Source organism: Spirosoma aerolatum, assembly GCF_002056795.1.
In the GTDB taxonomy this organism is placed as follows: Bacteria; Bacteroidota; Bacteroidia; order Cytophagales; family Spirosomataceae; genus Spirosoma; species Spirosoma aerolatum.
The window spans coordinates 4,860,109-4,917,779 of record NZ_CP020104.1 but is presented as its reverse complement, the minus strand read 5'-3'; the positions used below and the strand labels follow the sequence as shown (position 1 = coordinate 4,917,779).

General features: G+C 47.7%; 46 protein-coding genes (2 of these 46 only partly in view). 19 read left to right on the top strand and 27 right to left on the bottom strand.

Features of this window, described 5'->3' with window-relative positions; genetic code table 11:
• The 7 genes from B5M13_RS20420 to B5M13_RS20385 all read left to right on the top strand — a co-directional run.
• Positions 1 to 186 carry the 3' end of a hypothetical protein gene (locus B5M13_RS20420; protein ID WP_080057420.1) on the top strand. The gene continues 357 nt to the left of window position 1, outside the view, so only the last 186 of its 543 coding nucleotides appear in the window; its start codon lies off the left edge, out of view; its stop codon occupies positions 184 to 186.
• Positions 187 to 565: 379 nt separating this feature from the next.
• The gene (locus B5M13_RS20415) at positions 566 to 1,438 is read left to right on the top strand and encodes an Rpn family recombination-promoting nuclease/putative transposase (RefSeq protein WP_080057419.1); all 873 of its coding nucleotides are present in this window, start codon (positions 566 to 568) and stop codon (positions 1,436 to 1,438) included.
• A 680-nt stretch (positions 1,439 to 2,118) separates the two neighbouring features.
• Positions 2,119 to 2,982 (top strand): Rpn family recombination-promoting nuclease/putative transposase, encoded by an 864-nt coding sequence (locus B5M13_RS20410; protein WP_080057418.1) that lies wholly within the window; start codon positions 2,119 to 2,121, stop codon positions 2,980 to 2,982.
• A 236-nt stretch (positions 2,983 to 3,218) separates the two neighbouring features.
• On the top strand, positions 3,219 to 4,025 hold the full coding sequence (locus B5M13_RS20405) for a tetratricopeptide repeat protein (protein WP_080057417.1): 807 nt from the start codon (positions 3,219 to 3,221) through the stop codon (positions 4,023 to 4,025).
• A gap of 47 nt (positions 4,026 to 4,072) precedes the next feature.
• On the top strand, positions 4,073 to 4,324 hold the full coding sequence (locus B5M13_RS20400) for a transposase (RefSeq protein WP_080057416.1): 252 nt from the start codon (positions 4,073 to 4,075) through the stop codon (positions 4,322 to 4,324).
• A 37-nt stretch (positions 4,325 to 4,361) separates the two neighbouring features.
• Positions 4,362 to 5,162 carry an IS3 family transposase gene (locus tag B5M13_RS20395; RefSeq protein ID WP_170061164.1) on the top strand — a complete coding sequence of 267 codons (801 nt, stop codon included), beginning with the start codon at positions 4,362 to 4,364 and terminating at the stop codon, positions 5,160 to 5,162.
• A 451-nt stretch (positions 5,163 to 5,613) separates the two neighbouring features.
• A complete protein-coding gene (locus tag B5M13_RS20385; RefSeq protein WP_155297304.1) occupies positions 5,614 to 5,835 on the top strand; it encodes a hypothetical protein in 222 nt (73 codons plus the stop codon).
• Between the two features lie 151 nt (positions 5,836 to 5,986).
• On the opposite strand, the gene B5M13_RS34460 is transcribed toward B5M13_RS20385, so the two are convergent.
• The gene (locus tag B5M13_RS34460; RefSeq protein WP_262508052.1) at positions 5,987 to 6,112 is read right to left on the bottom strand and encodes a hypothetical protein; all 126 of its coding nucleotides are present in this window, start codon (positions 6,110 to 6,112) and stop codon (positions 5,987 to 5,989) included.
• A gap of 128 nt (positions 6,113 to 6,240) precedes the next feature.
• Here B5M13_RS34460 and B5M13_RS20380 point away from each other — a divergent pair, with 128 nt between their 5' ends.
• Entirely contained in the window at positions 6,241 to 6,897 is a 657-nt protein-coding gene (locus tag B5M13_RS20380) for a hypothetical protein (RefSeq protein WP_080057413.1), read from the top strand.
• A 126-nt stretch (positions 6,898 to 7,023) separates the two neighbouring features.
• Here the strand turns inward: B5M13_RS20380 and B5M13_RS33740 are convergent, their stop codons facing one another.
• The gene (locus tag B5M13_RS33740; protein WP_170061163.1) at positions 7,024 to 7,161 is read right to left on the bottom strand and encodes a hypothetical protein; all 138 of its coding nucleotides are present in this window, start codon (positions 7,159 to 7,161) and stop codon (positions 7,024 to 7,026) included.
• A 126-nt stretch (positions 7,162 to 7,287) separates the two neighbouring features.
• Here B5M13_RS33740 and B5M13_RS20375 point away from each other — a divergent pair, with 126 nt between their 5' ends.
• The gene (locus tag B5M13_RS20375) at positions 7,288 to 8,151 is read left to right on the top strand and encodes an Rpn family recombination-promoting nuclease/putative transposase (RefSeq protein ID WP_080057412.1); all 864 of its coding nucleotides are present in this window, start codon (positions 7,288 to 7,290) and stop codon (positions 8,149 to 8,151) included.
• An 81-nt stretch (positions 8,152 to 8,232) separates the two neighbouring features.
• Here the strand turns inward: B5M13_RS20375 and B5M13_RS33525 are convergent, their stop codons facing one another.
• Positions 8,233 to 8,397, bottom strand: a complete 165-nt coding sequence (locus B5M13_RS33525; RefSeq protein ID WP_155297303.1) for a hypothetical protein — start codon at positions 8,395 to 8,397, stop codon at positions 8,233 to 8,235.
• A gap of 446 nt (positions 8,398 to 8,843) precedes the next feature.
• On the opposite strand from B5M13_RS33525, the gene B5M13_RS20370 reads away from it, so the two are divergent.
• Positions 8,844 to 9,401: an NADAR family protein gene (locus B5M13_RS20370; protein WP_245859407.1), complete on the top strand. Its 558-nt coding sequence runs from the start codon at positions 8,844 to 8,846 to the stop codon at positions 9,399 to 9,401.
• A gap of 468 nt (positions 9,402 to 9,869) precedes the next feature.
• On the opposite strand, the gene B5M13_RS20365 is transcribed toward B5M13_RS20370, so the two are convergent.
• From B5M13_RS20365 to B5M13_RS20345, 5 genes are all read right to left on the bottom strand, one after another.
• The gene (locus B5M13_RS20365) at positions 9,870 to 10,919 is read right to left on the bottom strand and encodes an aldose 1-epimerase (protein ID WP_080057411.1); all 1,050 of its coding nucleotides are present in this window, start codon (positions 10,917 to 10,919) and stop codon (positions 9,870 to 9,872) included.
• Positions 10,920 to 11,041: 122 nt separating this feature from the next.
• Entirely contained in the window at positions 11,042 to 11,836 is a 795-nt protein-coding gene (locus B5M13_RS20360; protein WP_080057410.1) for a TIGR02757 family protein, read from the bottom strand.
• Positions 11,833 to 12,045, bottom strand: coding sequence for a hypothetical protein (locus B5M13_RS20355; protein ID WP_080057409.1), 213 nt, complete (start codon positions 12,043 to 12,045; stop codon positions 11,833 to 11,835). Before B5M13_RS20355 ends, B5M13_RS20360 begins: the two co-directional genes overlap by 4 nt.
• A 3-nt stretch (positions 12,046 to 12,048) precedes the next feature.
• Positions 12,049 to 13,212, bottom strand: coding sequence for a LysM peptidoglycan-binding domain-containing protein (locus B5M13_RS20350; protein WP_080057408.1), 1,164 nt, complete (start codon positions 13,210 to 13,212; stop codon positions 12,049 to 12,051).
• 252 nt (positions 13,213 to 13,464) lie between these two features.
• On the bottom strand, positions 13,465 to 14,526 hold the full coding sequence (locus B5M13_RS20345) for a ScyD/ScyE family protein (RefSeq protein WP_080057407.1): 1,062 nt from the start codon (positions 14,524 to 14,526) through the stop codon (positions 13,465 to 13,467).
• A 1,046-nt stretch (positions 14,527 to 15,572) separates the two neighbouring features.
• Here B5M13_RS20345 and porX point away from each other — a divergent pair.
• Positions 15,573 to 17,138: a T9SS response regulator signal transducer PorX gene (porX, locus tag B5M13_RS20340; protein ID WP_080057406.1), complete on the top strand. Its 1,566-nt coding sequence runs from the start codon at positions 15,573 to 15,575 to the stop codon at positions 17,136 to 17,138.
• Positions 17,139 to 17,206: 68 nt separating this feature from the next.
• On the opposite strand, the gene B5M13_RS20335 is transcribed toward porX, so the two are convergent.
• The 4 genes from B5M13_RS20335 to B5M13_RS20320 all read right to left on the bottom strand — a co-directional run bounded on the left by B5M13_RS20335 (position 17,207) and on the right by B5M13_RS20320 (position 24,139).
• On the bottom strand, positions 17,207 to 18,436 hold the full coding sequence (locus B5M13_RS20335) for an ROK family protein (protein WP_080057405.1): 1,230 nt from the start codon (positions 18,434 to 18,436) through the stop codon (positions 17,207 to 17,209).
• A 180-nt stretch (positions 18,437 to 18,616) separates the two neighbouring features.
• Complete coding sequence (locus tag B5M13_RS20330; RefSeq protein WP_080057404.1) at positions 18,617 to 19,360, bottom strand: class I SAM-dependent methyltransferase; 744 nt, start codon at positions 19,358 to 19,360, stop codon at positions 18,617 to 18,619.
• A gap of 2 nt (positions 19,361 to 19,362) precedes the next feature.
• Positions 19,363 to 23,214 (bottom strand): hydantoinase B/oxoprolinase family protein, encoded by a 3,852-nt coding sequence (locus tag B5M13_RS20325; protein WP_080057403.1) that lies wholly within the window; start codon positions 23,212 to 23,214, stop codon positions 19,363 to 19,365.
• Positions 23,215 to 23,386: 172 nt separating this feature from the next.
• Positions 23,387 to 24,139 carry a DeoR/GlpR family DNA-binding transcription regulator gene (locus B5M13_RS20320; protein ID WP_080060005.1) on the bottom strand — a complete coding sequence of 251 codons (753 nt, stop codon included), beginning with the start codon at positions 24,137 to 24,139 and terminating at the stop codon, positions 23,387 to 23,389.
• A gap of 54 nt (positions 24,140 to 24,193) precedes the next feature.
• Here B5M13_RS20320 and nudK point away from each other — a divergent pair, with 54 nt between their 5' ends.
• Complete coding sequence (gene nudK / locus B5M13_RS20315) at positions 24,194 to 24,781, top strand: GDP-mannose pyrophosphatase NudK (RefSeq protein WP_080057402.1); 588 nt, start codon at positions 24,194 to 24,196, stop codon at positions 24,779 to 24,781.
• Between the two features lie 122 nt (positions 24,782 to 24,903).
• Here the strand turns inward: nudK and B5M13_RS20310 are convergent, their stop codons facing one another.
• From B5M13_RS20310 to B5M13_RS20300, 3 genes are all read right to left on the bottom strand, one after another.
• The gene (locus B5M13_RS20310; protein ID WP_080057401.1) at positions 24,904 to 27,456 is read right to left on the bottom strand and encodes a PIG-L family deacetylase; all 2,553 of its coding nucleotides are present in this window, start codon (positions 27,454 to 27,456) and stop codon (positions 24,904 to 24,906) included.
• A gap of 107 nt (positions 27,457 to 27,563) precedes the next feature.
• Positions 27,564 to 28,994, bottom strand: coding sequence for a SusD/RagB family nutrient-binding outer membrane lipoprotein (locus B5M13_RS20305; RefSeq protein ID WP_080057400.1), 1,431 nt, complete (start codon positions 28,992 to 28,994; stop codon positions 27,564 to 27,566).
• 117 nt (positions 28,995 to 29,111) lie between these two features.
• Complete coding sequence (locus B5M13_RS20300) at positions 29,112 to 32,399, bottom strand: SusC/RagA family TonB-linked outer membrane protein (RefSeq protein ID WP_170061162.1); 3,288 nt, start codon at positions 32,397 to 32,399, stop codon at positions 29,112 to 29,114.
• Between the two features lie 538 nt (positions 32,400 to 32,937).
• Between B5M13_RS20300 and B5M13_RS20295 the strand changes: the two genes are divergently transcribed.
• A complete protein-coding gene (locus B5M13_RS20295) occupies positions 32,938 to 35,619 on the top strand; it encodes a sodium-translocating pyrophosphatase (protein ID WP_080057399.1) in 2,682 nt (893 codons plus the stop codon).
• Positions 35,620 to 35,697: 78 nt separating this feature from the next.
• Here B5M13_RS20295 and B5M13_RS20290 read toward each other — a convergent pair whose 3' ends face one another.
• From B5M13_RS20290 to B5M13_RS33520, 4 genes are all read right to left on the bottom strand, one after another.
• Complete coding sequence (locus B5M13_RS20290) at positions 35,698 to 36,798, bottom strand: efflux RND transporter periplasmic adaptor subunit (protein WP_245859405.1); 1,101 nt, start codon at positions 36,796 to 36,798, stop codon at positions 35,698 to 35,700.
• Between the two features lie 345 nt (positions 36,799 to 37,143).
• Positions 37,144 to 37,485 carry a YtxH domain-containing protein gene (locus tag B5M13_RS20285; RefSeq protein ID WP_080057397.1) on the bottom strand — a complete coding sequence of 114 codons (342 nt, stop codon included), beginning with the start codon at positions 37,483 to 37,485 and terminating at the stop codon, positions 37,144 to 37,146.
• 56 nt (positions 37,486 to 37,541) lie between these two features.
• Positions 37,542 to 37,793, bottom strand: a complete 252-nt coding sequence (locus tag B5M13_RS20280) for a YtxH domain-containing protein (protein WP_080060003.1) — start codon at positions 37,791 to 37,793, stop codon at positions 37,542 to 37,544.
• 443 nt (positions 37,794 to 38,236) lie between these two features.
• Complete coding sequence (locus B5M13_RS33520; protein ID WP_155297302.1) at positions 38,237 to 38,404, bottom strand: lmo0937 family membrane protein; 168 nt, start codon at positions 38,402 to 38,404, stop codon at positions 38,237 to 38,239.
• 467 nt (positions 38,405 to 38,871) lie between these two features.
• Between B5M13_RS33520 and B5M13_RS20275 the strand changes: the two genes are divergently transcribed.
• Entirely contained in the window at positions 38,872 to 39,246 is a 375-nt protein-coding gene (locus B5M13_RS20275; RefSeq protein ID WP_020595718.1) for a response regulator transcription factor, read from the top strand.
• A gap of 85 nt (positions 39,247 to 39,331) precedes the next feature.
• On the top strand, positions 39,332 to 40,807 hold the full coding sequence (locus tag B5M13_RS20270; protein WP_080057396.1) for a sigma-54-dependent transcriptional regulator: 1,476 nt from the start codon (positions 39,332 to 39,334) through the stop codon (positions 40,805 to 40,807).
• A gap of 86 nt (positions 40,808 to 40,893) precedes the next feature.
• Here B5M13_RS20270 and B5M13_RS20265 read toward each other — a convergent pair whose 3' ends face one another.
• Both B5M13_RS20265 and B5M13_RS20260 read right to left on the bottom strand, forming a co-directional pair.
• The gene (locus B5M13_RS20265; protein ID WP_080057395.1) at positions 40,894 to 43,551 is read right to left on the bottom strand and encodes a DUF7133 domain-containing protein; all 2,658 of its coding nucleotides are present in this window, start codon (positions 43,549 to 43,551) and stop codon (positions 40,894 to 40,896) included.
• A 92-nt stretch (positions 43,552 to 43,643) separates the two neighbouring features.
• Positions 43,644 to 44,981: a Gfo/Idh/MocA family protein gene (locus B5M13_RS20260; RefSeq protein WP_080057394.1), complete on the bottom strand. Its 1,338-nt coding sequence runs from the start codon at positions 44,979 to 44,981 to the stop codon at positions 43,644 to 43,646.
• Between the two features lie 230 nt (positions 44,982 to 45,211).
• Between B5M13_RS20260 and B5M13_RS20255 the strand changes: the two genes are divergently transcribed.
• From B5M13_RS20255 to B5M13_RS20245, 3 genes are all read left to right on the top strand, one after another.
• Complete coding sequence (locus B5M13_RS20255; RefSeq protein ID WP_080057393.1) at positions 45,212 to 45,643, top strand: GNAT family N-acetyltransferase; 432 nt, start codon at positions 45,212 to 45,214, stop codon at positions 45,641 to 45,643.
• A gap of 26 nt (positions 45,644 to 45,669) precedes the next feature.
• Complete coding sequence (locus tag B5M13_RS20250; protein WP_080057392.1) at positions 45,670 to 46,026, top strand: DUF3471 domain-containing protein; 357 nt, start codon at positions 45,670 to 45,672, stop codon at positions 46,024 to 46,026.
• A gap of 68 nt (positions 46,027 to 46,094) precedes the next feature.
• Complete coding sequence (locus tag B5M13_RS20245; protein ID WP_080057391.1) at positions 46,095 to 47,411, top strand: PQQ-dependent sugar dehydrogenase; 1,317 nt, start codon at positions 46,095 to 46,097, stop codon at positions 47,409 to 47,411.
• A gap of 65 nt (positions 47,412 to 47,476) precedes the next feature.
• On the opposite strand, the gene B5M13_RS20240 is transcribed toward B5M13_RS20245, so the two are convergent.
• Entirely contained in the window at positions 47,477 to 49,186 is a 1,710-nt protein-coding gene (locus tag B5M13_RS20240; protein ID WP_080057390.1) for a hypothetical protein, read from the bottom strand.
• Positions 49,176 to 49,784: an RNA polymerase sigma factor gene (locus B5M13_RS20235; RefSeq protein WP_080057389.1), complete on the bottom strand. Its 609-nt coding sequence runs from the start codon at positions 49,782 to 49,784 to the stop codon at positions 49,176 to 49,178. The genes B5M13_RS20240 and B5M13_RS20235 overlap by 11 nt, the downstream gene beginning before the upstream one ends.
• Positions 49,785 to 50,090: 306 nt before the next feature.
• Here B5M13_RS20235 and B5M13_RS20230 point away from each other — a divergent pair, with 306 nt between their 5' ends.
• On the top strand, positions 50,091 to 50,795 hold the full coding sequence (locus tag B5M13_RS20230) for an SGNH/GDSL hydrolase family protein (protein ID WP_080057388.1): 705 nt from the start codon (positions 50,091 to 50,093) through the stop codon (positions 50,793 to 50,795).
• Between the two features lie 90 nt (positions 50,796 to 50,885).
• Here B5M13_RS20230 and B5M13_RS20225 read toward each other — a convergent pair whose 3' ends face one another.
• The 4 genes from B5M13_RS20225 to B5M13_RS20210 form a co-directional block, all read right to left on the bottom strand.
• A complete protein-coding gene (locus tag B5M13_RS20225; RefSeq protein ID WP_080057387.1) occupies positions 50,886 to 52,067 on the bottom strand; it encodes a glycoside hydrolase family 88 protein in 1,182 nt (393 codons plus the stop codon).
• 192 nt (positions 52,068 to 52,259) lie between these two features.
• The gene (locus tag B5M13_RS20220) at positions 52,260 to 55,373 is read right to left on the bottom strand and encodes an efflux RND transporter permease subunit (protein WP_080057386.1); all 3,114 of its coding nucleotides are present in this window, start codon (positions 55,371 to 55,373) and stop codon (positions 52,260 to 52,262) included.
• A gap of 105 nt (positions 55,374 to 55,478) precedes the next feature.
• Entirely contained in the window at positions 55,479 to 56,639 is a 1,161-nt protein-coding gene (locus tag B5M13_RS20215; protein WP_080060002.1) for an efflux RND transporter periplasmic adaptor subunit, read from the bottom strand.
• Positions 56,640 to 57,301: 662 nt separating this feature from the next.
• Positions 57,302 to 57,671: the 3' portion of a TetR/AcrR family transcriptional regulator gene (locus B5M13_RS20210; protein ID WP_080057385.1), read on the bottom strand. Its footprint extends 323 nt past the window's final position; only the last 370 of its 693 coding nucleotides appear in the window; its start codon lies off the right edge, out of view; it ends in the stop codon at positions 57,302 to 57,304.

The following is a 57,671-nucleotide window of genomic DNA, read 5'->3' as shown; positions in this document are numbered from 1 at the left end:
GTCTTTGCTAAACAAGGTCAGTTTCTTGATGAAGTAAAGAAGTTTGTCGAACGTGCAGTTGACAAAAAAGCACGCGTTATTGAGGGCTTCTCAGATATTGCCAATCGCTCGCGAGTAAAAGCAGAGCATCAGCTTGAAATCTTGAACGAGTTACAGGCTTTTATGAGGAACAGTAAATTTAAGTAGGGCAGGTTGTGGGCGACAGGATGCACGTACTGAAGGAAGCTAGGCAGCCCAACCAAATGAGGGTGTAAAGGTTGGGAGTCTTGTTGTTCAGTAACGTAGCGTCCTCATCCATCAACCCTCATGGTCGTTGGGTGCGCCAGACAAGTAAAAAAATGCGTGAGTTCCAGCTTCTCGTTGACAACTTGCGCGTCTCGAACAGACAGACTTTTGGGTTCGTTGATCTGCTTTGGTCGATAATAAGCACTTTCCTACAAGGCAGCTTCTGGCTCGTTGGTTAGTTTCGGTTGACACTGGAAACGCCAGAATTAGGCAAGTTTGAGTTTCTAAACCGACTTTCCTGCGACAAAGGAAACGCTCCGGTTTTCGCTACCTTTACCGCATGGACTTGTACAACGACAATGAACGATTCATTCCGCTTGTCTCAGATTATGGATTCAAGGCTACCTTCGGCAACGAGTCAGACACGAGATTTTTGCGGAAAGCATTGCAGGTTCTCATCAATTCGCCAGTTACCATTGAGCAGGTGACATTCATCCAGAACGAAATCAAGGGCGTAACTCGTGATAGTCGGAGCGGAATCTATGACCTGTTTTGCAAAGATGAGCGGGGTAACGAGTTCATTGTAGAAATGCAGTTGAGCGAATACCCAGAGTTTATTCAACGTATGAAATTTTATTCGTTTTACCGACTCAACACGCTGATTCGGAAAGGCGATTATGAGTTTGACGATTTGCCAAAAATATATTGCATCGGCATTTTATCTATCAGTATTTTTTCGGAGGTTACTGACTATCAAAACATTGCTGTGTTGAAAAATCAGAACGACGAACTGATAGACGACCAAATGACGTTTATTACAGTGGAGTTGGACAAGTTCAAGAAAAGCTTATTTGAGATTCAAAGTGACCTCGATAAACTGATTTATACGATGAAAACGATACACGAAGTAAGTGAGCCAACCCAGTTCCCCCCTTTTTGGAATGAGGAGTGGCTACAGCTAGCTATACATGAATTAGACAAGCGAGCTTTGACTCCTGAACAGCGATTGAGTTATGAAATGACGATTTCGGCTAACGCACTGGCAGTTAAGAATGAAAAGAAGAAAGTTCAGGAGGCCGTAGAACAGAAGGAAATCGAAACTATAAAAACCGCCTTGAGCATGGGGCTAACTCTCGAACAAAGCGCAAAATTAGCAGGTGTTTCCGTCCCAGTAGCTGAATCAATCAGTCAAAAAATCGCTGCAAACGAATAGGTTGGCTTTCCACCGACAGGTAGCACGTCCCAAAGTCAAAGTTTGACAGCCCAACATCCCATGTGTGTAAATGTCTCCCTACGGTCGTCATCAGCACATGGAGGTGTTGGGTGTTGCAACAAGCTGAAAAACACCGTGATGGCCGTGCCTCGGTCGACAGGGCAATCGTCCCGCGACAGGGAATTTTGGCTCGTCAGTCGGGTTTCGGTCGACACCAGAATCGCCCCGATTGGGCAGGCTGACAAAAGCGCGGTTGGTAGCTAACGGTCGACAGGGCAATCGCTCCGCGGCAACGTAGTAAAAGAGCTTCGCGCTCGGTTTTAAGCGGTTGCGTGCGTGGTTGATCCGCTCCGCGTGGCTTCCCTGTCTGGTGACAGGACGCACGTCCCGTCGGCAGGTTTGCAGCGCAACCAAATGAGGGTGTAAAGGTGCAAGTCGCTCGCGTTCAGTATAGTTTTGCGCTCATCCATCAACCCTCATGGTCGTTGGGTGATGAACAAAAAGAGTGGCGTGTTTGCGGGCCTCGGTCGACAGGTCGCACGGCTCGAAAGGCTGGCTGTTTGGCTCGTTAGCTGGCTTTGGTTGACACGAGAATCGCCCCAGTTCGGTAAGTTTGAACTTGTATTTTTAGGTTCTAGCTTACGGATTGAACACTGTCAAGTTTCCTGTAACTTTGTCGCATGGATGCAGGCGTTTATATTCCTATTATTTCCGATTACGGTTTTAAGGCCACTTTTGGTAACGAAGCCGACAGTTTGTTTTTGCGTACCGCCTTGCAGGCACTCATAAAGTCGGACACCCCTATTCGGGAAGTTAGATTCGATAAAAACGTATTTGAGGCATTAACTATTGACAGCCGTAGCGGCATTTTTGATTTAGCCTGCACCGACGAAAACGGCAGTCAGTTTATCGTGGAAATGCAGTTGGGCTTAGCCCCGTATTTTGTGCAGCGGATGAAGTTTTACGCTTTACACAAGTTCAATACAGTGGTAGAGCGAGGTGAGTTTGACTATGCCAATCTGCCCAAGATCTACGCTATCGCCATTTTGGCGAAGAGTATTTTACCAACCGCTCATTTTCATACGGTGGCCAATTTACGGAGCGAACAAGGTGAAATCATCGATGAGCAGATGACGTTTATCACAGTAGAATTGGCTAAATTTAACAAGCTTGTAACTGAGATAGAGACCGATTTAGATAAACTGGTATACACAATGAAGACGCTTCATACAACAGAACCCACGCAATATCCCGCATTTTGGAACGAGGAATGGCTGAAGCGGGCCATTGATGAATTGGACACGCGAAAAATGACTCCAGAGGAACGAGCGTATTTTGCTCGTGTAACAGCAGCTAACGCTGAAGCAGTCAAGGCTGAGAAGCAAAAAATTCAGGAAGCCGAGGAACGTAGAGAAAATCTGGTGAAAAGCGAAACCGTTAGGAATGCACTCCAAATGGGTCTAACTGTTGAACAAGCAGCAAAATTGGCAAATGTGTCGGCTGAGTTTGTAGCTCAGATTCAGGCTCAATTATCTGTCAATTAGTATTCAGCGTCTCCTGTGACAGGCAGCACGTCCCTAAGTCGAAGCCATGCAGCGCAACCAAATGAGGGTGTAAAGGTGCAAGTCGCTCGCGTTCAGTATAGTTTTGCGCTCATCCATCAACCCTCATGGTCGTTGGGTGCAAAGCACAAGCAGTAAAAAATGAGTGTTTACCAGCGTCTCGGCGACAGTAAGCGCGTCCCACAGGGCAACTTTTTGGCTCACAAAAAATCTTATAAATGAATCATATACTGAGTGTCTTTTTTATTTGTGTTTTATTTAATCAGTGTGTATCAGGACAACCGGCCTCTAAGGATGTAACTAAATTAATTATCGAGGCTAAACGATTGGATGGTTTATTGTGGTATAAAAAAGCAGAGATGCTATACCAAAAACTTGAAAAAACGAATAAAATAGAAGCGCAAGTAGCGGCTGCACGCTTTTATATTAAGTACCGTGAGCAATACAAAGATAATCAGGCACGAGCTTACGCCATATTGGCTCAAGCAAAAGCAGCCGGTTCATTAGAGGCAAAATTCGTACTAAGTGATATAAGCGCCGATTTTACTAAGCCGTTGCCTTTTATCAAAAATGCGGCAGAGCAAGGTTTACCAGAAGCACAAACCAGATGGGCTATGTTTGCCTTGTTAGTGAAGAAAGATACTTCTGAGTATATAAAATGGCAGAAGCTTGCGAGTATAAATGGAGACGGCGAAGCAAAATATAATTTAGGTGCTGCTTACTTGAGCGGGTTGGGAGTAAACAAGAACTTAGATTCTACAACTTCTTTATGGAAAGCAGCGGCTAATTTAGACGAGGCTCGTGCTTATTCTAGTCTCTGTAGTTTGTATGGAGATGCCAAGAACGTTAAATACAATCTAGATTCAGCCATATATTGGTATGAGGAGAGCGTTCGAGTAATCAACCAAAAGGAATTAAATCGAGATTCTAATTCGGACGAATATTTGGCCCACCTTTATTTAAAAAAAGGACTACTCGATAAGGCAATTAAATACTTTACGTATGCTTATCAACCAGTGAGTTGAGATGGTCCTAAAAATCCGGACACGAAACTTTTTTAACTTCGTGTCAAATGGCCAAACATTCAACTCCCAAACGAAAGTACACCGCTGAATTCAAAGCCGATGTGCTGCGCCTGGTTGCCAACGGCGAACCCATCCTTGCCGTAGCTCGTAAAATGGGCATCAGCGATAGCATCATCCATGCCTGGCGGGCGGCTGAAAAAAGAACAAAGGGGGAAAAGAACAATCATCCGCTTTGGAAGATGAAGTGGAGTCGCTCAAACGACAACTCCGTCAAACCGAAATGGAGCGAGAGATTTTAAAAAAAGCTGTCGCCATTTTCAGCCGACAGACCTGAGATTGATTTACCAATTCATCCAGCAGGAAGAGCCCAACTTTCCAATAAGATTGTTGTGTAACACGTTGGAAGTCAGCAAAAGTAGTTACTATGCTTACCGATCCGGCCAAACCTTTCAAGTCTCCCAGAACGATCAACAGATGACAACTCACATTCAGGAAATTTTCTGGGAAAACCGTCGACGATATGGTAGTCGTCGAGTGCAGAAAGCGCTGCTTGAAGAGGGGATAGCATTGGGGCGTCATCGAATCAGACGGCTTATAGAACAACACAATTGGCAAGCGATTCAGCCCCGCAGTTTTGTTCCCCGCACTACCGATTCAAGTCACGGCTTGCGTCCCTGCCCCAATTTATTGCTGGAACTGGGCATACCTGTTCGGCCTGATCAGGCTTGGGTGGGGGATATAACATACCTACCGCTTACTGGTGGAGATTGGGTATATTTAGCGAGTTGGTTAGACTTGTTCTCGCGCCGGATTGTCGGTTGGTGTGTCGATTTAACGATGGAAGAGAGCTTGATTATTAGGGCCTTCGATCAAGCTACTGCCTTACGGCGGCCCAAATCGGGCTTAATTGTGCATTCGGACCAAGGTGGCCAGTATTTCGGTAAAGTTTTTCAGAAATGGCTCGACAAATGGGCTTGCCGCCAGAGCATGGCCGAGAAAGATAACCCTTATCAGAATGCTCATGCGGAATCCTTGTGGAGCCGTCTGAAAGCTGAATTGTTAGAAGATGGTTGCTTTGATAATCTTCAAGACGCTCACGATGAGCTATTTAATTATATTGAAGGGTATGTATTATAACCTCCGACGTTTACATTCGGCCTTAGGCTATCAATCACCGATTAATTTTGAGAAGCAGTATTACCAAGCTAATTTCACTCAAACTCTAAATGACAAAGTGTCCGGCTAAACCGGCCCACCTCACTCAACTTATTTTGGCTTACAGGCAATCGAATAATGGCGAACTCCTGCCGAATTTAATCCCTTTTTTCGCTTTCAAACCTGTTAAGAACCAAGAAGGAGAATTAGAGGATGCTAACCTCGTCTTTCGTACAGAAATAGTGGAAGCCCTTTTATATGATTTTACTAAAACTGACCGTCCACTAATCAAGTCCATTTTTACTGAAGAGCTAAAATGTGAGGAGGAAACTTGGATTCATGATAATCTATATCAACTCTGCTTTTATCTTTATACAATCGGCGATTTAGAAGTGTATTTGATTTGTATGCGGCCAAATATAATGCGACCCACATGGATGCGGCTTGTGTTCTTGATAGAGATATGGTCACTTTAGGCCATGAGGTCGATAAAGTAATTGAATTTGTAACAAGAAAATTTGAGAGCGATGCTTCACTAAAAGAAGAATACCCAAATATTCTTTGGGTTCTGAACGACATCAAAGGGTATGTTTATCACTCAGAAGGTTATACTAAATTTATCAATCAGTATTTTTTAGGACCCAAAACTGATTAATAGAAATAGCGGACAGTGCGTTTTGCTCGCTTCGCGGCTGTCACCCTGCGGGCGACAGGGGGCACGCCCCGAGGGAAAGCGGGGCAACCCAACCAAATGAGGGTGTAAAGGTTAGGAGTCTTCTTGTTCAGTAACGTAGCGTCCTTATCCATCAACCCTCAGGGTCGTTGGGTGATGCAACAAGCTGAAAAACAACGTAGCGTTGGCCGTCGGTCGACAGGGCGTACGTCTCGACAGTCAGGTTTTTCTGGCTCGTTGGGCGGGTTCCGTGTGACAAAGTAAACGCCCCGGTTGGTCAGGTTTAGGCTTCCATTTCTAGGTTTCGGTTGACAGAGCGAACGTCTGATTTGGTCGAACTCAATATTTGAAGGTAAATATGCGTGACAAAACACAGTTTTGACAGGAATGAATTTGACAAACAATAAGCCTTTATTTACGCATTCAAAATATACTCCCTGCCAAGAGATATTTCAAGCGGTTTGCGACGAACTGGGAAAGTATTACGAGAAGAGAAGCTTTAAATATTCACGGTCAAGGCCCAAAATCACGTACAGCGATAATGTATTAAAGCTTGAGATTAGTTTTTGGTCAAGTCGTAGTAACACACCGGGCGAATGGGTTCTGCTAGAAATCTTACCAGCTTTCTATTCAAAACAAATTGCCAAGATGAGTAAAACAAAAGGCTTTTTATTTGGGCATACGGGACTCTTTTATCACAAGTACAGCGCTGACCCAAAACAAATTAAGGTTAAACACATATTTGGAGAGGAAGAAGAACGTATTGACCAAGACAGCACAGAATCGTTAATTATAAATAGTAACGCCTGTAACATTTATGGCTTGGATGAGTACAAGTTTCGAAAGTTGACAGAGTTTATCAATACCCAAATCATTGGTTGGATTGATAAACTGAAAGTTAGTGAAGGAATTTTGGAGTTTATCAGCCATCCCAGCCAAACAAGAATTTGGGCATTGGATAGCCAACATGGTAACTCTGAATTTGTGGCTTATGTCAAGCTGAACTTTCCTAACATTGAGATTGAAAAGGTGCTATATCAATAGGAGTGATTTCGCTTCGCATGGTCAGGCTTCCCGGCGACAGGAAGCACGTCCCGAGGGATGCTTTGCAGCCCGACCAAATGAGGGTGTAAAGGTTGGAAACTACTTTTGTTCAATGACGTAGTGTCATCATCCATCAACCCTCATGGGTGTTGGGTGCGCCAGACAGGTATAAAAAAGGTTCGTGTATGCCGTCGCTCCGGCGACAGGCCGCACGGCTCCGATAGGCAAGCGGTTTTGGCGCGTTGGGCGGGTTTCAGTTGACATGAGAAACGCCCCAGTTGGGCAGGCTGACAAAAGGTGATTTTGCCCCGTAGCGTGTGACAGGGTATACACTCTGACAGGGCCGGGCTGACAAAAGTAGAAAGTGCGTTGATTGAGTACCTTTGCCGGATGGAAACAGGTATATACATTCCCATTATTTCGGACTACGGTTTCAAAGCCACTTTCGGTAACGAAGCTGATAGCTTATTCCTTCGTACCGCTTTACAGGCGCTCATCAAATCCGAGACGCCCATTCGAGACGTTAGGTTCGACAAAAACGTATTTGAGGCACTAACTATTGACAGTCGAAGCGGCATTTTTGATTTGGCTTGTACCGATGAAAACGGCAGTCAGTTCATTGTCGAAATGCAGTTAGGATTTGCACCTCATTTTGTGCAGCGTATGAAGTTTTATGCCCTACACAAGTTCAATACAGTGGTGGAGCGGGGTGAGTTTGATTATGCCAACTTGCCCAAAATATACGCCATTGCCATTCTGGCGAAGAGCATTTTACCAACTGCTAATTTCCATACGATTGCCAATTTGAGGAGCGAAGCGGGTGAAATCATTGATAGCCAGATGACGTTCATTACGGTAGAATTGAGTAAGTTTAACAAACAGGTTGCTGAGATAGAAACTGACTTAGATAAACTGGTATATACGATGAAGACGCTCCATACGACCGAACCGACTCAGTATCCCGCTTTCTGGAATGAGGAATGGCTCAAGCGGGCGATTGATGAGTTAGACACGCGGAAGATGACTCCTGAAGAAAGGGCTTACTTTGCTCGTGTGACAGCGGCTAATGCCGAAGCGGTGAAGGCTGAGAAACAAAAAATTCGAGAAGCTGAAGTGTCGATAAAAACCGAGGCTGTTACGAAATTATTAAAGCGTGGTAAACTGACAGTCGAGGAGATAGCAGAAGACAGTTCAGTTAGTATTGACTTTGTACTTGAAATTCAGCACCGGCTAACAAATAATTTGCAAGGTTAGCTTCCTGCGACAGGTAGTAGTCCGCAAAGTCAAACTTTGACAGCCCAACCGGGCAGGGGTGTAAAGGTTCGTTCCTCACCATCAACCCTCAGGGTCGTTGGGTGAACCGCAACAAGCTGTAACGTAGTGGTCAGTGTCGTGCGACAGTGAGCGCGTCCCGAAGGCCGACTGTTTGGTTCGTTCGGCGGCTTTCTGTCGACAGCACAAACGCCGGAGTTGGGTGGCCTTTCGGGTCTCGGTCGACACGAGGAGCGCCCCGGTGAGGTCAGCTAAAAGCGAGTTTGCTATGTTCTTTGTGACAAGCCAACCGCTCCAAAAGGAAGCCTGACAAAAAGCAGATACGTAGTGTGAGGCTTCACGCTGGTCTTTAAGCGGATTTCGTGCGTTTTGCCCGCTTCGCGCCTGTCACCGTTCCAGCGACAGGATGCTCGCCGGTTGGGAAGCTAAGGCAGCCCAACCAAACAGGGGTGTAAAGGCAGGCACTACGTTCGTGGTTTCAAGCAACTTCTGGAGCCATCAGCCCCTGTGGTCGTTGGGTGCAGGCCAAAGCAGTACTTAATTGCCAGCGTCTCGGCGACAGATTGCACGTCCCGTGAGGCAGCATTTTGCTTCCATCTCTGAGTTTCGGTCGACAAAATGGACACCTGTATAGACCAAGCCAACATCAAAGCTGGGTTCCGCGTGACAAGAAAATGACTGAAATGACATACAGTTTAGAGTGGCTGATAGAAAATTTTGAACGAGGGAGACGAATTAAATACTTGTTCTTTTGGGGGCATCAGAAAAGTAAAACTGGTGATTTGATAGCGTCTTGTTTTAGCCAGTGGTGGACATCACCGTTTATCGTTGACAAGGTCAAATACAACACGGCAGAGCATTGGATGATGGCCCAAAAAGCCTTGCTATTTGGTGACCAAGAAGTTTATGAAAAAATCATCGTTGCCAAATCGCCAGCCGAAGCCAAAACACTTGGTAGGCAAGTTCATAACTTTGATGAAGCCATTTGGAACAGCAAACGCTTTGAGATCGTAGTTGAGGGCAGTCTACAGAAATTCACTCAACATCAAGACCTTAAAGAGTTCTTGGTCAAAACCAAAGAGAGAGTATTAGTTGAAGCCAGTCCGGTAGACAAAATTTGGGGTATTGGTCTGGCGGCTGACAGCGACAAGGCTGAGAATCCTAAGCGGTGGAACGGATTAAATTTGCTGGGCTTTGCTCTGATGGAAGTACGAGACTTGCTTAAAAAGTAAGCTCCGCATGGGTGGCTTTCGTGCGACAGGATGCAGGCCGCAAGGTCCACCAAAGCAGCCCAACCGAGAAAGGGTGTAAAGGTAGCAGGTACGAGTGTTCAGGTGATTAGCTCCATCATCCATCAGCCCTCGCGGTCGTTGGGTGGACCAAACAGCCAATAACGTAGCGGTCAGGTCTAGTGTGTGACAAGCTGCACGGCTCGTTAGGGAAGTTTTTCGGTTTGTTGGCCAGCCTCGGCTGACACGAGAAACGCCGGAGTTGGGCCGCATGCGACGCGAGAGTCGCCCCGGTTTGGAAGCCAAAAGCGAGTTAGGGACGTAGCGTTCGACAAATTAACCACTAATCGGTGAGCTTGACAAACGTAGCGATAAGCTTCGCGCCAGTCTGAAAAGCGGATGTGTGCATTAGTGATTCGCTCCGCGCTGCTATTCTTCCCGGTGACGCAGGATACTTTTTCGGCCGATAATCTAATCCAGTCGCACCCAGATGGTACCGGAAAGCGTGTCGCCAGGAGAGAGAACGGCTAAACCTTCACCATTGTTGAACGCATTTACATTAGCCGTTTGAGGTTCAATGGCAATACTGTCGCGTCGGGGTGGAGTATAGCATACTAGGTAATTCAGTTTCCCTTCGCCGGTTTGTTGTCCAACAATTAGCCGTGCCCCTGTTTCTCCTGACGTTAGAATGGTTTCAGCGAAAGACTCACTGTCGGTTGGCAGGCTGGTTGGCGTGATCAGAAATGGCGTATCTAACTGACGTTTGTGGAGGTCGATGACTTCGGCAGGCTGAAATGGGTAATGACTGACAGGAATCAGGTGGTCGTCGAGTACAATAGCGGTTCGGCCTGGCAATGCGAGTGTCATTCCGTCAACAAACTCAGCCGTTCGTTCAGCGTCTTCGGTAAATGTAAAATAGGGGTGCCATCCGAAGGCAGCGGGGGCCCGCGTTGTTCCCGTATTCTGGGCCGTGTAGCTGATTTTCAGCGCACACATTCGATCGCTGGCGGGGTTGCTGCCGTGCAGGAGCCGATTTGCCTGAGTCAATTGGTATGTAACGGTCAGGACGAAGGGAAATGGATAGCCGAATGTATCACCCTCATACGAATAGCGAAGAACTAGTTGAGCATGCGTTGAGGTCACTTCTTCATTGACCACCGTGAAAGGACGCCCATGAACAAAACCGTGTATAGCATTGTCGCGGTGAACTTCGTTCATTTTTACGGCATAGTCGGTCCCGTCAAACTGGTAAATGCCATGTCGAATCCGGCTGGCAAAAGGATACAGGAATGCACTGGCATAGCTTTCGTCGGCCAGTAGCGCCTGAGGGGATTCCGGGGCCTGAATCAGTGCGAACAGATGATCGCCTTTTCGAAGGACTAATCGACGCAGAATTGCACCAAATTCTGGTATTACCGTAATGAATTCACCGGTTTCGGTGTGTTCAAGCATGTATTCGGTAAGTGGAGTACTGCCCGTCGGTAGAGGGCCAAATGGTTGGGTAGTGATCTGAAATGGCATCCTGTTCGTGTGACAAGTTCGTATTTGGGTAATCCGTTTTGGCCAATGTTTGTTTATTAACCTTTATTAATCCCAACAAAAAATGAGAATTGGAATAAAGGTAGGTAGATCGGCTATAGGGTTTACATTTCGCCTTCAACGCCGAGACCAAACAGGGCAAAATCGTAGCGGACGGGGTCCGATGGGTCGAATTGACGAAGGGTTTCGGTCAGTTCCAAAGCGGCTTTCCAGTCGGTTTGCGGGCGGATCAGCAACCCTAATTGGCGGGCTACCCGGTTAACATGTACATCAATAGGAATTACCAGCTGCTCAGGTCGGATACGGGGCCATAAACCAAAATCAACCCCCCGATCGTCATGACGAACCATCCAGCGCAGAAACATGAGAAGCCGCTTGCAGGATGAGTTGCGGATTGGTGTGGCAATGTGCTTCCGGGTACGCTCGGGGAAAAAGTCGGTAAGGCCACAAAAATGGTCGTGAAAGGCAATCAGACCTGTTTCGACGGTTGGGGTTGTATCTGATTGAACGGCCTTATCCGGCAAAAAAGCATCTTCCAGCGACTCGTGCTGCTGGTAATATTGGCGGAAAAAGTGAAGGAAATAGAGAGCATCGGTTGGGTTGAACGTGCGGTGTTTGAATGATAGAAAACGCTTTAGATCACTCTCCTGATGATTCCGAATGAAATCGTAAGGTGCGCCGTCCATGAGGTCAACAAGTTCAGCCGATTTTTTCAGAATTACGGGGCGTTGTCCCCAGGCCAGGACGGCCGCCCAGAATCCCATGATTTCAATATCCTGCTTCTGGCTGAATCGATGGGGGATGCTGATCGGATCGCGCTCAATGAACGAAGGCCGATTGTATTGATCGGCCTTTGCATCTAAAAAAATCTTTATGGACGAAAAATTGACGGGGCTCATTTACTTTTTCCACCACTAACAATCCAGGCTAAGGCACGTGAAATGCCAGAAAAGATAGCCAGTAGAGTAGACATGACAAAGGTAAAAACGGCAATGAATGGATAGGCCAGGGTAAACATAATACTGAAGGTGATGTAGCCGGGCGAAGCTTTCATCTCCTCATCGCGCTCCCGGTGTCTTCGGGCAATCCTTTCTTCTTTAGTTTCCATAACTTATCGCACTATATAACTTACCTCTGCCCGAAAACGCCGATCCTCGGGCGAAAGTTTCGCGAAAGCCTGACTTGAGAGCTTAATCAGAATCTTGTCGTTAATCCCGGTATTGGGTAGCCGCCCAATGACTTTTACCCATAAGCTTTGATTATTGAACTCGTTTCGGACCTGTACCAGCGTTCCAATAGGGGCAGTGCGGTGCAGGGCAAGGTATTTACCTGATCCATCGGTACCTTCAATCATTTCGGCAACACCACTTGATGAAATGCGACGGCCCTGGGTTGGCATGGGGGCGTCGTTGCCTGGACGGGGCGGTTCCGGCTCGGGTTCGGAAGGCTTCGTTCCGGTTGCCGACGGACGGGTAGGTGTATCGTTTTCGTTTCGGTGGTCTGATTTGGGTTCAGTGTGAGGAGTAGGGCGGGACTCGTGGGGGCGCGACTCATTGGTGTTTGTATCGACCGGATGAGCGGGTGTTGGGCGGCTTGGCGCATCAGGCGATTTGGTGGTGACTACCGAATTGGATGGGGTACGGTCCTGATACGCTTTTTCCGAAACAATCAGTGGCTGGCCGATGAGTACATTATTGCCGGGCAGGTTGTTCCATTTGCGAATATCGGCCTGCGATACGCCATATCGATTCGCAAGGCTATACAGGGTTTGCCCTGCTTCAACGACGTGGATGCCCGACTGAGCCGGATCGTCTGATTTTTTGACTTCTTTTTCAGGGATTTTTTCCGCTTTGGCTACGGGTTTTGCTTCTGTAACTTTTTCTGTTTCTTTCTCTCGCTCGCGGGCTTCTCGTTTGGCTTCTTTTTCCTGTTTTTTTATCGCTTTATCAATGACCTTTTCTTCTTTTCGGCTCAGCGTTCCGTCGGGAACCGGAATCAGAATAAGCTGATCGTAGCGAACAGCGTCTTTCATTTCGGGATTGGCGGCTTTAATCTCGGCAACTGATCGTTTGTATTTTCGGGAAATCGCGTAAAGTGTTTGCCCTTCATCGACCCGGTGTACGATAAACCGCTTTCCATCTTTTTTCTCAATACGAAGGGAATCAGTGCTAAAGGTGTGAACGATGTTTACAGTAGTTGCCCGCGCTGAAGGAAGACTCGAGCAAATAGATCCACTTAAAAGCAACAGCGTTGAATAGAGGGAAATCGTTTTCATGGGTTTATACGCAGCCAAACGTATCCGTAGTCGGTAGTCAGCTATATAAACGGTTTATTTAGTGAAATATAGGTAAATGTACACCTGAATTTACCAGAAATGTGCAGTATATGTATTTATTCGATCAAACAGGAGTTCTATGATAGAGTTCAAAGACTGCCTTAAAGAATTAAAAATCAACGTATAGTGTAAAAAAACATGCCCGCTACTATAACAGTAGCGGGCATTAGCGTATAAGGTAATAGGCTGGTCTTACTTGGCAGTCATCTTAACGATAATTCCAGGACCGTAGTACAGCACATAATAGGTATCTGTACCGGACGAGCTTAACAGAATGTCGACAGGGGTGATGGCTGGCGAAAACAACGTCTTATTCGGATCGTCACCGCTGGCTACCCGAGCCGTGGTCGAAAAGCCAAATTCCGTAACCAGCAACTGACCTCCCGATGTGAACGTTAAGTCGGTCAAGCCCGAAAAACCTGACTTGTAGATAGATGGCGAAAGGGGGGGCGTACCTGCACCAGCCACCTGGTATATTTTTGATTGCCCAGCGGGGAACGGAAATCCGACCAGCGACGTGACGAAGAAGTTCGAGCCATCAAAGACAATGCCGGTCGGTACAGGATCGAGCGTAGGAGGACCCGGAGCGCCCGGAAAGCCTGGATTGGGGGTATCGGGGAAAATAGCGTATACACTCAGGTTACCCGTTGTTTTATCCCGGCGAATAATAGCGTTACCACCCGCGTCGGTTATGAACAGATCGCCATTGGGGCCAAAGGTAAGGTTATACGGATTCGAGTCTTCCGGGTCAGGTGCGTTGGTGTGGGCTTTGCGAACGAAGGTGCCTATATCAAAACCAGTGAGGGTGCTGGCTGAAATAGGTGAACTGACGCCCGGAACGAAACCCGAAATATCAACAATGTAAAGTTTTTCTTCTACACCGTGCAGGATATACAGCTTACCGTCTCTGTAGGCCAGATGGTTGAGACCCTCCGGCGAATTTTCGGGGCTGATAGCCGAGACAAAGCCGGTAATAGCGGGATACATAGCTCCTGCTGGCGTAATGACTGTTACCTGGCCATTATTGACCGTGCCACTACCAGCTTCGGTAACCCACAGATTGCCTTTAGGATCATCGGTAAGGCCAATGGGCGATTTTAATCCAGAGGCAAAAGGTGGCCCCTGAGCGGCTGTCAGACCTTCTGGGCTGGGAATTCGGTGGTCCTGTATCACGCAACTGGCAACGCCAAAAACAATAATGCTAACGATCATCAGGGTTAGCATGGAAGGGAAATAGTAGCGTTTCGGGAACATAGTAGCCTTAAAATAAAGTGATTGAGATTAGTGGTCAATAAGTACTTTGTAGAAAGTATACAAAGTAAATAGTAATGTGATATAGATGCGGAAATCGACCTAAAGAGTTGATTATACGGGCCTTTAGTGACGAGATTTTGAGTGAACGGTCGTCAGGCGCAGCCGATCCAGTACAAGTAAACCGACCGACCAGGTAAGATAAGGGATTGGAACTTGGCACTTGAAGCTGCTACCCTCAGGTAAGGTGAGTGATAAGCCATTGCCTTTTATGTATGTATGGAGCAAAATAAAATAAGCCCGGACTTCAATGGCGAATCCGAGCTTATGGGTCATCACTATTATTCACACGAAACGATTTCTCTTGAATAAGTACGGGCTGTTGAAAGTAATGTTCTGGCCCACAAATCATTATAATCAGAATTTAATTCAAACGAATAACGCTGATAGTAAGAAGCTATTTATGAAAAATGCCTGACCTCAAACGAAGTCAGGCATTTTATTCTCAACCTAAGTGCTTTCCAAAGACCTTCTCTAATTACATTAAAAATAGATTAAAACGCCAATCCTACTCGTTATATCTACCGAACAGGTTATTTCTTACAAAAAACGCCCGATACAACTGATCGGGCGTTTGAATATCCACCGTAACTGTGCTTACTTAACTGACAGTAAGCCAATCGCATTGTATTAGATGCTATATCGGGTAGAAAGTAATGGATGATGGTATCAAGTTTTAAATTTAATAGACTTGATGTGTATAAAAACAAGGAGATGATGAGCGGATAGTTGCCTGTGTAACGCAGATGGAAACCTGCTCTAGTCAACTAAAGGCGTGGTTTTCCGTCTTCCTTACAACCATACCATACCTAGTCAAAATAGGATCTGGGGCGTTCAACTGGCTTTAGTATGCTTTTATCTTAAAAAACCTTAATTATGAACTGCTAAAACACAACCGGACGTTTCCAGTTAAACTAGATGAAACAGTTTCGTTTGTATTGCCATATAGGCCGAACGAAATTCAGACGAATAAACCACCAACTGAACACATGCAAAATTACTCGATACTCTGGGCCGATGACGAAATAGATTTGCTGAAACCCCATATCCTATTTTTGAAAAATAAGGGATATGATGTCACCTCTGTGAATAGCGGGGCCGATGCGTTGGATGAAGTAGAAAACAACAATTACGATGTCGTTTTCCTCGACGAGATGATGCCGGGGATGACTGGTCTGGAAACCCTTTCCCAAATCAAACAAATGCGTCCGAACCTACCCGTCGTAATGATTACGAAGAGTGAGGAGGAGCATATAATGGAGGAAGCTATCGGCTCAAAAATTGCCGATTATTTAATAAAGCCCCTGAATCCCAATCAAATTCTGCTGTCAGTTAAAAAGATACTGGACAATAAGCGGCTCGTTACCGAACGAACGAACATCGGATATCAGCAGGACTTTCGGAATATATCCATGCAGTATAACGACCGGATGGATTTTGACGAGTGGGCGGATGTCTATAAAAAGTTAATCTATTGGGAACTGGAGTTGGATGGATCGCAGGACCGGAGTATGTCGGAAGTGATGAACATGCAGAAAAGCGAAGCCAATGCCGAATTCTGCAAGTTCGTGATCGATAATTATGAAGACTGGCTGAACGATCCGAAAATGAGCAGCCCGATCATGTCGCATCAACTGATGCGAAAAAAGGTGTTTCCATTACTGAACCAGGGCGGTAACCAGGCCCCGCTGTTCTTTATCCTGGTCGATAATCTACGTTACGATCAGTGGAAAGTTATTGAGCCGATCCTGGCCGAATATTTTACGGTGGAAGAAGAAACCTCGTACTACTCTATTCTGCCGACAACGACCGGCTTTGCCCGAAATGCTATTTTCTCAGGCATGATGCCCAGCGAGATGGAGCGCAAACACCCCGATCTTTGGGTGAATGATGATAGTGAAGACGAGGGGTTGAACAACCACGAAGAAGAGTTTCTGCGACGACAGCTCGATCAGAGCCGCCTGAATGTAAAGATGTCGTATAACAAGATTCTAAACGTGAATCAGGGCAAAGCACTGGTCGATAATTTCAATAACCTGTTTCAGAACCAGTTGAACGTGGTGGTTTATAACTTTGTGGATATGCTGTCGCATGCCCGCACCGACATGGCCATGATTAAAGAACTAGCTCCCGACGAATCGGCTTATCGGTCGATCACTCGTTCGTGGTTCCTGCATTCACCCCTGCTGGAGTTTGTCCAGAAGATTGCGGCCAAAGGTGGACGACTCATCGTAACAACGGACCATGGCATGATTCGGGTCCAGAAACCGGCCAAAATTGTGGGCTATCGCGAAACGAATACCAATCTGCGCTATAAACAGGGTAAAAACCTCGGATTCGACGAAGATCACCTGTTTGTTGGCCGTAAACCCGAACGGTTGTTCCTGCCGAAACCTCACGTATCGACGGCATACGTTTTCACCCTGGAAGATTACTTCTTCGCGTATCCGAACAATTATAATTACTACGTGAATCACTACCGCAATACATTCCAGCATGGAGGAGTATCGCTGGAGGAAATGATTATTCCGTTTGCCTTTTTACGAGCAAAGTAATAGACATAACTAATTGGTGGCGTGGGTGATTCGCTGACGAAACGGATGCACTCACGCTACCTACATCTTTAGAGCGTAGCGATACTATTTTCCATTACATAGGCATGGGTACCTAGCCAGTTGGCGGCCCCGTTGAGCTGGGTAACTTCGATGCGCAGATCATTTTGAAAATCACCCAGGCAATACTGTCGGATGGCTTGCTCGATAGAGGTCAGAATGAAGGTGGATGCTTTAGCAAGTATGCCATCCACAACAATCATTTCAGGATTGAGCAGGCTGATGGCTACCGACAACCCTTTTCCTAGCTGGAAACCGGCTTCGTTCAGGATTTGGATAGCATACATATCGTCTTGCTGAGCCGCAAGAATCAGCTCATCAATATCGAGCTCTTCTATCCGCTCACGAAAACCTGCCAGCTTAGAGGGTTGCCCGGCCAGAATATCGCGTTTCGCCCGGCTAACCAGCGCCGAAGCGGATGTGATGGTATTCAGGCAACCGATTTTCCCGCAATGGCAAAGTTCTCCAGCCGGATCAACCTGAATATGACCTAACTCGCCTGCAAAGCCACTTGCCCCCTGGAAGACTTCACCATTGACAACAATACCCAGCCCGACACCCCAGTCAATATTGATGGCGAGCACTTGTTTTTTGCCTTTTGCCCGGCCAAAACGGCTTTCTCCCAGTACGGTGGCTTTGGTGTCGTTGATTAGATAAACGGGCTTGCCGGTCTGTTTAGAGAACCAGTTAGCTAATGAGGTATTAGCAGGGTTAAGACTTTTATAGGTAAGATTTAAGCTACGGTGTGCATCAATGAGCCCTGGCATAGAGATTCCAATGGCTAGTATATCGCTGTCGCTCAGTCCGGAAGTCGCCAGAGCGTTCCTAAAACACTGTACCAGCGACGGTAAAAAGGTTGGGTTATCGACGATTCGGAAGGGATAGTCTTCACGAAAAACCAAATTACGACGAGCATCCATCAGTAGAACTTTGGTGTCGTGTGTACTTACGTCGAGTATGGCGATATAATTACGTTTTGTATTCAGACCAAACAACACCGGGCGCCGACCATTGCTCCCAATCGCTATGCCGATTGGCGATACCCATTGATCATCAATCAGTTCTTCGATCAGACCCGTTACAGAAGGAACGCTGCCATGCAACATCTTTGTGAGTTGGGCCAGTGTGCTGTTGCCTTCATAATACAGATAGGCAAGGGCTTTACGCTGTTTTTGCTTTTTTTTATAATCAACCACCGACTGTTGACCCAGTGAGTCGTCGGACATAACGGTAGCATTCATTGACTACAGACAGATGAGACGTTTGAACATAAGAAAGTGATTCATACGTCGCTTAAGACCCGTCGATGGGGTGATTGCTTAATTAAATAATTGTGTGTTGAGTAGATAGCAAGGCACTAAAGATAGTAAAGTTTTAAATCATTCCTTTCTGAAGGCTTATTCGTTACAATAAGTAGTTGCTTAAATAGACTTTTTGCCTACAATCCCTGAAGCGCATCCGAAGAAATAACGTGTGGTACGGCAGGATAGCCCTGCTTTCTGAAAGAGTTGTTGAGCCTGTTGTGTATTCTTAAACTCCGTACAATAAATTCCCAGCATGCGATACGTTTCCGGGTTACCCAGAAATACAGCACCGAGAACAGGAATAACCCGGCGCAGATAGAAGATATAGAGTGCCCGAAGCAGCGTGGGCCTGGGGACAGAAACTTCGATGCATGAAAACTGGCCGCCCGGTTTAAGAATCCGGTTTATTTCCTGGGCTAACTGGTTGATTTGGTCGCTATTGAAGGTTTTAAGTCCGAATGAAACAATCACATGATCAGCCGATTGGTCTGGTAACGTTCCCGCCAATACGTTTTGTTTGTAGAGGTGAATCGTATGCTGAGCAAATCGCTTTCGTTGTCGTTTCTGATCCGCGTATTGGAGCATCCCTGCTGAAAAATCAACCCCAATCAACATGCCATCAGGCCCAATTCGCTGACAGATGTAGTCCCAGGTTTCGCCCATACCTGTCATCAGGTCAACCACAACCTGCCCCGGCTGAATAGCTAGTTCAAACACGCATTGCCGACGCCATCGATTCGAAAAGCCAAACGAGGTAATCGTATTCATACGCTCGTAGGTAAGGCTCATTTCGTTGAAAAGCTTTTCAACAAATTCAGGCTCGTAAATTGATTGGGATGACTCGGGTTTTTGAAAGGCCATATTTAGTTTCCTCGTTTACCAACTCCACCGCCACCGGGTGTTTCGATTCGGATGCGTTCGCCGGGCTGCATGGTTCGGGTGAAGATGCCCGGTAGCGGCTCTTCGGTGCCATTCAATAACCTTACCCATTGCCGACCAGGTTGTCCGGCATCGCCCCCCTGGAGGCCATACGGAGCTATCACGCGGTGTTGGCTCAGGAGCGTAGCCTGAACAGGCTGTAAAAATTCGATTTCGCGAACGATGCCATCGCCACCTCGCCTTTGCCCATCGCCACCGGAGCCGGTACGAATGCTGAATTGATGAAGCCGGACGGGGTAGCGTCGTTCCAGTTCTTCGGGATCAGTAAGTTTGGTATTGGTCATATGCTGGTGGATAGCCGAACGCCCATCAGCGCCATCGGTAGCTCCGGCACCCCCACCAATGGTTTCGTAATAGCCAAAATTAGCGTTGCCAAATAGAAAATTATTCATGGTTCCCTGGCTACAGGCGGCTAGGCCCAGCGCTTTCAGCAGTGTATCGACCAGGCGTTGGCTGACTTCGGTATTACCTCCAACAACAGCCGGGCATTGGGCGGATGATCCTTCGTTACCGTCATCGGGAAAAATGGGATTCAGGAAAGAGGATGCTGGAAGAATGAGGTCCACGGGAGCCATCAGCCCTTCATTTAGGGGAATGTCGCGTCCGCACCATAGCCGTAGTACATACAAAACGGCACTGTACAGAATGGATATATTTGCGTTCAGGTTGTTCGGGTGAACACCAGAGGTTCCGGTAAAGTCGAAGCGAATACGCGGCTGACCCAGATTTGGATCAGCCTCATTGCTGGTCGAAATGGTAATTTTTAACCGAATCTGATGTCCGTCGTCCAGCGATTCATCGGCCTCGAAAACCTGCCCATTTAGTGGTTTTAAAACAGCCGTGATCGCATCGGCTGCCGATTGCTGAAGGCGGCTCATGTACTGATGGATGGTGGCCAGTCCGTGTTGTCGGACAAGGGTTTGCAACGCCTGTTCACCGGCTCGGAGCGAGGCCAGAGCGGCTTCGATGTCGGCTTTGTTTTCGGCCAGCGAACGAGTAGGATAAGGGCAGTTGGTAAACCGATCGGCTAGTGCTGCATCCCACAAAAACTGACCATTTTTTACTACGTATGTCGGCTCCAGCACTACACCTTCTTCAACCAGCGATACGGCATCGGGGGGCATCGATCCCGGTACTTTTCCACCGATTTCGGCGTGGTGAGCCCGGTTGATTACGTAGCCAATCAGTTGATTATCGTCGGTAAATACGCCACTCAGGAGCGTTAGGTCGGGTAGGTGAGAGCCCCCATACTTGGGATGATTTGTGATAACGACATCGCCGGGTTCGAGCGGAGGCAGGGCATGCAAAACCAGTTGGGCACAAATACCCAGACTACCCAGATGGACCGGAATGTGAGGGGCGTTGGCAACCAGTTCGGCTTTTTCGTTCAGCAACGCACAGGAGAAATCAAGCCGTTCTTTGACATTTACCGAAAACGCTGTTCGCTGCAATTGAGCGCCCATTTCTTCGGCGATAGCCCGGAAGCGCTGCGTAAATAACTCAAGCTGAATGACTTCACGACCCTGTCGGCCTGCCTCCTGTTTCGAATCTACATCGGTCTTCTCCTGAAAATCTAGGTCTTCTTCGTAGTCTGCGATGTAGTCGACAAGGGCATTTTTATTGGCCTGAACAATGACTCGCCAGCCGGGTTCGATGAAGGCCGAAGAGGTGGTATTGAGCAATAAGGCAGGGCCCCGGAATGTATCGCCCTCCTGCAACTGCGTCCAGTCATAGGCTGGATAAGCATCGGTCGTAAAGGTGGGTGATGCATGCCGATGGCTAACCGGAGCACTGTTTATACCCTGATGGGGAGAAGTCGTGCTGACCATCACGCGGACACTCTCGACCTCAATGGATCGGTTTTCAGGGAAGTGGCCATAAAGATGCTGGTATTTGTGCCGAAAGTCAGCTTCCAGATTGTCGCTTATCGGGACATCGACGGTGGACTCCTGGCCTAGCAGGCGCAGAAATACTGTAATCGATTTTGTTTCGACGGCTACTTGCTGGCCGACATCCTGCTGTAGCGTTTCGGTAGCTGTATCGGTCAGACTACTACTAATGGCTGGCAGCTCGTGTTCCACAGTTGCCAGTAGCTGTAAGACTGAGCGTGAAGCCAGCCGTTCGATTTGGGCCTGGCCAATCCCGTAGGCACTGAGTAAGCCGCCGTCGAAGGGTAAAATAAGTTGTTCTATTCCCAGCAACTGGGCAATCGCACAACCGTGTAATCCACCAGCACCACCAAATACCAGTAAACTATAATCTTTTGGATCGAATCCGCGCGATACGGAAATCTTCCGAATGGCCCCGGCCATTGTTTCGTTGGCGATTTGTTCGAAACCACGGAGTAGGCTGAAGGCGTCTGTCTGGCTTCCTGTTTTTTGCTCCACTTGGTGCAAAATCTCTTCCAGAGCAGCCTGCGCTTTTTCGGGGAAAACCGGAATGCCAAATTGCTTCGGATGGAGTTTGCCAAGTAGCAGATTAACGTCGGTAATGGTCAGTGGGCCACCAGCGCCATAGCAGGCTGGGCCAGGGTTGGCACCGGCACTGTGAGGCCCAACGCGTAATTGGCCCGATGTAGCACCGTGACTTTCGAACCAGCAGATTGACCCACCGCCAGCCGCTACCGTTTCGATGGCCAGCGAAGGGAGCTGCAAATCGAACGGGCCGATTTTGGTCGAAAAACGGTAGTCTAATCCGTTTTGGATGCGGGCAACGTCGGTGCTGGTACCACCCATGTCGAGCGTAAGCATTCCTACGGTTGATCGGATAGTATGGAGTTGGTTACCAATGTCAGCCGCTCCGATAACGCCCCCTGCGGGTCCACTTAGCAGACTATCTTTCGGCTGAAACAGGTCGGCTCGAGCCAGACCGCCTGAACTAGTCATGATGCGTACCGGGTTACCGCCCAGTTGCTGCTGCACATTATCCAGATACGACCGCATAACGGGGGTCAGGTAGGCATCGACTACAGCTGTTTGCGTGCGCGACACATATTGGGGCGTTACAGACGTATCGGTCGATAGGGTTATGTATTTGAACCCGGCTTGGGTTAATACTTCCCTGAGTTGATGCTCATGAGTTGGATTGCGGTACGCATTCAGAAATGATACGGCAATCGCATCGGGTTTTAGCTGCTGAAGTTCGTCAATCAGGCTGGTGCAAATCGACTCTGTTAGCGGTATCAGCGGCAGGCCATCGGCAGCTATCCGTTCGTCGACTTCCAGAACGGTATCATAAAGAACTTCGGCGGGAGGAATCGCCAACTGGAATAAGTTAGGTCGTTGCTGGGTTCCGATTTTAAGCAGGTCTTTAAAGCCTTTGGTCACCAGCAGGGCTATTCGCCCTCCTTTTCGCTCCAGCAGCGCATTCGTACCTTTTGTGGTGCCAAGTCGCATCTCCAATGCTGGAAAGGGTTGATTGAGAGGGGTTTGTGTCAGGAGCCGGGCCGCTAAAACGGGAGCTTCCTCGCCCGTAAACAGTTCAACTGTATGTATCGCAGACGAGATGCCGGAATGCCACACCACCGCATTACTTAGTACTAACCCGCCATCAACACCCAGTGATTCAATGGTATATACCTCATTGGTTTCGAGTATACGGAGCTGATACCCGTCGAAAATAGGGGCTGTCAGCCAGGGAGCAACCAATTTGTTATGAATTAATTGCCCACGTAAACGACTGCTGCTGAGTACTTTGGTACGGTGTAAGGTGCCGTTGGGATCAAGCGCAAGACCATCCGTGAACGTGCCGCCCGTGTCGATCCAGATCTGGTACATATATCGTTAACGCCCTCTGTACGGAGCGCGTAAGAAGTTCAAAAGACAAAACTAAGACTGTGCTGTAGCGAAGTAAGCCAGCCAGCCTGAATAATCAGGGCTTTTTCACAAAAAATAACTTTGTATTTATAACGGGATGCTAACAACCTCATTGACTAATTATAGCCATATATCAATATAGCAACTTGACCCCGGCTTGTTGGTAAGCAGTCAAGAGATCGGGTGAAGCTTCGTTGTCGGTAACCAACACATCGAACAGAGTCAACGGAGCAAACTGGAGATATTTGGTGGTCTCCAGCTTTGACGAGTCGCAGAGCAAGTAGACTTGGGCCGATTGGCGGGCCATCGCTACGGCCGTACTGGCTTCCTTTTCACTATTGGCACTCAGACCATTTGCCAGCGAAATACCATCGACGCCAATAAAAGCCCGGTTGGCTTGGTAGCGGGCCATGTGTTCTTCGGCAATCAGCCCGTGCACCGCCTGTCGTTCCTTATCCACTTCACCCCCAATCAGGTTAACCGTTACCTCCGAACTCATTAATTCAGCTATAACGGGCAGGGAGTTGGTAATGACGGTAATTCGTTTGTTCCGAATAAATGGGCAGAGCCGGAAAACTGTACTTCCACAATCCATAAAAATAACGTCCCCCTCCTGAATTTCGTTGGCGGCCAACTGACAGATGTAGTCTTTGCGCTTAGCATTGACGGCCGTTTTATTGGCAAAACGGTGCTTATCCGTAGCCAGACTTACTTTCATAGCGCCACCGTGCGTCCGATAAATTAAACCCGAAGCAGACAATTGGGCCAAATCCCGTCGAACGGTCATTTCAGAAGTTTGCAGTAATTCAGCTAGATCTCGCACATCAACCGAGCCCCGTTCTTCGACCGTTTGTACAATTCGGCTTTTCCGTTCTTGGAAATTCATTCGTAAATGATTTGATTTGAACAAAAATAAACAAAATTTAACAAAATTGAACATATGCTTACTGATCACGTACAAATAACGGAGGAGAAATTGCTTTCAGATAATTGGTACATTCTGAAACGGTTTACATTTAATTACCTGGGTAAAAATGGGCAGTGGACAACGCAGCAACGGGAAGCGTATGATCGGGGTAATGGGGCTACCATTTTGCTCTATAACTCCCAGGCCGACACGGTTATTCTGACCCGCCAGTTTCGATTACCAACCTTCGTAAATGGGAACCCAACGGGCATGCTCATCGAAGCCTGCGCCGGATTACTTGACGATGAGCATCCCGATGATGCTATCCGACGCGAAACAGAAGAAGAAACGGGCTACCGAATCCAGTCAGTACAGAAGGTGATGGAAGCCTACATGAGCCCCGGCTCAGTGACCGAAAAACTGTTTTTTTATATTGCTCACTACACTGCCGATACAGAACGGTTAGCTGGTGGCGGTATCGACGAAGAAGAAATTGATATTCTTGAATTGCCTGTCAGTGAGGCAATAGATATGGTGGTCCGGGGCGAAATTATGGATGGCAAAACAATCATGCTGTTGCAGTATCTGCGCTTGCAACAACTGACAAACTCACTGAACTAATCGATCAGTTGTTGAATAAAAGCCTGTCCCGAACTCTGGAAGATGTTCAGTAAGTTATTTGTCTTGTGGCGTCGGGTTCCTCAACCCGACGCCACAAAAAAGACTATGCTACAATAAGATAGCTACTTACGTGGTGAGCCTGATACCGACGCGGCTGGGCTACCTGTTGCCGAGATCATATTGGCAAACAGACGGTAGGCTCCCGGTACACCGGCAGGTAGTTCGCGGAAGAATACGAGTCCTGTGTACATAAAATGCCCTTTACCGTAGGTAGCGTAGAGTAAACTTCCCTGTTTGGGCGCTTCATTCTGGTCGTTGGCCGAGAAAATAGGCTCGTATGCTTTATCCCAGTCTTTCGCGAAGTAAATCCCGCGCTCCTGAATCCAGCCGTTGAAGTCGGCATCGGTAATTTTGTTCGGATAGTTGAGCAGTGGGTGTTGTGGATTGATAAACGTCATTTTCGCGTCTTCTTCTGTAACCCGCTCAGCACCAACGGAGAAAGGGTAGGGGCCAAGCTGTGGCAACGATGGGTCATTTCGCAGAAACGAACTTCCGGGAGTCACGTACTGGACGATCATATTACCACCATTTTTTACGTAATCCAGGAGTTTGGGCTGGTAACGGGCCAGCCATTGGTTGGTGTTGTACGCCCGAACGCCCACTACAATCGCATCAAAGCCCGACAGGTTGCCATTGAGTTCGGCAGGACCAAGAATGGTAACTTTACAGCCCATTTGCTGAAGGGCTGCCGGAACTTCATCGCCCGCTCCCACAATGTAACCGATGTTCTTAGCTGTTACTTTGATGTCCAGCTTTACCAGTTTGGCCTCGGCTGGAGGAAATAGCGTTTGCGTTGGAATGTGTTTGTAGGCAATCTGTCGCAAGCCGGTCGTGAATGTGCCACTGGACGTTGCCATGCTGGCCTGTAACTTGCCATCTTTAGCCTGATTCGTTGGTACTACGGTAAACGTAACTCGTTGCTCATCGCCTTTGTAGGTCAGTGAGAACGGGACCGATGCAGGTTCGATGCGCCAGCCGGTTGGAGCTGTCAGAGTTAAAGTTCCCGACACATTGGCACGACCCGCTTTCAGGACCAGATCAGCGGTTTTGGGCGTGTTGTCGCTGAAGGTGAATACCCGTTCGGTCAGGTTGGCCGTTACGTCGGGCTGGATGATAAAGGGTCGGTAAATCTCGCCATCGACCGGGTCGGTTGATTTATAAACGACGGGTCGCGTATACACAAAACGTTGACCACTGATTTCGACTGTATAGCTGGCAGCTACGGCTGGGGGATTTTCGGGTAAACCGATCAGTTGCTGATTATCGACCTGAAACAAACCTTTATCAATCGGCTTTTCGAGCCAGTAGGGTTGCGAAATTTTTTGCGTTTTCGGAATTGTGAGCGAGGTTGGATACTGCACCACTTCGTTGGGTTTCAAAGCCAGATTGAGGGTGGTATCCTTTCCGGTTGAGTAGTGAACGCTCACCAGCTTAACCGGATACTCTTCCCGACTTACCACGTTCGTAGATACTTTGACCGTCTCACCCGGCGTAGCGGCAAAATCGGTTGGGTTGGTTTCGATCCATAGGCCCAGGCATTGCTGAATAAGTGTTTGGACTTCCTGACGTTTGATCTTTACGTAGTTATTGGTGGTGTCCAGCTTGCCGAGCGACCCGTAGAGCTGCACCAGTGCGGGAACCGAAGCCGAAGGCTGGTCGGCCTTGAACGACGAAATGAGTTGCGTAACCTGTGCCTGAACAGCATCACTGTTTTTAACCCGTTTCCAGCTTACATCAATGCCATCGAACGGGTCTTTTGCCACTGGATCACCGCCTTTCAACAGCAGGTAATCGATGCGGGCATTTCGGTTAGGCGCTACACCAAAGCCCTGGCTCTTATGCTGGCTCCGGCTTTCGGAGGCTATTTCGCCATACGATTTGCCGAGTAATGAATTGTATAACCCCGTTTCGATACCGATCAGGTTTCCGGCTTCGTCGGGTTTTTTATTGCTCATGAAAGCACCTGGAATGAAGACGTTCCAGAGAATTCGTTTAGCCTGCCAGGGTTTTACATAGGCTAGTTGCTCTGGGAATTTGGTCGGGTCGTTCGAGATTTTGAACGCTTCTTCGCCCAGGTAGCCCGATGCGCTGTGGTGCCCGTGCCCCGCGCGTGCATCGGGTGGAAACCGGGTAATGATCACATCGGGCTGGTACTTACGGATGATCCAGACCACATCGGCCAGTACTTTGTCCTGACCCCAGGTTCGTACGGCTTCGTTGGTTGATTTGGAAAAGCCAAAATCGTAGGCCCGGCTGAAAAACTGGTCAGGGCCATCGACACGCCGGGCGGCTAGTAATTCCTGGGTACGAATAACGCCAATGTTTTCGCCTTGTTCGGCACCAATCAGGTTTTGTCCGCCATCACCTCGCGTTAAGGCCAGATAACCTGTTCTAACGAGTCGTCCTTTAGCCATGTAAGCTAAAAATAGCGTGTTTTCGTCGTCGGGGTGAGCGGCTACGTAGAGTACCGTTCCCAATACGTTTAGCTTGTTAAGATTCGATAGGATTTCGCCAGCCGGAGCCGGTTTGATAGGGCCGTAAGGTACTTGGGCGGATAAGGATAAGCAGAGTAATAAGCCAGATAGCAGAACGGGTAGGCGTTTTTGAAGCGACACAGTCGGAAGCAGTTAAGATGGAATGGACAAATTTACAACGAAAGCATAGAAAAGGCTACCCCAAAAGGATAGCCTTTTAACCCGCATTACCTAACAACTAAACGTATTTATTGGAAGATCGGGATTTTCGTAAACTGGTCTGGCAAGGGCTTGGGCACATTCGGATTCGTGTTTACTTCATTCTGTGGGTAAATAAACCGTTCCGGTTTTTGGGAGCCTGTATATAACGGGATAGGAAGCTGGACAACAGGTGTGGCTTTTTCAAGCCGACGCACGTCGTTAAAAGCCTCGTATTGCATCAGCAGGAAAATATACCGCTGGCTGATGATTTCATAGAGAAGGGCCGTTTGTACCGTTGCTAACTTTGTTGGATTCGCCAGACCAGTGGGCGCAAAATCACTCAGCGTATAGGCATCGTATTTAAGGCCGGTAGCCGAAATCGTCTTCCCATTGATATAGCCGCTGGTCAGTCCTTTTCTGACAGAATTAAGGGCATCCAGGGCTTTATCCGTTACGCCCAGACGGGCCTGCGCTTCGGCAAGAATCAACTGATTTTCATAATACGTAATGATGGGATGCGGAGAGGAGGCCGTAAAAGCGCCATCTGTCGTGTTAGGGTCCAGACTGCCCGTTGCGGTTATGCCGACTTTGAAGTAATGATTGTAAAGCGATGTTTCGTCGGTTTTTGTATTAGCCGATTTAATACGTGACTGCATCAGCACGGGAAGATAAGCCCCATCGAAACCCGTATCACCTGCCCGGTTTACCCGGAAGAAATCATAGTTCTGATTATAATCCACTCCCTGACTGGTGCCGTGGGGAATCAGGGCATCTCCGGAAGTACTGCTGATCCCCGACGTGGCATTGGTAACGGCTTTGGCATAGTCCCCTACGTGTAGATACAGTCTTGCTTTCAGGGTATAGGCGGCTGCTTTCCATTTACCTACATTCCCGCCATAGATAAAATCCTGAGAAGCAATTGCCAAACCCGACGGTGCCGACAGATTTTGAATGGCATTGTCTAACGTCGTCTGAAGGGCAGTATAAACATCGGCCTGCTTGTCGAATGTGGGGGTCGGATACTTTACATCATCGAAGGCCTGGCTGTACGGGACATCACCGTAGAAATCGGTGGCCTTAGCAATTAATAGCGCTTCCAAGACCTGACCTATCCCTTTTGTCCACTTATCGCCAACGGCATCGGCTTTGGTCTGGATAAGACGGGCCTGACTGGCTGCAGGATATAAAGGACTCCAGCTAAAATTCTGCGAAGAAACAATATAATCGGCATAGCCCTGATGCTGACGAGCCAGACCATTCAACTGACCTGCCCAGATGGCCCCAATCCGCACGTCGGTATCCTCATGGATCATGGCTACCCCCAACAGCGTTCCCGAGAGTAAGGTGGCTACATCGACGTCAGTAACCGCATTCGGATTGTTTTTAATGTTGGGCTCATTAAATAAATCGCTACAACTGCTGAGTAACGTAATCAGTACGAAAGCGATAGTGATTTTATGAGAAACTAATTTTTTCATGGTTTGAAGAAGTTTGGGGATTACGACGGGGCAGTAATAGAGGTAAGGCCGCGTTAACAGGTCGTGAGTCAACTGACTAAGCCAATAGCCTGCCGTAAACCGGATGCCGAGAACTGTTTAGTAGTTGATTTTTACTGAGAACAGAATGGACTTGGTGTTGGGGTTAGTGAACCAATCCTGCCCACGCGATAAGCCAGCTCCGGTAATATTAACTTCGGGATCGGTGCCAGTGTATTTAGTCCACAGAACGAGGTTTCGTCCAGTAAGCGCAAAATCAACAGACGACAGATGGGTAAACTGACGGAATTTAGGGCTCCGCAGGCTATACGTCAGCGTCACTTCACGAAGTCGTGAGGCACTACCATCTTCGATAAATTGCTTATACGAGGCTGAATTGAATGCCGTACCACGTCCCTGATACCACGCCTGATTGAGCGCTACGGGGCCAGCGCCAAAGTCTTTTATTTCGCCCTGGAATTTTGTGCCCGCTGCAATCAGGTTCCCATTTATATCTTTAATTCCACCAGCCGGAGCGATGGCTGTGTGTCCCTGATCGGCATGAGTACCTATGTTGTAAAGCGCACCTCGTGTACCGTTGTAAAAGTCATTACCCGACACCCGATCAAAGAGAACATACAGTGATACACCTTTGTAGGAGAACGTACTACCGAGTCCACCCCGCCATTTTGGATTTGGGTTGCCAATAATTTCGTTGTCAGTACCTCCCTGCGGAAACCCATTGGCATCCAGCTTATACTTGCCCGATTCGTCTTTCAGAAAGTCGGTTGAATAAAAGATACCGAATGGCTGCCCCGGAATCAGGGAAGAGTTTTCCTGGTAGCTGTCGGGCAGGATGTAGACCGAGGAGCCAGCCAGCGAGATCACTTTGTTGCGGTTCAGGGAGAAATTAGCCGAGAGGTTCCATTTGAGATCGCTTTGCGGAAGCATGTCGGCACTGGCTTCAAATTCGAGTCCCTTGTTCGATAATTCCGCTGCGTTGATATTCCGAACGGTATAGCCTGTTTCGTACGGTACGTTCAGCGACAGAATTACGTCTTTTGTCGAATTGCTGTAGGCTGTTCCTGAGAAGGTAAAGCGGTTATTGAGAAAACGCAGATCGACACCCAATTCGGTTTCGGTTTTCCGTTCGGGGCGCAGGAAGTCGTTACCGGCCGTTGTACTTCGAACATAGCCCCCACCGTATAACGAACTGGCGGAGGTCAAACCACCCGCAAACGAATCGCCATAGGCGGCTGGCGAAAAGGTGGTGAAGTTCTGATAAGGCTGGGGCTGAATACCCACCTGACCCCAGGTAGCCCGAAGTTTGCCGAAACTAATAATAGAGCTGGATTCCAGCCCTTTCAGCTTGCTAAACTGCCAGGCCAACGCAGCCGACGGAAAAAAGAAACTGCTGTTCGTTTTTGATCCAAAGGTCGAGGCACTTTCATTTCGGCCCGTCAGCGTCAGGAATAGCATATTATACGCCTGTACTTCGGCTTGAGCATAATAGGCATAGGTTCGAATCAACGAGTTATAATTGCTGGCCGACAGATTGGAATTCAACGCATTCGTCAGAATATCTGGAGCCGTAGGGACAATAAAATTGGTGATGGCATCGGTTAGGATTGCTTTTCGCCGACTATTGTAATTGACGCCTACCAATACCGAACCGTTGAAATCATTGTTGAACGTTTTGGTAGCATTAACAAACACATCCGTATTAAACTGTTTTTCAGTAATCCAGTTTTTTGACAAATAGCCTCCCAGGTAAGTTGATGAATTGCGGGCAAAACGTTCCAGACGGGCATCGGTAAAGTTGTCGATACCAGTACGGCCTGTAAGGGTTAGCCATGATTTTGGGGTAATATTCAGCTCTACATTCCCTGTGATCCGGTCGACGTCGGTACTGTTTTTATTGTTGTTGATATTCCAGACCGGGTTGGAATAAATGGAGTTCTGATCGATACCAAGCGGGTTCCGGTACGATACGTGTACATCGTTGAAGACCTGCCCTGTTGCGTTTGTATAGGTGCCGGTATAATACGAATTGTCGAAATCCGGTGGAGTGCGGGTTCCTCCCAGCAGAATACCATCTAGGTTATCACCCTGTTGAGTACGGGATGAATAGACTTTGCTGTATCCTACATTAGCTGACGCCCGGAACCATTCGGTAAACTGACTGGCCACATTGATGCGGGCCGTGTTACGCTGATAATTGCTGTATGCCTTAATTACCCCCTCCTGATTCAGATTTGAATAGCTGAGCATGAAGTTGGATCGGTTATTACCACCGCTGATGTTCAGGCTATTATCGGTGAAATGGCCTGTCTGGAATACATCATTCGTATGATCGTAGGTGTCTTTAGCGTTTTTCCCTCCATGCGGATTGGCTGTGGTTCCTGAAGCTATGGCGTAGCGCTTCGTGCCATCTGGAAAGGTAACAAAACCTTGGTAGCCCGCAGCCGTAGGATCGGTGATGTACGTGTCCGGGCCACCTGTACGGTCGGCAATCAGGTCGCCGAAACTAGTCTTATTACCCTGTACAAAACGTCCCCCCGTACCTTGTCCATAGGTTCGCTGCAACTCGTGCATCTTATTGACCTTGTCGAAGGAAACGGTGGATTTGAACGTAATATTGACTTTCCCTTTGGAGTCTTTCCCTTTCTTGGTGGTAATAACGACGACCCCATTGGCCGCACGAGTCCCCCATAAAGCAGCCGCCGAAGCGCCTTTAAGCACCTCCATGCTTTCGATATCTTCAGGATTAATATCGTTGATGCGCGACTGCTGAACGATAGAGTTCCCAGCCGCTGATCCTGTGTTATCACTGGAATTACTGACTGGAATTCCGTCGACAATAAATAAAGGTTGAGCGTTACCATTGATGGTGTTCTGGCCGCGAATCTGGATGTAGGCCCCTGCACCTGGGTCACCCCCGTTTCGGGTGATCAACACCCCGGATGCTTTTCCACTTAACCCGGTCAGTAGGCTGGTTTCGCCCGACTTGGCAATGTTTTTTCCGTCTACAGTCGATACGGAAGAGGCAAATTTGTCGCGCTCTTCCTTAATGCCGAGCGCTGTGATAATAACTTCATTTAATTGTTTGGTATCTGTTTTTAGGGTAACGTTAATCTGACTTCGGCCGCCGAGTACTTCTTCCATGGTCTGCATACCTACGGCTGAAAACACAAGTGTAACTCCAGAAGCGGGTACATTGAGTGTGTATTCTCCCTTCACATCTGTCACCGTACCTATGGTGGTGCCTTTCACAACAACGGTAGCGCCCGCAAAGCCACCAACGCCCTCCTCTGCAGTAACGGTGCCGCTTACCTTGCGACTCTGGGCCCACGCCAACGAGCAACTTAAGCCTACTATGAGTAGACTCAGCAGTAAAGACTTCTTCATGGTAATCAGCTTAGTTAAGTTAAGAAAGTGTAAATTGAGTCTACTGATTTGGTAAGTTATGCTCAATAATAATGAAATTATATTTTAATAATAAAATTAATTTTAGAATTATATTCTGTAATTTAAATTATTTATAATATAAATTATAATTTAATGAAGATTTAATTTCTAGCCTTTAAGAAATGGGCTATTAGCCAGCCAGAAGCCCCTATTATGATAAGTAGAAATGCGGTGTAGATTTATAATTGTCAGGTGGTAACCATCTGACAAGCAAGTAGTGTAATGGGACAGGTAGATGATACTACTTAGTAGTTGTAGCTTGTTCGCCGAATTAGTTATGAGTAATTGATATGAATAAGCAGAATTGCAGTATTTCCAAGTGAATAATTACTCTAAATTAACTTTTTGACAGTTTTTGTTCCTAAAAAAAACGTAATTAACCTCAAAAAAAGTCAACAAACGCTGCTTTCGACGTTGGGTTATTTCCCTCAAAAGCTATCTTTGGGGCAGTTTATTTCTAAAACCTATACTTAGTCGCATGAATTACAGTGTTTATCTGGTTCCCGTATTGGGTCTTGTCGGGTTGGTGATCATGTACACCAAATTCCTGTGGGTTTCTAAACAGGAAGCCGGCGATGACCGGATGCAGGAGATCTCGTCGTACATTGCCAATGGCGCCATTGCTTTTCTTAAAGCTGAATGGCGCGTTCTTACTTATTTCGGTATTGTTGTAGCCCTTCTTCTGGCTTATTCAGGTACCCTAGTTGAAAATTCCAGCCCCGTTATTGGTTTGTCGTTTGTACTGGGGGCTTTCCTGTCGGCCTTGGCCGGATACATCGGGATGAATATTGCCACCAAAGCCAATGTTCGTACGGCCCATGCTGCCCGTACTAGTCTGGCCCGCGCCTTAGACGTGTCGTTTACGGGTGGATCGGTGATGGGGATTGGTGTGGCAGGTCTGGCCGTGTTAGGGCTCGGTAGTCTTTTTCTCGTACTCTATAATACCTATGTAGCGTCGACCGGTGATATGAACGGGTTACCTATGGAGCGAGCCCTGGAAGTGCTGGCTGGTTTCTCGCTGGGGGCGGAGTCGATCGCTTTGTTTGCCCGGGTAGGCGGAGGGATTTACACCAAAGCGGCCGATGTAGGCGCTGACCTGGTGGGTAAAGTGGAAGCGGGTATTCCTGAAGATGACCCACGTAACCCGGCTACTATTGCCGATAACGTTGGCGACAACGTAGGTGACGTAGCCGGTATGGGTGCTGACCTCTTCGGTTCGTATGTGGCAACGATCCTGGCTACGATGGTACTGGGCCGTGAAATCAAGATTCCGGCTGATATGAATATTGTTGGTCACGCTCCCATCGTGCTGCCCATGATGATTGCGGGGCTAGGTCTGATCTTCTCGATTATTGCTACCTATTTCGTGAAGATCAAAAATGACGAGGGTAGTGTTCAGGGCGCTTTGAATATCGGTAACTGGGCCTCGATCATCATTACGATCATTGCTTCCTATTTTCTGGTAACCAGCTATCTCCCTGATGTGACCATGGAAATCCGTGGGGTAGAGTTTAGCCGGATGGATGTGTTTTATGCCATAATAACAGGCCTCATCGTCGGAGCCCTCATGTCGTCGATTACAGAATATTATACGGCTATGGGTCGGCGGCCGGTGTTGTCGATTATTCGTCAGTCAGCAACGGGAGCAGCGACCAATATCATCGGTGGGTTATCGGTTGGTATGGAATCGACCGTACTACCAATTTTGGTGCTAGCGGCTGGTATTTATACATCCTATCATTTTGCTGGTCTATACGGTGTGGCCATTTCGGCGGCTGGTATGATGGCAACTACAGCGATGCAGTTGGCAATTGATGCTTTTGGGCCAATCGCCGATAACGCGGGTGGTATTGCCGAAATGAGCTACTTGCCCGAAGAAGTTCGTGGACGTACTGATATTCTGGATGCAGTTGGTAATACTACGGCCGCTACGGGGAAAGGCTTTGCGATTGCTTCGGCAGCTTTGACGGCATTAGCTTTGTTTGCTGCTTTTGTGGGTATTTCAGGTATTTCGGCTATCGATATTTACAAAGCTGACGTACTGGCTGGATTATTTGTCGGGGCCATGATTCCGTTTATCTTCTCGTCGCTGGCGATTGCGGCTGTAGGGCGCGCTGCCATGAAAATGGTGGAAGAAGTTCGTCGCCAGTTCCGCGAAATTCCGGGCATTCTGGAAGGTACGGGCAAGCCTGAATATGAAAAATGCGTAGCGATCTCAACTCAGGCATCGATCCGGGAGATGGTATTACCTGGGGCTATTGCCCTGACAGTTCCTGTGATTGTTGGCTTTATTTTCGGGCCTGAAGTACTGGGTGGTCTGCTGGCTGGGGTGACAGTTTCGGGCGTATTGATGGGGATTTTCCAGAACAATGCCGGTGGAGCTTGGGACAACGCCAAGAAGTCGTTTGAAAAAGGGGTTGAGATTAATGGACAGACCTACTATAAGAAATCGGAGCCACACAAAGCGTCGGTAACGGGCGATACGGTGGGTGATCCATTTAAAGATACATCGGGCCCGTCGATGAACATTCTTATCAAGCTGATGTCGATTGTGTCGCTAGTTATTGCACCGTACATTGCGGTACAGTCATCTGAAACACCGGGTTATAATAAGGAAGGAAAAGAAGCGGCTGGTACTGAACTACCCCTCGAAGAATCAACAGCCGCCGACAATGATAAAGTGAGTACGCCCAATGCAAAACTGGGTGAGTTTAGCGTTCAAAAACTGACCAGCGGTATTGAGCTAAACATCCCTGAGTTTGGCGTTGAAAATAAGCTGCTGGCGTTTATCAAAAGTGATAAGCCCGTTGATAAAACAACTTGGTTCGATTTTGATCGGCTGTTGTTTCAAACAGGTAGCGCTACCCTGGAGCCGCAATCGCAGGAGCAGTTAAAGAACATTGCAGAAATCCTGAAAGCCTATCCAAATGTGACTATCAAATTAGGTGGTTACACCGATAATACGGGGAATGCAGCTGCTAACCTGAAACTTTCGCAGGATCGTGCTAACTCGGTTCGGGCGGAGCTGGAAAAAATGGATATTTCAAAAGATCGGCTGGAAGCAGAAGGCTACGGTCAGGAACATCCTGTTGCCTCCAATGAAACGGAAGAGGGCCGTGCCCAAAACCGCCGGATTTCTATTCGGGTGACGAAAAAATAAGAATTAAGCAATAAAACGAGGAAAGCCCCCGGAAGAGAAAGATGTTGTCTCTTCCGGGGGCTTTCCTCGTTTTATTGCTTAATTCCCCAGCGCGTTATAAATCAGTAAGTTATTCGCTGTGACAACCCGGTCGCCCGGGGCAAGGCCACCTGCCAGATACGTTTTGGGCCCAATTGACTTATAAATGTCTACCTCACGGACCATTGGCTGGTTCTTTTTGTTGACCATCACCACAAAGTTGCGGTTTTTGTCGAATACAACTGCCTTGGCTGGTATGGCTATCCGCTGATCGTGACCAGCATAGGTTACACTCACATTAGCAAACATTTCGGGTTTAAGTCGATAGTCAGCATTTTCCAGCGTAACCCGAACTTTTAGCGTTTTACTTTCAGGGTCGAGTACGTTAAAGATTTTATCGATGCGACCATGGAAGATTTTGTCGGGGTAGGAGAGCGTTGTGATAGTCGCCTGATCACCTTCTTTAACATTGGCGAGATCCGACTCATACACGTTGGCCAGTACCCACACGTGGTCAAGATTGGAAATCGTGAACAAATTCTCAGGATCGTCAGAGCGAAGTTCCATTCCCTGAGCGGCTGTTTTTTCAACAATAAAACCACTAACCGGCGCTTTAACGATATAAACAGACCCATTGCCGCCGACAATCCGACGGCGTTCGTTAACGCGATTGACTTCGCCTTTAGCTGCCTCCAACTGCTCTTTGCTGGCTACTAGGTCTTTTTGTGAGCTTAGACCTGCTTTGGTCATATCTTCCGTAACCTGCATATTTTTCTGAGCCAATGAAAGCTGACTTCGAGCGGCTACAGCCTGCTGCTCTAAATCGGCCAGATCGCCCGAGCGAATAACAGCCAGTGTTTGCCCTTTCTTTACGTAATCGCCCAGATCGGCTTTTAAGGTTTCAATATGGCCGCCAACTAAAGGGAACACTTTAACGACCTGATCCTGATTAAATGTAATTTTCCCCGTTAGATTCAGTTCATTACGGGCATTTTCTAATCTGGCTGTATCAAGGGCGGCTGTTGCCAGCAGGTTTTTTTCCTGATGGGCTTTCGTTTCATCAATAGCCGTTGAGGATGGACTTGAGTTGCTACAACTGCTCAGCCCATGGGCTAGTAGCAAACTGACACTTGCTACCATCAGCCAATTACGGTGGGGCATTAATTTATTAGGATAGCCAGGTAGAGCTGAGCGACCGCGTTTTGCAAAGGTGCGTTCTTCTTGGGGTATAATTTGTATCAGTAGGGGGTTAGGCTTAAGGCCTAACCAGGATTGAAATACAGCAAGCAGGTACTTTGTCATGAGATTGTTCCACCTTTAGCCAATCTATTTATGTGCCTGACTGATCGGCTAAAGGGATAAAACAAAAATCTCATTTGCTAATTAAAGCACTCTTAAGGCCACATTAAAAGGTTATTAAACACCCTAAAAGCAAGCATTCTCATCTGGCTGGCCAGATGAGAATGCGCAATTTTTCAAAGACGTTGAGTAAATTCAGAGAATGGATTAGTTCAGTTTGGCATTGTCGGCCAATTGGTCAACTTTTTCGTTGTACTCATCTTTTGCATTCTCTTTGTTTTTGTTGAATGCAGCCTGAGCCTGATCTTTATATTGATTGTACTGATCTTTTGCTTTGTCGGCGTATTGGCTTACCTGACTTTTAGCCTGTTCCAGTCCTTCTTTGACCTGTGATACGCCTTTTTCCCATTGATCTTTCAGATCATCGGTGCGTTTGTTGGCTTCTTCTGTTAGCTTGTCACGCGTTTCTTTTCCACTGCGGGGAGCGGTCAGAATACCGATAACAATTCCAGTAATAATACCAGCCAGAAAATCTCTTGAGCTTCTCATAATTTTATTGTGTGTTTTAGGTGAGTGTCATTTTAGTTGGAAAGCGATGCTTATGCTTATTGTTTAGCCTTCCGCTTAGCCTGAGTGGTTAACTCGTGTGTTTTTTCAGCTGCCGAATCAACATAGTCGGTGTACTGCTTTTTAATACTATCGATACCCGATTGAAGCTGATCCTGCAAATCTTTAAAAAACGTATCTGTTTCAGATGAAATACGCTTACGGGTTTTTTTGCCGCTCTCTGGAGCCAGCAGAACACCTATTACTGCACCAACCGCTAATCCTACTAAAACTCCTGGTAATGATTTCATGGTTTCTAACTTTTGTGAATGACTTATGGTTCCAATGATGCTAATGTAGTAGAAAATACTGTACCACAAAATGATATGTATAGGTAATGCCTTGTATATTAGCTGGTTAAATTAATACGTCTTTTTGGAATTGAGGACTTTTTTCTACAATGGCGTCCACGTTTTACGCAATTTGTTGTGGAGCCTACTCGTCTGATGCTGTGAGTGTCAATCTTTTATGTACCCTTTGCTTTTCATGGGGAGATTTGGGATCCATAACTATGAGACATATATAGAACCATAAAAAAATCCCCGCGCTCAACTTGGCGCAGGGATTCCGTACCCACCGTAACTTGTACTTAACCTAAAATAAATTACTACGGCCTCAACCGCGCCTAGCAACTAGGAATATCATTGTGCAGCGAACTGCTTTTTAATGGTCCTCATCAATTGTACTCCCTTCCTTACACACCCCGTCCTTGAATCAGACGTAGGAGTATGGCAATCACTGCAATCACTAGCAAAATGTGTATCAAATTGCTACTGGCGATTCCGGTTCCAAGTACCCCTAGGAATCCCAGAAGCCAGATAATGATTAAAATGACTGCAATGGTGTAAAGAAGGTTTCCCATGTCATTTCCCTTGAGTAAATCAGAATAGCCACCTTGTAATCGACTAATTAGTTAGAAAAAGTTGTGCCAAGAATCCTGAAAACTTAGAATTATTATGGTTAAATGCCCTATAAGCTTGGAAATGAGCTTTTAATTGATGTTTACATATTGAGCAGAATGGTCATTTGAAAAAATGAAACAAATAAAAAGTGTGGAATTTGCTCTACACATGTAGAATAAACGTGGAAAAATAGCGCGATTCTTCAACTAGGATAGCTAGAGACGTATAGGTTGCCCAGTAGCTTTTATGGTACAAATAACTAATCTATTGGGTATTAATGCGTGTTGCTACTTTAATTTTTAGGGTTTAAACATTTTCGGCACATATTTTATTAAGATTGAAGGTAACGAACGTTTATGAAACAGGATGAGTCTTGGCTAGCATGGTAACACGAGTAAATACAGGACAACAATTCAGACCAATTGTCATGAATACAGCATCTCAGGCAAAGCGTGTTCTAATTGTCGATGATGAGGCTGATATCTGCTTATTGTTGTCGGGGCTTTTAAGGCGCTTAGGCTATCAGCCTACATGTGCACATTTTATTGAAGAAGGACGCCAATGGTTGCATACGCAAAAATTTGACGCCATATTTTTAGATCTTAACTTGCCTGATGGCCTGGGTTTCGACTTACTCCCTTCAATAAAAGAAGATCAGAACGAAGCAAAAGTAATTATGATCAGCGCTTTCGATGGACAAGCCGAGCGTCGACGAGCTACTGAACAGGGGGCCGATTACTTTATTGGGAAGCCGTTTACACGTCGTTCGGTCGAAATGGCTTTGCAAACCATTCAGGTTTAAGTAAATTTGTTCATACAGCTTGGATAGATTTTTTCGTTGTTCATAAATGGGACATGGTCTGTCTGAACAAGTTCAATGCCTCTTCATGGAAAAAATTCTGATTATTGACGATAACAATGACATATGCCTGTTGCTGGAGCGTTTTCTGAGCAAACAAGGCTATAAAACTGCGTCGGTACAGCGTGGGGATGATGGGTTAGTCCTGTTGAGAAAAGAAGCATTTGAACTAGTCATTTGCGATTTTAAACTTCCTGATATTGATGGTCTTGAAATGCTGCGTCGCATCAAGGTCATGCATCCTACCACTGCCGTCATTATCATTACTGGCTACTCCGACGTTCGAATGGCCGTGCAAACGGTTAAACATGGTGCCTACGATTACGTAACAAAGCCGCTTTATCCCGACGAAATCCTGTACACGATCAAGGCGGCTCTTGAACGCCGAGCGCAATCACTGAGTCAGGCGAAGAGTGCTACACCTGCCAATGGTTCTGCTACCGCTAAAGTGAGTGGTACAAAAACAGCGTCGGCTAAAACAGCATTAGCACCTGATGGTAAACGGTTTATTTTTGGAAAGAGCCGGGCTGCAGAACAACTCCAGAAACATATCGATCTAATTGCCCCGACGGATATGTCGGTGATTATAACAGGTGAGACAGGTACCGGAAAAGAGTTCGTAGCCAATGCTATTCACCTAAAAAGTAAGCGAGCCGATAAACCATTTGTGGCTATCGACTGTGGCGCTCTGGGAAAAGAACTGGCTGGCAGCGAGTTGTTTGGCCACGTAAAGGGCTCATTCACTGGCGCTATGTCGGATAAGGCTGGTAGCTTTGAATATGCTAACGGTGGTACCATCTTTCTCGATGAAATCGGTAATCTCTCGTATGATAACCAGATAAAGCTGCTGCGTGTGTTGCAGGAACGTAAGATCCGGCGTATTGGTAGCAACCAGGATATTCCTGTCGATGTTAGGATTATTGTGGCTACAAACGAAGATTTACGTGAGGCTGTTCGGCAGGGAAAATTTCGGGAAGATATTTATCATCGGATTGCCGAATTCGAGATGCATTTATCGCCTTTGCGGGAGCGTAAATCGGACATTATGATCTTTGCTGATCACTTCCTCGAAGTAGCTAATCAGCAATTGGAAAAAGATATCCTGGGTTTTGAGGAAGAGGCCAAAGAAAAGCTGAAGGACTACTACTGGCATGGTAATCTGCGTGAGTTGCAGAACGTGGTGAAGCGGGCCGTATTGTTAACGCCCGGTGACTACATTGAAGCAGATGTATTGCCACAGGAAATTATTTCTCCGCAATATTTCAGTCCTGAAGAGACTGTGCCTGCCAATATTCAGATCAATTACGATCCGGCACGACCTGGCATTCCTGTTTTTACGCAATCGGGAGGTAACCTGAAATCCGTATCGGAAAATGCCGAGCGGGCTGCAATTCTGAAAGTACTGGAGAAAACAGGGTACAACAAAACCAAGGCTGCTGAAGTCCTTAATATCGATCGCAAAACGCTCTACAATAAGCTTAAAGCCTACGATATACATTTATAAACGAGCGAAAGTGTGCATGAGTGAACGAGCGAAATATTGGTCAGCGTAAGCTATTCGCTCGTTCACTCATGCACACTTTCGCTCGTTTACTTTTTCTGCTGCGACAGGAAAGTAATCAACGAAGCGAATTCTTCGTAGGAGAGGGCGTTAACGAGTCCTGTAGGCATCATAGAGTTTTCCATCTCCTTACGGCTCACTATATCTGATGCTTTTATCGTATAGACCTGTCCGGTAATGTCGCGTAGAACGACTCGGTTCGATGATTCTTCCGTAACAAATCCGGTGTAACTCTTTCCACCTTTGGCTGTAATGAGCACCGTCGCAAATCCCTGAGAGATAGACGCATTGGGTTTCAAGATCGATTCGGCAATCTGCTCGCGCGTCATGATTGAGCCAATCTGCCCCATAAACGGGCCTTTCATGGGTTCGGTTTTACTCAGACTATGGCAGGCTACACAGCCCTGCTGCGTAAACAGCGTTTTTCCCAGGGCTGAATTCCCGTCTATTTTGGCCATCGCCAGCATCACATCTTCAATGGAAGACTCACCAACCTGACCTTTTTTGTTCCTGATTTTTTCCAGATCGACTTTCGTCTCCTCTTTGGCCACAACAGGCTCTTCGACGCCGTATTCAGGAATTTCCAGCCGAAGCCGACTATTCAGATCGACAAAAAATGACTTGTTAGTTGATTGGCGCCATTCATCGATCAGAAGCGTTTTGATCACAGGCGACGACTCCCAGCTAATGGCTTTGTAATAGGGGCCGTGGGTATCGGGTCGTGTACTCCACCACCACGAACCATCGTAGTCAGCTTCCTTTTTGTAGAGACGGGCAAGTGTGGTTAAAATCTGCGTTTTCAAAGTAGGGTCATTCGCGTGTTTATACGCTGAGACCAGACCATCTACGGCTTTTGGGTCATGCATATAACGCAACGCCCAGAGCGCAAGCGTCGATTGATTTGTGCCAACAGCCTTCAGGCAGGCATCAACCGCCTGTAAGCGTACCAACGATCGAACAGCCAGATGTGGTAGTACAATGGCTGAGTTTGGCGTAGCATGTGGGCCTTCTGTTCCCAGGGCAGGGGCTACAAACGAGGCTGGCACGTTTACCTGGAGTAAGGCAGAAGCAGCCGCTGGCCGACCCAAACGCCCGAGCCCAATGATAGCAGCCTGTTGTACGCGAACGGATGGGTCGTTGAGTCCTTGCAGGAATGGTTCCGTCGGAACTTGATCAAGAATTGGCTTGCGGTCGGCAAGGGCCCGAAGCGCAAACTCCCGAACAGTTTCGTCGGCTGACAGTTTTACGAGATTGGCGATTCCGCTGGCCCCAGTAATCTGCGCATAGGTATAGATGCCGGCTACCTGCGCCGAAAGCGGCAGACTTTTATTCGTTGCGATTGCCCAGGTGAGTTTTGTCGTCTTTTTGGCCGGTCGGGTCAATAGTTCCTGCTGAGCTGCCAGCCGGGCTACGGCACTGCCAGAGGTTAACCAAGAAGCTAATTTTTTCTCCGAAGCTTTTTTTAGGTCTGGGAATGCTTTGTACGTCCAGCTTTTGGGAACCACCCGCACAACAAACCCTTTACTAGGATTGCCTGAATACCCCGCTCCAGCCCAGGCCGACAGGTACATACGACCCGAAGCGTCGACATCAACGTCGGTAATCTGTGACAGTTTGATAAACTCTTCCTCCTTTTGGGTAAAGCTACTGGCATCGGGTATTACACGATGAACGTAGAGCTGATTTCGGCCCCAATCAGCCATCATTGGTACATGGTTGAATTGGGCTGGCCAGGTGTCATCGTCCATAAAGAGAGAGCCGGTGCCAGATCCACCACCTACGTCGACTAGGGCAGGAATAATTTCGTCGGTAAAATGCTGGAATAAAACCGGGTAGCCATATTCGCCCGACTGAATCTGGTGGCTGAACCGGATATTCCAGCCCCCGCCATCGTTGGTGTTGTCACGGGTAAAGGTGTTCATGAAGGGATCGATCGCCACATCATAGATGTTCCGAAGACCATGCGAATAGATTTCCATTTCGGTGCCGTCGGGCCGAACCCGGACAATACCGCCCCCCAGCATGGTTAATTTTTTGCCGCTACGGTCGGTGGCATTATGAAAGCCAAAGTCACCTACAGCAATGTAAATCCAGCCATCGATGCCCATCCGAATACCATTGGTAGCATGGTCGGTGCCCCGGCTTTGCAGAAATTTTGGCGAACTGATGTGCTCAATCAAGGGACGGGAAGGACCATCGGCAACGCCATTCTGGTCTTTGTCGTCAAAAACGACCAGATCCATACCTGTTGCTATGCCTGTTTCCTTCGAAAAAACCGTATGGAGAACAAAAAGCTGATCGCCAACGGGCAGTAGGCCACGCGGATTATCGACCATGGCAAAGGTAGTATGCTGATCGACTTTCCCATCGTTGTTGGTGTCTACCAGCCGGGCAATTTTTCCCTGCCCAGGCTTTTTGCCCAGCGACCCAATCATGTCGACTCCCACGTAAACCTCCCCCGTTGGCGCTACAGCCAGGCAGGCAGGGCTAGGCGTCAGATCGGGGCCAGCGAAGTGGGTAACCTTTAGTTCGGCTGGCCAACTGCTGGCATTGGGTAGGGAGTCGGCTTGAACCAGAACACTTCGTTTCGTTGGGGAATGGCTCTCATTTGGCTCAAAAACGTGTGTGAGGCTATTCCAGAACAGAAATAGAAGGGTTGAGAAAAATGAAAGACTAAGTTTAATCATGTAAAAATTGGTGTCTAAAGTACTGCGAATGGATGGGATTGGGACTGCACGTCTGCGGTTGGAACTGCAGACGTGCAACGATCGATGATGTTTTAAACAATAGGTGCCCAACCTTTCGCATATTCCCGACTCCAGAGTTTCATGGCGTCTTTGTCGTGGATATGGCCATTTTTAGGGTCAATGTCGAGCGATTTATTAGTTCGGTAAGCGATATTGGCTAAGTGGCAAAGCAGCGTACTTCTAGCCCCCTCTTCGATGGTAGATGCCTGCTTCTCTTTCCCCCGTACAGCTTCGAAGAAATTAACGACATGTCGGGTAGTCATATCGCCACCGCCCCCTAACGCTGTTCCGGCTTCGTTGCCCTGCGATTTGCTGCTTTTCACTTCTTTGCCATCCCGGTCGAAGAGCTTATACCCATTTCGGTCAACGTACACACTACCATTGGTGCCGTAAATGATGGTACCCCGGTCGCTGCCGTAGGTTTTGTAGCCATTCCGGCTCTTACCATCCCACTTGATGATTTTATTGCCCGGAAAACGATAGGTTGCATCCATGGTGTCGTACATAACCCAACCATCATTTTGAAAATGACGTTTGGCTGCTTCTACCGTAACGTGTTCCGGAAACTCTACCTGTAAAGCCCAGCGAGCTACGTCCAGCTCATGCGTGGCATTATTACCCGCTTCGGCCGTTCCGTAGAGCCAGCCGTACCAGTGCCAGTTGTAATCCCAGGTGTCGTGGGTATAGTCCATGCGCGGAGCGGGCCCCTGAAACAACTCCCAGTCGAGCCCTTGCGGTACAGGTGCTGCCTTCGGCACAGGAACCTCGCCCCGGTTGGCAACGTAAAAGGCTACCGCTTTATACGCTGTGCCAATAACGCCCTTGTGAATCTGGTTAATGATGTCGATCGATTCAACTGCCGAACGCTGCTGATTTCCCATCTGAATGACTTTGCCGTATTTCTTCTGGTATTCAACCAGAATTTCACCTTCGCGTGGGTTATGGCTGCACGGTTTTTCGACATAGACGTGTTTGCCTCCCTGTACAGCCAGACAGGTGCCGGGGGTATGCCAATGGTCGGGCGTGGCATTGATCAGCACGTCGACGTTTTTATCGGCAATCACCTTACGGAGGTCGTTTTCCAGTTTGGGTTTGTAATCGATGTATTTCGAAAATTTTTGAAGCGCCGATTCCCGCTGTTTTTGCATAACATCGCAGAGGTACATCAACTCGACATTACTTTCTTTTCGTGAAATGGGTTCATAATAAGCGCCCAATCGTCGGCCAAGTCCGGCAATGGCGACATGAATGCGTTCGTTGGCACCGATAATTTTGGCATAACTCTTAGCCGACATGCCTAGGCCACCGATTGTAAAACCCGCAGTGCCTAAGGCTGCTTTTTTAATAAACTCTCTTCTGGAATTGTCCATTCTATTCAGGGAAAATAATGCGTATGTATTGATTCGAATGCTCGCTTATCAGTAAATGAATGCTGGTAGAAAATTCTACCCGTTTTGCCCGCCAGCAGAGACAAGGCAGTAAGCTGGTGTAGTATGATTACGCTAAACTAATAGTAAAGATTGCGATACAAATACTCGCCGGGGATTTCAAAACGATCCTATTATGTTTGCAGAAATGGTTGATATTGACCAACAGCCCTATGGCCGACTCACTGCCTCCCACAATTACGATTCGTTTGATAACGCCCGAACAAACCTACCCACTTCGCCATGCGGTGCTCTGGCCCGATAAACCGTTTGAGTATGTGAAAGTAGAAAATGATTCCGAAGGATACCACTTTGGTGCCTTTCGAGCGGATGAATTGCTAGCTGTGATTTCCCTGTTCGTTGACGGGAATATGGCCCGTTTCCGAAAGTTTGCCGCTCGGTCCGACTACCAACGACGCGGAATTGGTACCCAATTGCTGAATCAGGTTATTGATGAGGCTCGTCGGTTAGGGGCTTCCACACTCTGGTGCGATGCCCGCCTGGATGCGGCTGACTTTTACCGACGTTTCGGGATGGAGGCTGTCAGTGATGTGTTTTACAAGGGAGCCATTCCATATGCCAAATTTTCGCGTACCTTGCTATAAATCATCGCCTAACGCCTAACTGATTTATGAAAACGATTTTAACACTTCTGATAGGAATAGCCCTGGTTGCTCTGGCTACTCCGTCAAATGCACAAACTACGGTTGCCGATTCAGCCGCTCTCAAAACATATACAGGCTCGTACACCTTCGAAAGTGGGAGCCCCATTCAGAAATTTACGGTGACGGCTGATAAAGGGGAATTGTATGGTGAGGCCGACAGCTACGGTAAAAATAAGTTATTGAAGCAGGACAAAGCCGATACGTTTAAGTCAACGAGTTCGTATGGCTCAGTAATTACCTTCATTCGGGATGCGGCCACCAAAGCCGTGACGGGTTTTTCGATGGCTATAGAGGGATCGACGCTGACCGCAAAAAAGGATTAGGCGTAACCAAATGATTGATTCGGGAGTTGAGTCAGATGCAGTAAGCTACATATTGACTCAATTCAACGATGAAAAGCATACCTTATCTCTTCACTACGGCTGTCCTGTCAGCCGCTTTTCTGGCCTGTAATCAGAAGAAAAATGCCGATCAGGGCAGCGACTCAGTAGCCATGATCGATACCACAATTGATCTGCCCGCTCCGTATGCTACTAAATCGTCAACCAAATTTAGTAACGTGATCGGCTGGCCGGAAGGCAAAACGCCAAAAGCACCTGCTGGCTTTACCGTAACTGAATTTGCCCGTGATCTGAAAAGCCCTCGTTGGATGTATGAAGCTCCCAATGGTGATATCTTTGTTGCTGAAGCGAATACTGAGCCTGCCAGTTTGAAAACAAAGGTGGTTAATGCTGTTTCTGGTAAGGCTAAATCGCAGGAAACGGGCACCAGCGCCAACCGAATTACGCTCTTTCGGGATACAAACAAGGATGGTAAACCAGATTTGAAAGAAACTTTTCTGACAGGGTTGAATCAGCCGTTTGGGTTGCTGGTACTGGGTAATTCTTTTTACGTGGCCAACACGGATGGTCTATTTCGCTACGACTACAAAGCAGGCCAGACAGCGATGAAAACACCTGGGAAGAAAATTGTGGATTTACCGGCTGGCGGCTACAACAATCACTGGACGCGGAATCTGCTGGCTAGCCCTGATGGGAAGAAAATCTATATCTCCGTCGGGTCAGGGAGCAACGTGGGTGAACACGGTCCTGAAAATGAAATTCGCAGGGCTAATATTCTGGAAATAAACCCCGATGGTACGGGCGAACGCATTTTTGCGGCTGGTTTACGAAATCCGGTCGGTATGGACTGGGAGCCAACAACTAAGGTGTTGTATACGGCCGTCAACGAGCGTGATGAACTGGGCGATGATCTGGTGCCAGATTACCTGACCGGTGTGAAAGAAGGTTCTTTTTATGGCTGGCCTTATGCCTATTTTGGCCAGCATGAGGATCCGCGTCGGAAAGGAGAACGGCCCGACTTAGTAAAAAAGACGATCGTACCTGATGTGCCACTGGGCTCGCATACGGCCTCCCTCGGTTTAGCTTTTTACGACAAAACACAGTTCCCGACGCATTATCAGAATGGAGCATTTATTGGCCAGCATGGTTCATGGAACCGCTCACAACTTGCCGGGTATAAAGTTGTTTTTGTACCCTTCCAACATGGAAAGCCTGGTGAACCGGAAGACTTTTTAACCGGGTTTCTGACGGGAAATGACAACGAAGCCTATGGGCGACCTGTTGGCGTTGCTGTGCTTATGGATGGGGCGCTGCTTGTGGCCGATGATGCCAGTGGGCGAATCTGGCGGGTTTCTGCTGCGAAGTAAAGAAGGCTTAAAACAGAACATCCCGAAAACTTTACGTTTTCGGGATGTAAAGCGGGCAATAACTGCTAAAACTGATGCATCAACCGGACGCGCAGGCCAACGGTCGTATTATTCTCCCAGCTTGGCCCCGGCAAGATAGCCACCGAGGTCGGTAGCGTAAGGGTAGGTATGCCTTGCAGTACCCACTCCTTATGTTGCCACTCAAGACCTGTACTGAAGGTGAATCCACTAAATAAATCCGTTCCACAATCGGTACTGAAATCAATCTGGTTGAAGCCTCGTTGCGGACCCCGGTAGTAATAGGTAACTTTCTCTTTGCTGCTCAGATTCATAAATGTACCCATCGTAGGCTGGAACGTAAGCGACCGGGATAAAGGAACTCGATAGCCTAGCGTAATCGGAATCTGCATGCGAATGACCCGTGTGTCGATATCGAGAACATCACTATCGAAGTTGACCGTTGGGGGAAGCTGACGCCCAAATTCCTGCTTGAAGTTCCGACGGGTACGGACGTCAAAATCGTAGGCTGTCAGGAATGTACCTCCCAGATAGACAGCTCGGCTTAGCCCAACCCCAACCATAACGTTTTTGCCAATAGGCATTTCGGCAAACGCACCAGCGCTCCAAAGGTGAGCACTGACTTCTCCGCCTATACCCGCCCGGAATTTGGCAATGGCCGGTTCGACCCGTTGGCTTTCGGGGGCTTGAGTCGGGCCAGTAACCACAGTGGTCCGGGCAGGACGCATCCGTCGGGCACGTTGCGCAAGCAGTGCATTCCAGTTTGCGTTTTCGGTCGATAGCGGACGGCCTGCCAACAGCTCATAGTTGCCCGTTGGAGCAATTTGAGTGCGTTCGATCTCTGTAGACTGCGGCTCATTTACAGCTACTGCTCCCTGATTATCGACAACGGAATTAAGAGGCTTAGACGACGAATTGACCGAACCATTATCTGTAGTTCCTGAATAACTCTCCTTTGTACCGGATAAAGCATTTCGTGGGTTGCCTCCGCGGGCATTGATGCCCCGATCCCGACCGCTTGACAGACGCTCGTCGGGTTGGTTCAGACCAGCAGGAGCCGATGATTCATGATTGATAGGGGGCTGATTAGGCGTATTAGAGGTACTGTCATTCGTTAAAGGAGTAGAGAAAACACCATAAGGACTGGTTTTAAGGTTCTTGTTTAGGTTACGTTCCTGACGCGATGGGCTGCCTGGAGAGGGTGCGCGACTAGCCGTGGCGTATCGTTGTTCAGGAGGTGTTTCGGTTGGCTGTTTGACCCGATCACGCATGGGGGCCAGACGTGGTTGTGCCGGAGCCGTTATATACCGGGTAATGTAGACCGTATCGTGACGAGTGACCAACTCCTCTTTCGGGGCAGGCGTAGTCAGTGACTCATGCCGTTGCGATGGCTGATGGGTTCCTTCGGCCTGCGACGCGACAGGACGATCTCTCTCAACAGATTTAGGGGCAATCTGATTGGAAGCAGGCTGCTTCTTCAGTTGCCCAATGGTTTCACGCAGGTGGTTGATTTCAGTCCGTTGCCAGACGCTGTAGACGATTAGCAAGGCTGTACTGACACTGGCTGCCGCCAGTAGCCAGGGCTGGCCTGTCCAGGCGCCCCCGCTAAAGGGCTTACCAGTCTCCGTCGGACTGGCCTGAGGAGGACCCGCCTGATGCAGCGTTGCCTGCATTCGGGCCCAGTCTTTTTCAGTAAATTCCGGCCGAATACTTTCCAGTTTTCGCCGGATAATATCGGAAAATCGGTCAGTGCTCATGATAGGGAAAACCAGCCCCAGGGCCAGCCTTTTCGTAAAAAGGATACGCTTGTTTGATGAGTAGTTGTAACTTTTGTCGGGCGCGTGCATAATTGGAGCGCACCGTCGCTTCATTATGGTTTAATATTCCTGCAATCTCGTGTAAGCTATAGCCATCCACCACATGCATCATAAATACAGTACGGTAGGTAGGGGTTAATTGTTGAACTAGTGCCAGGATTTCTTCGGCTGCAATCTGATCGACCACGTTTTCGTCAAACGCTACATGCTCGCCGGTTTCCAGCGAAGTGTGCTGATCAAAACGATGATTTTTTCGGTAGTGACTGATGGCCGTATTGACCAGAATAGTACGTAGCCAGGCTTTGAACGGTAAGGTTTCGTCGTAACTATCCAGATGCTGAAAGGCTTTGAGAAAGCCCTCATTCAGGACATCTTCGGCCTCTTCCACATTAGAGGTATACCGTAGACAGATGCTTTTGGCGTACCCAAAAAACTGCTTGAACAGCGTCCGTTGGGCACGAGGGTCGTTGGTACGACAAGCCCTTATGACACTAAGCAGGTCATTTTCGGAGAACGAAGATGATTTGCGAAAAAACAAAGTTCTGTCAGATTTACGTAAACGCCCTGATTGTAAATACTTAATTCATTCAATTTATATAGGTTGTATTGATTCGCCAGATTGTTTATGCACCCTGCTGATAATCAAGGAGAAATCTGAATGCAATATTAAATCATATGTATCAATCGAACCCGTAAAAGACGATTATTTACAACTACGCTCCTCAACCGTATAACGTTGCAATTATTGTTTAAGTTGATAATTAATTTCTATTTTTTGCCACAGTTCATGGGTCGATAACGTAACGATAGGAAATGGGTTTATTCAGCCTATTGACATCCCCGAATGAACGTGCTGGTTATTGGCGATGAACATACGTATGGGTATGGCTTGCCAGGAGGAAAGTTAAATTATATCGGTCATTTTATCCGGCAAATCAGCCGGGCTGGTCAAACGGTATCTGTTGAAGCTTATGCCCATCTGACCATTCCGCAGATTGTAGCTACGTTATCGCAATTGCCTCTCAACCGCTACGATCTGATTGTTGTACAATTAGATGCATCGTTACTTCAGCCGACTGGTAGGCAGTTGGGCTGCTCTGACACACTAGCTACACCCATATTGCCTTATTCTTCTGTGCGATCCAAACAGGCGGAAGGTTCAGCTTTGAAGAATTGTTTGACCTCAGTTCGCGATGGCCTGTTATCGTTTGTGCGGCCTAAGCGATCACTTATATTCTCCTCCTTGTTGAAGAAGTTAAAGCCTTTTCGGCATAATGTTCTGCTGCTGACTCCATTTCCGCATCTGAACCGAGTTGATCAGTGGTTACAACAACGGAGCCGGGCTATTGTACTTGATGAAGCTGATGACCAATTGTTCAGCGTTTTTGATACTGATTCAGTGATTCGTCCTAAAGAAGAATATTTTGTTAATGGTGATGACGACCATCTGAATGCCATTAGCCATGAGATACTGGGCCGTTCGCTATTCGATTTTTACTTATCTGCTCCAACGATTGTCACCGTTCAGTCAATCAAGCGGGAAGAATAAGTTGTGGTTTACAGGATTCGGTTTACGGTTAGCTGACACGAAAGCAATGGTGCATTAGTTCGTTATAAACCGAATCCTGTAACCCTTAAACTACCGTTTAAATCCGGGCTTTTTAGACAACGCATCGTAGCGGAGTAACGCTTCCAGATAGTAGTAGTCCGCATAAATAATTGGGGTATCGACTTCGCTCTTGGCTGGTTTGTGGCCAACGCTGTGTTTCAGAATGAAATGGTTGTTCTCTCCCAAATTGGCTTTATACGCCGGGCTCGACAGGCTTTCCAACATCTTCACTGCTGCCTGATAATAGGTTTTGGCCGAAGGGCCACCATACGTGCATAGTTCAAGCAGGGCAGAAGCGGTAATGGCTGCAGCCGACGCATCCCGCTCTTCATTCGGAATATTCGGCGCATTGAAATCCCAATACGGAATCTTGTCGGCCGGTAGGTTCGGATGATTCAGGTAGAAATCAGCAATGTGCCGGGCAAAGTCCAGGTACTTTTTATCGTTAGTTTCGCGGTACATGACCGTAAAGCCGTACAACCCCCAGGCTTGCCCACGTGCCCAGGCCGAATTGTCGGCATAACCCTGTGCGGTTTTCCTAGCAGCCACTGTTCCATCAGGATTATAGCAAACAACGTGGTAGCTGCTGTAATCGGGGCGGTAATGGTTCTTGATAGTATTGTCGGCATGGGTAACGCAGATGTTATAAAACTCCTTATTGCCCGACCGCTTGGCGGCCCAGAACAAGAACTCCAGATTCATCATGTTGTCGATTATAACCGGGTAGTCGTAATTCTGAAATTTATTCCAGGACTTAATCACGCCTACTTTAGGATTGAACCGAGTCGATAGCGATTTGGCACCGGTGAGCATGATGGGCGGGTAAGTCTCGTTCTTAGTCAGTCGATAACCATTCCCAAATGGGCAGTAAATCATAAAACCCAGATCGTGTGTGCCCGTATTGTATTGTTCCTTGGCTACGGCCATCGTCCATTTGTTGGCCGCTTCTTTCCACATGGGCGCTTTCGTCCGTTCGTAGATATGCCAGAGCGAACCGCCAAAGAAGCCACTACACCACCAGTCTGATTTCCGATCATCGGGTGAACCATCAGGTTTGGTCGACTGCGGGAATTTAGTCGTATCAGGATGGCTTTTTAGCATGCCCTGATATTGCTGGGCGGCAAACGTAAACTCTTTATCAACATTGATGGACGATTGCGCAAATGCTGTGCTTACCAGCATTACCAGCAAAAAGGGTAGGAGCGATTTCATTTGTTTTATCCGAGGAGGCCAGGGTTGGTGAAGGATGGCCTAAAAAGAAAGAAGTATAAATGTGGCTGTTTATAACCTTTCCGGTGCTAATTGAACGGATAATCTATAAAAAGAAAGAGGGTAGGACCTGACTTTCTCAGATTCTACCCTCTTTCTTTTTATGGTTAGTTAGCTTGTAGACTCTTTTGTGCGTTATGCGTGTACTTTCTGCTGAGCTGGTTTTGGTGTGTCGCCAGCTTGGGGCTCAACCGGTTTCACATCTTTCCGTCGGGTCATGTAGGTATAGATAACCGGCACCACATATAAGGTCAGAACCAGCGAGAAAAGCAAACCGCCTACGATCACGATCCCCAGCGGCACGCGGCTTTTTGAGGCTGAACCCAGAGCCATTGCCAGCGGTAACGCACCAAAGGCAGCTACAAGGGTCGTCATCAGAATCGGACGAAGACGCAGCGCTGCCGACTCCGCAGCCGCTTCAAATTTATTTTTGCCCAATAGCCGCTGTTCATTGGCAAATTCCACAATCAGAATCCCGTTTTTCGTAACAAGGCCCACCAGCATAATAATCCCGATCTGGCTGAAAATATTCAGCGTCTGGTTAAACATCCAGAGCGAGAAGACTGCTCCTGCCAGGGCCAGAGGTACGGTCATCATAATGATGAATGGGTCGATAAACGAGTCGAACTGAGCCGCCAGAACCAGGTAAATCAGCACTAGCGCCAGACCGAAAGCAAACAGCGTATTGGATGAGCTTTCGGCGTAATCGCGTGAGGGGCCGGAAAGGGCAGTCTGGAACGTATCGTCAAGGGTACGAGCTGCAATGGCGCGCATGGCCTCAACGCCGTCACCAATCGTTTTGCCGGGAGCCAGACCTGCCGATACCGTAGCCGACTTAAAGCGGTTGTAATGGTATACCTGCGGTGGGCTACTTACTTCCTGGAACTTCACGAGGTTGTCCAACTGAATCAACTGTCCCTGATTCGAGCGAACATAGAACGACGCCAGATCGACGGGTTCATCGCGGTCGTGCCGGTCAACTTGTCCAATCACCTGGTATTGTTTTCCATTCATCAGGAAATACGCCAGGCGACGGTTACTGAGGGCAAGTTGCAGTGTCTGAGCTACATCCTGTACCGAAACGCCAAGATTCGTTGCTTTCTCCCGCTCGATGGTGATGTTCAATTCGGGTTTGTTGAATTTTAGGTCAACATCCGAGTTGAGGAAGGTTGGGTCTTTCTGAACTTCGTCGAGGAAAGCAGGCAGTTTTTCGCGTAATTTCTCAAAGTTCAGGTTCTGAATCACGAACTGAACCGGTAATCCACCGCCCTGACGACCTACCTGAATCGTCTGATCCTGGGTGGCAAACATGCGGGCTTCACTGAATTTCCGAAGGTTTTTCGTCAGGTAATCGACAATGTCCTGCTGCGACCGCTTCCGATCGGCGGCATCGACCATGTTAACCATCACAAACGACGAGTTCACTGCTCCTGCGCCTGAGAAACCTGGTGCTACTACACTAAACGCCAGTTTATTTTCAGGAATCGAATCCAGTACGAATTGCAGTACCTTATCCGTAATAGCCGACTGCACTTCGAAGCTGGTTCCTTCTGGCGAGGTAATCGCAATCCGCGTACGACCCCGGTCTTCCAGCGGAGCCAGCTCAGACTTAAGTTGAGAACCGACGCCAAAAATCAGGAGCAGACATACGGCAATCATTACAAATGCCCAACCCCGTTTCTTCATAAATCCAGTGAGCGAATCGCGATAAGATTCGTCGAGCCATTCAAAAAATGGTTCTGTTTTCCGGTAAAACCAGGAACGACCGTGATTTTTGCTGGTCAGTTTTACACTCAATACAGGCGTTAACGTCAGCGATACAAAGGCCGAAATCAATACGGCACCGGCCACCACGATACCAAATTCACGGAACAGCCGACCAACGAATCCTTGCAGGAAGATAATTGGCAGGAAGACTATGGCCAGGGTGATGGACGTAGATATAACCGCAAAGAAGATTTCGTTTGAGCCTTCGCGAGCGGCCGTCTCGGTATCCATGCCATCTTCAATCTTCTTGAAGATATTTTCTGTAACCACAATCCCATCGTCCACCACAAGGCCTGTTGCGAGCACGATACCCAGCAGGGTCAGTACATTGATACTGAAGTCAGCTACGTACATGATAAAGAACGCGCCAATCAACGATACTGGAATGTCGATCAGTGGTCGGAATGCAATCAACCAGTCGCGGAAGAATAGGTAGATCACCAGTACAACCAGCACAAACGAAATAAGGAGGGTTTCGCCCACTTCCTCAATGGCCCGACGGATAAAGATACTTCGATCAGTTCCGACATAGACGATAATATCGGGTGGTAAGTCTTTTTTTAGCTGATCAAAACGCTTATAGAATTCATCCGCAATGTTAACATAGTTGGCTCCCGGCTGTGGAATCAGGGCCAGAATAACTCCAACGGTTCCATTCTGCTTTGAGGAGGTTTCTTCGTTTTCGGCACCCAGGGTAGCGTATCCGACATCCTTGAAACGGATAATCTGGTTGCTGGTCTGGCGCAGAATCAGGTTATTGAAATCATCCTCGCTGGTCAGTCGACCAACGGCCTTTACGGTCAACTCTGTATTGTTACCATATACTTTACCACCGGGCAATTCTACATTTTGGGCGGTCAGAGCAGTCTGAATATCCTGCGAGGTTAAGCGGTAGGCCGACAGTTTAATCGGATCAATCCAAAGACGCATGGCCTGGCGTTTCAATCCGTAAATATTAGCCTGGCTAACGCCCGGAATCGTCTGCAAGCGTTCTTGAAGTACATTTTCAGCGTAGTCTGATAATTGCGTAGCGCTACGTGTCGTACTCTGAACGTTCATGAAAATAATTGGGTCCGAGTTGGCGTCGGCTTTCGTAACTACCGGTGGCGCGTCGACGTCCTGTGGGAGTTGTCGTTGAGCCTGTGCTACTTTGTCGCGTACATCATTGGCTGCTTGTTCGAGATTAGCGTCAAGATTGAACTCAACGGTTATTGTACTGGCTCCTAAAGCACTGTTTGACGAAATGGTACGAATCCCTTCGATACTGTTCAGCGATTTCTCGATGGGTTCTGTAATCTGCGACTCAATAATTTCGGGGTTAGCACCGGTATAGTTGGTCCGAACCGAAATAACGGGCGGGTCAATAGCCGGATACTCCCGCACACCTAGGAACGTAAAGCCGATAATACCAAACAGCACGATCACGATGGACATCACCATCGCGAAAACGGGCCGATTTAAGCTTAGTTCGGGGAGACTCATTGCTGTATGAAGTTGTAAAGTTTTTAGTTTTCGGTTTTTAGTTCAGGATGGGCTCATGCCAACGGGTGATAGATCAGCTCACCGTAAACCGAATCCTGAGAACCTTTAATTACTTGCTACTTTGGGGCCATTCCCCTGTACGCCAATTACTTTGCCGACTTTGACCGGCGCATCGGGTTTGAGGAACAATAAGCCTGTTGTTGCCACTGTATCGCCTGCCGACAGACCCGATAAGATCTGGATAACGCCCGCTGTTCGTAAGCCAGTTTTAACATCTTTAAAGACGGCCTTTCCATTTTTAACCACAATTACCTGATTCGTACGTGTTTGCGGAATGACAGCCTGCGTAGGTACCACCAGACTTTGCTCGTTTTGCACGGTCAGGGTTACGCGCGCAAATGTACCGGGCCGGAATCGAGCCGATGCATTATTGACCCGCGCCCGAATACGAAGGTTGCGGGTTTGCTCTTCTACGCCCGGTTCAATAGCATATACAACCCCTTCGCTGGGTTTAGCAGCCCCGTCTACTAAAAACGAAATCGTACTACCATTATGCACATAAGGTCCGTATTTTTCGGGGATTGAAAAGTCGAGTTTCAGGGATGACACCTGCTGCAAACGAGCAATCAGCGTATTGGGCGAAACGACAGCACCGGCACTCACATTACGAAGCCCAATCACGCCCGAAAAAGGGGCCCGAATTTCGGTTCGCTGTAGATTGGCCTTTACCAGTTCAATATCCGCTATGGACGATTGCAGATTGGTTGTAGTAATGTCGTACTCCTGCTGGCTAATCCCCCCCCGCGATAGCAGTTGTTTGTTCCGTTCTTCGGTACGGCGTGCATTTTCGGCCTGAGCCTGTAATTTCTGGAGCTGAGCTTTTAGGTCTGCGTCAAAAAGTTTCACCAGCAAGGCCCCTTTTGCTACAGGTTGGCCTTCATGAATGTTGAGCTGTGTGATTCGGGCTGAAATTTCAGGGTAGATATCAACTTGCTCGGATGCCAGCAGCGAACCACTGGAAACGACATCTTCCTGCAAGCGTTGCGATACGACAACAAAACCCTGTACATTGGCTGGACCACCGCCACCGGGTCCTCCTTTGCCGCCGGGCCCTCCTTTACCACCTTCAGCGGCTCCTCGGCCGCCACCGCCCCCTCCACCGCCGGGACCACCAGCGGCTCCGGGAGCCGGATGTAAAATCTTATTATACACAATAATCCCGCCGAGAACCAGAACGACGAGGCCGATAGCAATCCACCTTTTCACAGAGTAATAATTTGCAAGAAAGAACGAAGATTTTAACGGTTCAGAGTCCGCATTTGTTACAATTTGCAAAGCTATCATCCTTGGCGATGATAACAATCGGTAGATGCCTGACCCTGAATGTTTTTTTGTTACTTAATCAGAAACTAAAGATGACCTGAGTCATCCGTAGAAATGCTTATTGACCTCAGCGGTTTAGCATGCAATTTTTGGATAAAAAGGGCTATATGTCGCAAGAAATGAATAGCCTGGCTACTAACATATACCATAAGCTATTAAAAGATGTTATTTACGGTATTTTCAGGAAGTACTTAGTGTTTGTTTGACATAATGATATAAAAAAAAATATTATTTTTTATTCTCAAAATACATTCGTCGGCAATAAGGGTGCTCAGCCTGTAAATTAGTTCGCTAGTTGGGCAATATACCTTCTTTCATTCTCCGAGACCACGACCATTCGGATTATATGCTAAATCGCCTTTGCTTCATGGCTGTTGCTACTTTTCTTGTCAGGTGTAATTTGGGTCATGAATGGGTTCTGGACGGGTATAAAGGAGAGCCGAATCCTGGATTTCCCCAAAGATTGATACCTTGTAGGGCAAAGAGGAGGGATTAAAGGTTTATGTGCGGCAGACGGATTGAGGAAAAACGTACTAAACGTAACGTTAAGCGTCCAGTGACGCAAACAACAGGTGGCGTACAAAGCCCAGGAGTTTATGCATAGCTTCGGATGGGTCAGTTATGTCCTTCGAGCCGAAATCAGTCAGGGTCGGTAGATTCTCCATGAAAAAAGCCTGGTAATGAGCAGTTTCGATTAGCGAGCTGGCCAGCGACCGGGCATAGGGATAGGTGGGGTTGTATGCCAGAATAATGTCAGCAATACGGTGACAGAGGTCTTTATACGGTTTGAATAATTGCTGCCGATTGTCTTCGGTTACATGATGGGTAAAGTAGGCCTTACTGGATTCATGCACCACAATGTTGTGAAGCGCCCGCAAATCAATATCTTTATTATGCGATTCATCCAGGTCAGCA

Bases quoted from the DNA above. Each gene is read 5' to 3' on its own strand.
- B5M13_RS20305 (WP_080057400.1), bottom strand. From the start codon at position 28,994: ATGAAAAAATTAGTTTCTCATAAAATCACTATCGCTTTCGTACTGATT.
- B5M13_RS20370 (WP_245859407.1), top strand. From the start codon at position 8,844: ATGACTGAAATGACATACAGTTTAGAGTGGCTGATAGAAAATTTTGAA.
- B5M13_RS20365 (WP_080057411.1), bottom strand. From the start codon at position 10,919: ATGCCATTTCAGATCACTACCCAACCATTTGGCCCTCTACCGACGGGC.
- B5M13_RS20355 (WP_080057409.1), bottom strand. From the start codon at position 12,045: ATGGAAACTAAAGAAGAAAGGATTGCCCGAAGACACCGGGAGCGCGAT.
- B5M13_RS33520 (WP_155297302.1), bottom strand. From the start codon at position 38,404: ATGGGAAACCTTCTTTACACCATTGCAGTCATTTTAATCATTATCTGG.
- B5M13_RS20335 (WP_080057405.1), bottom strand. From the start codon at position 18,436: ATGAATGCTACCGTTATGTCCGACGACTCACTGGGTCAACAGTCGGTG.
- B5M13_RS20275 (WP_020595718.1), top strand. From the start codon at position 38,872: ATGAATACAGCATCTCAGGCAAAGCGTGTTCTAATTGTCGATGATGAG.
- B5M13_RS33740 (WP_170061163.1), bottom strand. From the start codon at position 7,161: ATGTCAACTGAAACCCGCCCAACGCGCCAAAACCGCTTGCCTATCGGA.
- B5M13_RS20405 (WP_080057417.1), top strand. From the start codon at position 3,219: ATGAATCATATACTGAGTGTCTTTTTTATTTGTGTTTTATTTAATCAG.
- B5M13_RS20325 (WP_080057403.1), bottom strand. From the start codon at position 23,214: ATGTACCAGATCTGGATCGACACGGGCGGCACGTTCACGGATGGTCTT.
- B5M13_RS20240 (WP_080057390.1), bottom strand. From the start codon at position 49,186: ATGAGCACTGACCGATTTTCCGATATTATCCGGCGAAAACTGGAAAGT.
- B5M13_RS20410 (WP_080057418.1), top strand. From the start codon at position 2,119: ATGGATGCAGGCGTTTATATTCCTATTATTTCCGATTACGGTTTTAAG.
- B5M13_RS20400 (WP_080057416.1), top strand. From the start codon at position 4,073: ATGGCCAAACATTCAACTCCCAAACGAAAGTACACCGCTGAATTCAAA.
- B5M13_RS20330 (WP_080057404.1), bottom strand. From the start codon at position 19,360: ATGGCCTTTCAAAAACCCGAGTCATCCCAATCAATTTACGAGCCTGAA.
- B5M13_RS20255 (WP_080057393.1), top strand. From the start codon at position 45,212: ATGGCCGACTCACTGCCTCCCACAATTACGATTCGTTTGATAACGCCC.
- B5M13_RS20375 (WP_080057412.1), top strand. From the start codon at position 7,288: ATGGAAACAGGTATATACATTCCCATTATTTCGGACTACGGTTTCAAA.
- B5M13_RS20300 (WP_170061162.1), bottom strand. From the start codon at position 32,399: ATGAAGAAGTCTTTACTGCTGAGTCTACTCATAGTAGGCTTAAGTTGC.
- nudK (WP_080057402.1), top strand. From the start codon at position 24,194: ATGCTTACTGATCACGTACAAATAACGGAGGAGAAATTGCTTTCAGAT.
- B5M13_RS20290 (WP_245859405.1), bottom strand. From the start codon at position 36,798: ATGCCCCACCGTAATTGGCTGATGGTAGCAAGTGTCAGTTTGCTACTA.
- B5M13_RS20280 (WP_080060003.1), bottom strand. From the start codon at position 37,793: ATGAAATCATTACCAGGAGTTTTAGTAGGATTAGCGGTTGGTGCAGTA.
- B5M13_RS20285 (WP_080057397.1), bottom strand. From the start codon at position 37,485: ATGAGAAGCTCAAGAGATTTTCTGGCTGGTATTATTACTGGAATTGTT.
- B5M13_RS20265 (WP_080057395.1), bottom strand. From the start codon at position 43,551: ATGATTAAACTTAGTCTTTCATTTTTCTCAACCCTTCTATTTCTGTTC.
- B5M13_RS20345 (WP_080057407.1), bottom strand. From the start codon at position 14,526: ATGTTCCCGAAACGCTACTATTTCCCTTCCATGCTAACCCTGATGATC.
- B5M13_RS20225 (WP_080057387.1), bottom strand. From the start codon at position 52,067: ATGAAATCGCTCCTACCCTTTTTGCTGGTAATGCTGGTAAGCACAGCA.
- B5M13_RS20380 (WP_080057413.1), top strand. From the start codon at position 6,241: ATGAATTTGACAAACAATAAGCCTTTATTTACGCATTCAAAATATACT.
- B5M13_RS20320 (WP_080060005.1), bottom strand. From the start codon at position 24,139: ATGAATTTCCAAGAACGGAAAAGCCGAATTGTACAAACGGTCGAAGAA.
- B5M13_RS20270 (WP_080057396.1), top strand. From the start codon at position 39,332: ATGGAAAAAATTCTGATTATTGACGATAACAATGACATATGCCTGTTG.
- B5M13_RS20415 (WP_080057419.1), top strand. From the start codon at position 566: ATGGACTTGTACAACGACAATGAACGATTCATTCCGCTTGTCTCAGAT.
- B5M13_RS20295 (WP_080057399.1), top strand. From the start codon at position 32,938: ATGAATTACAGTGTTTATCTGGTTCCCGTATTGGGTCTTGTCGGGTTG.
- B5M13_RS20230 (WP_080057388.1), top strand. From the start codon at position 50,091: ATGAACGTGCTGGTTATTGGCGATGAACATACGTATGGGTATGGCTTG.
- B5M13_RS20360 (WP_080057410.1), bottom strand. From the start codon at position 11,836: ATGAGCCCCGTCAATTTTTCGTCCATAAAGATTTTTTTAGATGCAAAG.
- B5M13_RS20250 (WP_080057392.1), top strand. From the start codon at position 45,670: ATGAAAACGATTTTAACACTTCTGATAGGAATAGCCCTGGTTGCTCTG.
- B5M13_RS20385 (WP_155297304.1), top strand. From the start codon at position 5,614: ATGGATGCGGCTTGTGTTCTTGATAGAGATATGGTCACTTTAGGCCAT.
- B5M13_RS20260 (WP_080057394.1), bottom strand. From the start codon at position 44,981: ATGGACAATTCCAGAAGAGAGTTTATTAAAAAAGCAGCCTTAGGCACT.
- porX (WP_080057406.1), top strand. From the start codon at position 15,573: ATGCAAAATTACTCGATACTCTGGGCCGATGACGAAATAGATTTGCTG.
- B5M13_RS20220 (WP_080057386.1), bottom strand. From the start codon at position 55,373: ATGAGTCTCCCCGAACTAAGCTTAAATCGGCCCGTTTTCGCGATGGTG.
- B5M13_RS20350 (WP_080057408.1), bottom strand. From the start codon at position 13,212: ATGAAAACGATTTCCCTCTATTCAACGCTGTTGCTTTTAAGTGGATCT.
- B5M13_RS20245 (WP_080057391.1), top strand. From the start codon at position 46,095: ATGAAAAGCATACCTTATCTCTTCACTACGGCTGTCCTGTCAGCCGCT.